47 protein-coding genes and 1 pseudogene (1 of these 48 cut by a window edge) are annotated in these 57,186 nt (G+C 64.0%); 37 read left to right on the top strand and 11 right to left on the bottom strand.

The window, feature by feature from the left end; genetic code table 11:
* The 8 genes from BRA1253DRAFT_RS10905 to BRA1253DRAFT_RS10870 all read left to right on the top strand — a co-directional run.
* On the top strand, window positions 1–1,355 hold the 3' portion of the coding sequence (locus tag BRA1253DRAFT_RS10905) for an MFS transporter (protein ID WP_007593950.1). 37 nt of this gene lie to the left of the window's left edge; 1,355 of the gene's 1,392 nt are visible here — the last part of the coding sequence; its start codon lies beyond the left edge, outside the window; it ends in the stop codon at window positions 1,353–1,355.
* A gap of 119 nt (window positions 1,356–1,474) precedes the next feature.
* The gene (locus BRA1253DRAFT_RS10900; RefSeq protein ID WP_007593949.1) at window positions 1,475–1,903 is read left to right on the top strand and encodes a globin family protein; all 429 of its coding nucleotides are present in this window, start codon (window positions 1,475–1,477) and stop codon (window positions 1,901–1,903) included.
* Between the two features lie 10 nt (window positions 1,904–1,913).
* On the top strand, window positions 1,914–3,131 hold the full coding sequence (locus tag BRA1253DRAFT_RS10895; protein WP_007593947.1) for an NAD(P)/FAD-dependent oxidoreductase: 1,218 nt from the start codon (window positions 1,914–1,916) through the stop codon (window positions 3,129–3,131).
* 15 nt (window positions 3,132–3,146) lie between these two features.
* Window positions 3,147–5,852: a nitrate reductase gene (locus BRA1253DRAFT_RS10890; RefSeq protein ID WP_007593944.1), complete on the top strand. Its 2,706-nt coding sequence runs from the start codon at window positions 3,147–3,149 to the stop codon at window positions 5,850–5,852.
* Window positions 5,853–6,152: 300 nt separating this feature from the next.
* Window positions 6,153–7,055 (top strand): SMP-30/gluconolactonase/LRE family protein, encoded by a 903-nt coding sequence (locus tag BRA1253DRAFT_RS10885; RefSeq protein WP_035993133.1) that lies wholly within the window; start codon window positions 6,153–6,155, stop codon window positions 7,053–7,055.
* Window positions 7,056–7,100: 45 nt separating this feature from the next.
* Window positions 7,101–7,940 (top strand): aldo/keto reductase, encoded by an 840-nt coding sequence (locus BRA1253DRAFT_RS10880; protein WP_007593941.1) that lies wholly within the window; start codon window positions 7,101–7,103, stop codon window positions 7,938–7,940.
* A gap of 185 nt (window positions 7,941–8,125) precedes the next feature.
* Complete coding sequence (locus BRA1253DRAFT_RS10875) at window positions 8,126–9,067, top strand: DMT family transporter (RefSeq protein WP_007593939.1); 942 nt, start codon at window positions 8,126–8,128, stop codon at window positions 9,065–9,067.
* A 59-nt stretch (window positions 9,068–9,126) separates the two neighbouring features.
* Window positions 9,127–10,206 (top strand): zinc-binding dehydrogenase, encoded by a 1,080-nt coding sequence (locus BRA1253DRAFT_RS10870; protein WP_007593937.1) that lies wholly within the window; start codon window positions 9,127–9,129, stop codon window positions 10,204–10,206.
* Window positions 10,207–10,210: 4 nt separating this feature from the next.
* Here BRA1253DRAFT_RS10870 and BRA1253DRAFT_RS10865 read toward each other — a convergent pair whose 3' ends face one another.
* Window positions 10,211–10,672, bottom strand: coding sequence for an Lrp/AsnC family transcriptional regulator (locus BRA1253DRAFT_RS10865; protein WP_007593935.1), 462 nt, complete (start codon window positions 10,670–10,672; stop codon window positions 10,211–10,213).
* Between the two features lie 132 nt (window positions 10,673–10,804).
* On the opposite strand from BRA1253DRAFT_RS10865, the gene BRA1253DRAFT_RS10860 reads away from it, so the two are divergent.
* Together BRA1253DRAFT_RS10860 and BRA1253DRAFT_RS10855 are read left to right on the top strand one after the other, a co-directional pair.
* Window positions 10,805–13,168, top strand: coding sequence for a transketolase (locus BRA1253DRAFT_RS10860; RefSeq protein WP_007593933.1), 2,364 nt, complete (start codon window positions 10,805–10,807; stop codon window positions 13,166–13,168).
* Window positions 13,169–13,372: 204 nt separating this feature from the next.
* Window positions 13,373–14,803, top strand: coding sequence for an aldehyde dehydrogenase family protein (locus tag BRA1253DRAFT_RS10855; protein WP_007593931.1), 1,431 nt, complete (start codon window positions 13,373–13,375; stop codon window positions 14,801–14,803).
* A gap of 154 nt (window positions 14,804–14,957) precedes the next feature.
* On the opposite strand, the gene BRA1253DRAFT_RS10850 is transcribed toward BRA1253DRAFT_RS10855, so the two are convergent.
* Complete coding sequence (locus tag BRA1253DRAFT_RS10850) at window positions 14,958–15,935, bottom strand: SMP-30/gluconolactonase/LRE family protein (protein WP_007593929.1); 978 nt, start codon at window positions 15,933–15,935, stop codon at window positions 14,958–14,960.
* Window positions 15,936–16,024: 89 nt separating this feature from the next.
* Between BRA1253DRAFT_RS10850 and BRA1253DRAFT_RS10845 the strand changes: the two genes are divergently transcribed.
* Window positions 16,025–16,849, top strand: coding sequence for an NAD(P)-dependent oxidoreductase (locus BRA1253DRAFT_RS10845; RefSeq protein WP_007593926.1), 825 nt, complete (start codon window positions 16,025–16,027; stop codon window positions 16,847–16,849).
* A gap of 38 nt (window positions 16,850–16,887) precedes the next feature.
* On the opposite strand, the gene BRA1253DRAFT_RS10840 is transcribed toward BRA1253DRAFT_RS10845, so the two are convergent.
* Window positions 16,888–18,159, bottom strand: a complete 1,272-nt coding sequence (locus BRA1253DRAFT_RS10840; RefSeq protein WP_007593925.1) for an MFS transporter — start codon at window positions 18,157–18,159, stop codon at window positions 16,888–16,890.
* Here BRA1253DRAFT_RS10840 and BRA1253DRAFT_RS43495 point away from each other — a divergent pair.
* On the top strand, window positions 18,158–18,463 hold the full coding sequence (locus BRA1253DRAFT_RS43495) for a hypothetical protein (RefSeq protein WP_157158573.1): 306 nt from the start codon (window positions 18,158–18,160) through the stop codon (window positions 18,461–18,463). The two genes, BRA1253DRAFT_RS10840 and BRA1253DRAFT_RS43495, sit on opposite strands and share 2 nt — an antisense overlap.
* Window positions 18,460–18,873: a hypothetical protein gene (locus tag BRA1253DRAFT_RS10835; protein ID WP_007593923.1), complete on the top strand. Its 414-nt coding sequence runs from the start codon at window positions 18,460–18,462 to the stop codon at window positions 18,871–18,873. The genes BRA1253DRAFT_RS43495 and BRA1253DRAFT_RS10835 overlap by 4 nt, the downstream gene beginning before the upstream one ends.
* Window positions 18,874–18,913: 40 nt before the next feature.
* Here BRA1253DRAFT_RS10835 and BRA1253DRAFT_RS10830 read toward each other — a convergent pair whose 3' ends face one another.
* Window positions 18,914–19,597: a GntR family transcriptional regulator gene (locus BRA1253DRAFT_RS10830; protein WP_007593921.1), complete on the bottom strand. Its 684-nt coding sequence runs from the start codon at window positions 19,595–19,597 to the stop codon at window positions 18,914–18,916.
* Window positions 19,598–19,772: 175 nt separating this feature from the next.
* Between BRA1253DRAFT_RS10830 and BRA1253DRAFT_RS10825 the strand changes: the two genes are divergently transcribed.
* The 4 genes from BRA1253DRAFT_RS10825 (at window position 19,773) to BRA1253DRAFT_RS10810 (ending at window position 24,635) form a co-directional block, all read left to right on the top strand.
* On the top strand, window positions 19,773–21,491 hold the full coding sequence (locus BRA1253DRAFT_RS10825; protein ID WP_007593919.1) for an IlvD/Edd family dehydratase: 1,719 nt from the start codon (window positions 19,773–19,775) through the stop codon (window positions 21,489–21,491).
* 61 nt (window positions 21,492–21,552) lie between these two features.
* On the top strand, window positions 21,553–22,548 hold the full coding sequence (locus BRA1253DRAFT_RS10820) for a TRAP transporter substrate-binding protein (RefSeq protein ID WP_007593917.1): 996 nt from the start codon (window positions 21,553–21,555) through the stop codon (window positions 22,546–22,548).
* Between the two features lie 168 nt (window positions 22,549–22,716).
* A complete protein-coding gene (locus BRA1253DRAFT_RS10815; RefSeq protein WP_007593915.1) occupies window positions 22,717–23,298 on the top strand; it encodes a TRAP transporter small permease in 582 nt (193 codons plus the stop codon).
* A complete protein-coding gene (locus tag BRA1253DRAFT_RS10810) occupies window positions 23,295–24,635 on the top strand; it encodes a TRAP transporter large permease (protein ID WP_007593913.1) in 1,341 nt (446 codons plus the stop codon). The genes BRA1253DRAFT_RS10815 and BRA1253DRAFT_RS10810 overlap by 4 nt, the downstream gene beginning before the upstream one ends.
* 105 nt (window positions 24,636–24,740) lie before the next feature.
* Here BRA1253DRAFT_RS10810 and BRA1253DRAFT_RS40435 read toward each other — a convergent pair whose 3' ends face one another.
* Window positions 24,741–25,199, bottom strand: a complete 459-nt coding sequence (locus BRA1253DRAFT_RS40435) for a histidine phosphatase family protein (RefSeq protein WP_007593909.1) — start codon at window positions 25,197–25,199, stop codon at window positions 24,741–24,743.
* Window positions 25,196–25,990, bottom strand: coding sequence for an enoyl-CoA hydratase/isomerase family protein (locus tag BRA1253DRAFT_RS10800; protein ID WP_007593907.1), 795 nt, complete (start codon window positions 25,988–25,990; stop codon window positions 25,196–25,198). Before BRA1253DRAFT_RS10800 ends, BRA1253DRAFT_RS40435 begins: the two co-directional genes overlap by 4 nt.
* Before the next feature lie 225 nt (window positions 25,991–26,215).
* Between BRA1253DRAFT_RS10800 and BRA1253DRAFT_RS10795 the strand changes: the two genes are divergently transcribed.
* Window positions 26,216–27,436, top strand: coding sequence for an NAD(P)/FAD-dependent oxidoreductase (locus BRA1253DRAFT_RS10795; protein ID WP_007593906.1), 1,221 nt, complete (start codon window positions 26,216–26,218; stop codon window positions 27,434–27,436).
* A gap of 50 nt (window positions 27,437–27,486) precedes the next feature.
* Here the strand turns inward: BRA1253DRAFT_RS10795 and BRA1253DRAFT_RS10790 are convergent, their stop codons facing one another.
* Both BRA1253DRAFT_RS10790 and BRA1253DRAFT_RS10785 read right to left on the bottom strand, forming a co-directional pair.
* Window positions 27,487–28,395, bottom strand: coding sequence for a ribokinase (locus BRA1253DRAFT_RS10790; RefSeq protein WP_007593905.1), 909 nt, complete (start codon window positions 28,393–28,395; stop codon window positions 27,487–27,489).
* 32 nt (window positions 28,396–28,427) lie between these two features.
* Complete coding sequence (locus BRA1253DRAFT_RS10785) at window positions 28,428–29,321, bottom strand: sugar kinase (RefSeq protein WP_007593904.1); 894 nt, start codon at window positions 29,319–29,321, stop codon at window positions 28,428–28,430.
* 210 nt (window positions 29,322–29,531) lie between these two features.
* Between BRA1253DRAFT_RS10785 and BRA1253DRAFT_RS10780 the strand changes: the two genes are divergently transcribed.
* The 9 genes from BRA1253DRAFT_RS10780 to BRA1253DRAFT_RS10740 all read left to right on the top strand — a co-directional run bounded on the left by BRA1253DRAFT_RS10780 (window position 29,532) and on the right by BRA1253DRAFT_RS10740 (window position 39,316).
* Complete coding sequence (locus BRA1253DRAFT_RS10780; RefSeq protein ID WP_007593903.1) at window positions 29,532–30,380, top strand: VOC family protein; 849 nt, start codon at window positions 29,532–29,534, stop codon at window positions 30,378–30,380.
* Between the two features lie 271 nt (window positions 30,381–30,651).
* On the top strand, window positions 30,652–31,311 hold the full coding sequence (locus tag BRA1253DRAFT_RS10775) for a TetR/AcrR family transcriptional regulator (RefSeq protein WP_007593902.1): 660 nt from the start codon (window positions 30,652–30,654) through the stop codon (window positions 31,309–31,311).
* Window positions 31,312–31,653: 342 nt separating this feature from the next.
* The gene (locus BRA1253DRAFT_RS10770; protein WP_007593901.1) at window positions 31,654–32,463 is read left to right on the top strand and encodes an ABC transporter permease; all 810 of its coding nucleotides are present in this window, start codon (window positions 31,654–31,656) and stop codon (window positions 32,461–32,463) included.
* A 63-nt stretch (window positions 32,464–32,526) separates the two neighbouring features.
* Window positions 32,527–33,519, top strand: a complete 993-nt coding sequence (locus BRA1253DRAFT_RS10765) for an ABC transporter substrate-binding protein (protein WP_007593900.1) — start codon at window positions 32,527–32,529, stop codon at window positions 33,517–33,519.
* Window positions 33,520–33,533: 14 nt separating this feature from the next.
* On the top strand, window positions 33,534–34,364 hold the full coding sequence (locus BRA1253DRAFT_RS10760; RefSeq protein WP_371261368.1) for an ABC transporter ATP-binding protein: 831 nt from the start codon (window positions 33,534–33,536) through the stop codon (window positions 34,362–34,364).
* Between the two features lie 220 nt (window positions 34,365–34,584).
* Window positions 34,585–35,982, top strand: coding sequence for a hypothetical protein (locus BRA1253DRAFT_RS10755; protein ID WP_007593898.1), 1,398 nt, complete (start codon window positions 34,585–34,587; stop codon window positions 35,980–35,982).
* On the top strand, window positions 35,979–37,130 hold the full coding sequence (locus BRA1253DRAFT_RS10750; protein WP_007593897.1) for a Gfo/Idh/MocA family protein: 1,152 nt from the start codon (window positions 35,979–35,981) through the stop codon (window positions 37,128–37,130). Before BRA1253DRAFT_RS10755 ends, BRA1253DRAFT_RS10750 begins: the two co-directional genes overlap by 4 nt.
* 135 nt (window positions 37,131–37,265) lie before the next feature.
* Entirely contained in the window at window positions 37,266–38,453 is a 1,188-nt protein-coding gene (locus tag BRA1253DRAFT_RS10745; RefSeq protein ID WP_007593896.1) for a dihydrodipicolinate synthase family protein, read from the top strand.
* Entirely contained in the window at window positions 38,453–39,316 is an 864-nt protein-coding gene (locus tag BRA1253DRAFT_RS10740) for a sugar phosphate isomerase/epimerase (protein ID WP_007593895.1), read from the top strand. Before BRA1253DRAFT_RS10745 ends, BRA1253DRAFT_RS10740 begins: the two co-directional genes overlap by 1 nt.
* Before the next feature lie 1,197 nt (window positions 39,317–40,513).
* On the opposite strand, the gene BRA1253DRAFT_RS10735 is transcribed toward BRA1253DRAFT_RS10740, so the two are convergent.
* The 3 genes from BRA1253DRAFT_RS10735 to BRA1253DRAFT_RS10725 all read right to left on the bottom strand — a co-directional run bounded on the left by BRA1253DRAFT_RS10735 (window position 40,514) and on the right by BRA1253DRAFT_RS10725 (window position 45,064).
* Window positions 40,514–41,980 (bottom strand): Spy/CpxP family protein refolding chaperone, encoded by a 1,467-nt coding sequence (locus BRA1253DRAFT_RS10735; RefSeq protein ID WP_007593890.1) that lies wholly within the window; start codon window positions 41,978–41,980, stop codon window positions 40,514–40,516.
* 486 nt (window positions 41,981–42,466) lie between these two features.
* A complete protein-coding gene (gene rocD / locus BRA1253DRAFT_RS10730) occupies window positions 42,467–43,681 on the bottom strand; it encodes an ornithine--oxo-acid transaminase (protein ID WP_007593888.1) in 1,215 nt (404 codons plus the stop codon).
* Window positions 43,682–43,843: 162 nt separating this feature from the next.
* Window positions 43,844–45,064 carry a cytochrome P450 gene (locus BRA1253DRAFT_RS10725; RefSeq protein WP_007593886.1) on the bottom strand — a complete coding sequence of 407 codons (1,221 nt, stop codon included), beginning with the start codon at window positions 45,062–45,064 and terminating at the stop codon, window positions 43,844–43,846.
* 107 nt (window positions 45,065–45,171) lie between these two features.
* Here BRA1253DRAFT_RS10725 and BRA1253DRAFT_RS10720 point away from each other — a divergent pair.
* The 10 genes and pseudogenes from BRA1253DRAFT_RS10720 to BRA1253DRAFT_RS10675 all read left to right on the top strand — a co-directional run.
* Window positions 45,172–45,721, top strand: a pseudogene (locus BRA1253DRAFT_RS10720) (phosphonopyruvate decarboxylase).
* Window positions 45,718–46,308 carry a thiamine pyrophosphate-dependent enzyme gene (locus tag BRA1253DRAFT_RS10715; RefSeq protein ID WP_007593884.1) on the top strand — a complete coding sequence of 197 codons (591 nt, stop codon included), beginning with the start codon at window positions 45,718–45,720 and terminating at the stop codon, window positions 46,306–46,308. Before BRA1253DRAFT_RS10720 ends, BRA1253DRAFT_RS10715 begins: the two are co-directional and overlap by 4 nt.
* 122 nt (window positions 46,309–46,430) lie before the next feature.
* Window positions 46,431–47,132, top strand: coding sequence for a TetR/AcrR family transcriptional regulator (locus BRA1253DRAFT_RS10710; RefSeq protein WP_007593882.1), 702 nt, complete (start codon window positions 46,431–46,433; stop codon window positions 47,130–47,132).
* Window position 47,133: 1 nt separating this feature from the next.
* Window positions 47,134–48,327: an efflux RND transporter periplasmic adaptor subunit gene (locus BRA1253DRAFT_RS10705; protein ID WP_007593881.1), complete on the top strand. Its 1,194-nt coding sequence runs from the start codon at window positions 47,134–47,136 to the stop codon at window positions 48,325–48,327.
* Between the two features lie 76 nt (window positions 48,328–48,403).
* Window positions 48,404–51,499 (top strand): MexW/MexI family multidrug efflux RND transporter permease subunit, encoded by a 3,096-nt coding sequence (locus BRA1253DRAFT_RS10700; protein WP_007593878.1) that lies wholly within the window; start codon window positions 48,404–48,406, stop codon window positions 51,497–51,499.
* Window positions 51,500–51,633: 134 nt separating this feature from the next.
* The gene (locus tag BRA1253DRAFT_RS10695) at window positions 51,634–54,231 is read left to right on the top strand and encodes an ATP-binding protein (RefSeq protein WP_007593877.1); all 2,598 of its coding nucleotides are present in this window, start codon (window positions 51,634–51,636) and stop codon (window positions 54,229–54,231) included.
* A complete protein-coding gene (locus BRA1253DRAFT_RS10690; RefSeq protein WP_007593876.1) occupies window positions 54,228–54,617 on the top strand; it encodes a response regulator in 390 nt (129 codons plus the stop codon). Before BRA1253DRAFT_RS10695 ends, BRA1253DRAFT_RS10690 begins: the two co-directional genes overlap by 4 nt.
* Window positions 54,614–55,864 carry an adenylate/guanylate cyclase domain-containing protein gene (locus tag BRA1253DRAFT_RS10685; RefSeq protein WP_007593875.1) on the top strand — a complete coding sequence of 417 codons (1,251 nt, stop codon included), beginning with the start codon at window positions 54,614–54,616 and terminating at the stop codon, window positions 55,862–55,864. The genes BRA1253DRAFT_RS10690 and BRA1253DRAFT_RS10685 overlap by 4 nt, the downstream gene beginning before the upstream one ends.
* Window positions 55,865–55,873: 9 nt before the next feature.
* Window positions 55,874–56,620, top strand: a complete 747-nt coding sequence (locus BRA1253DRAFT_RS10680; protein WP_007593874.1) for a hypothetical protein — start codon at window positions 55,874–55,876, stop codon at window positions 56,618–56,620.
* Between the two features lie 171 nt (window positions 56,621–56,791).
* Window positions 56,792–57,186: IS5/IS1182 family transposase (locus BRA1253DRAFT_RS10675; RefSeq protein WP_007593868.1), on the top strand; the 395-nt coding region annotated here is incomplete at its 3' end.

Genomic DNA, 57,186 nt, shown 5'->3' with positions numbered 1-57,186 from the left:
CAGACTGGCGCCCCGAAGATGAGGCGTTCTGGAGTGCGGGCGGCAAGACTATCGCGCGACGCAACCTGATCTGGTCGATCGTGGCCGAACATATCGGCTTCTCGGTCTGGCTGATCTGGAGCATCGTCACCACCAAACTGCCGCAGGCGGGCTTCCACTACACCACCGACCAGCTGTTCCAGCTCGTCGCTGTGCCCGGACTGATCGGCGCGTTGATGCGCTTTCCCTACACCTTCGCGGTGACGACCTTCGGCGGCCGCAACTGGACCATCTTCAGCGCGGCGATCCTGTTCATTCCGACGCTCTCGCTGGCCTATTTCGTCGGTCAGCCCGGCACGCCGTTCTGGCTGATGCTGCTGATTGCTTCGACCGCCGGTCTCGGCGGCGGCAATTTTGCCTCCAGCATGACCAACATCTCGTTCTTCTTCCCCGACCGGATGAAGGGCTGGGCGCTGGGACTGAATGCAGCCGGCGGCAATATCGGCGTCTCCAGCGTGCAGCTCCTGACCCCGATCCTGATGACGCTCGCCGTCATCAATCTGTTCCAGGCAACGCCTGTCGATGGTGTCTTTCTTCAGAATGCCGGCCTGATGTGGGTGCTGCCGATCGCGATCGCGGTCTTCGGCGCGGTGTTCTTCATGAACAACCTGACCACGGCCAAGTCGTCGATCAAGAACCAGCTCGCCGTGGTCAAACGCAAGCACACCTGGATCATGGCGTATCTCTATATCGGCACGTTCGGCTCCTTCATCGGCTACTCGGCGGCATTTCCGCTGCTGATCAAGACCCAGTTCCCGCAAGTCACGATTGCGATCGCGTTCCTGGGACCGCTGGTCGGTTCGTTGTCGCGGCCGCTCGGCGGCTGGCTTGCCGACAGGATCGGCGGCTCGGTGACCACGTTCTGGAATTTCATCGTGATGGCAGGCGCCACGATCGGCGTGCTCTATTTCGTCGGGCACAAGGATTTCATCGGCTTTCTGTCGATGTTCCTGGTCCTGTTCGTGACGACGGGCATCGGCAACGGCTCGACCTACCGCATGATCCCCTCGATCTTCCGCGAGCAGAATTTGTTCAGGGTGCGCGGCAAGGGCGATGCGGAGCGCGCGCTCGCCTTGAAGACGGCGAGCATCGAGAGCGGTGCCGCGGTCGGCTTCATCGGCGCGGTCGGCGCAGTCGGCGGCTATCTGATCCCGACCGGATTCGGCAAGTCGATCGCGCTGACCGGCGGCCCGCAGCTCGCGCTCGCGATCTATCTCGGCTTCTACGCCTCCTGTCTCGCGCTGACCTGGTGGTTCTATCTGCGTCGCAGCCCGCAAGGTGAGGGCGCCTCAAGCCTCGCCGGCGCGCGAGTTTAACACTTGGTACGAATCTCGCTTCTCCCCGTACGCGGGGAGAAGCATTGCCCGACAGTTTGACAATGAACCTGGTTCGCAATGGCGCGCACCAAGGCAAACCCAACAGGCAGGAGAACATCATGACGCCAGAACAGATCACCCTCGTCCAACAGAGCTTTGCCAAGGTCGCGCCGATTTCCGCGCAGGCCGCGGTGCTGTTCTACGATCGCCTGTTCGAGGTGGCGCCGTCCGTGCGCGCGATGTTTCCCGAGGACATGACCGAGCAGCGCAAGAAGCTGATGGGCATGCTCGCCGCCGTCGTCGGCGGTCTGTCGAACCTGGACTCGATTCTTCCCGCGGCCTCGGCGCTTGCGAAGCGTCACGTCGGCTACGGCGCCAAGGCCGAGCACTACCCGGTGGTCGGCGCGACCTTGCTGTGGACCCTGGAGAAGGGCCTCGGCGAAGCCTGGACGCCCGAACTGGCTACCGCCTGGACCGACGCCTACGGCGTATTGTCCGGCTACATGATTTCCGAGGCCTACGGCGCACAGCCGCAGGCCGCCGAATAGGAGATGCGTTGTGAGTGAACCGCTGGTCATCGTCGGTAACGGTATGGCGGCCGCGCGTCTGGTCGACGAGCTCGCCAAGACCTCGCTCGGCCGCTACGCGGTCGCCGTGATCGGCGAAGAGCCGCGGCTCGCTTACAACCGCGTTCTGCTCTCCTCCGTGCTGGCCGGCGAGACCGGCTCGCACGAGATCGAGCTCCGGCCCGCCGACTGGTGGCGCCATCGCGGCGTCACGGTGCGCTACGGCTATCGCGTCACCGAGATCGACACCGGCCGACGCGAGCTCAAGATCGAAGGCGAAGAGAGTATGGAATACTCCAAGCTCGTGCTCGCCGTCGGCTCGACGCCGCTGCGGCTCAACGTGCCCGGCGCCGACCTTTCCGGCGTGCACACCTTTCGCGACACCCGCGACGTCGATCTGCTGCTGACGCTCGCTGCCGCCAGGAAGCGCGTCGTCGTGGTCGGCGGCGGTCTGCTCGGACTCGAAGCGGCTTACGGCCTCGCCAAGGCCGGAGCGCCCGTGACGCTGCTGCACCTGATGGACCGGCTGATGGAGCGCCAGCTCGATGCCCCCGCCGCCGACCTGCTCAAGACACTGGTCGAGCGCAAGGGCATTCGCATCCTGCTCAATGCATCCACAGCCCGCATCCATGGCGAGGGTCATGTCGAAGCGGTCGAGCTTGCCGACGGCAGCCGCATCGAGGCCGATGCCGTGATCTTCGCCGCCGGCATCAGGCCCAACATTGCGCTGGCAAAGGACGCCGGCATCGCCGTCAATCGCGGCATCGTCGTCAACGATGAGATGCAGACGGCGTCACCAGATATCTACGCGCTCGGCGAATGCGCCGAGCATCGCGGCATCTGCTACGGCCTGGTCGAACCCGCCTACGAGCAGGCACGCGTGCTGGCGCGACACCTTGCCGGCCGTCCCGCGGCCTATCAGGGCAGCGTGGTCTCGACCAATCTGAAGGTGTCGGGCGTCAGCGTGTTCTCCGCCGGTGACTTCATGGGCGGGGAGGGCAGCGAGAGCCTCGTGCTGTCAGACCGCAGGCGCGGCACTTACAAGAAGCTCGTCATCGCCGCGGGCCGGCTCACCGGCGCTCTGCTGATCGGCGATACCGTCGATGCGCTCTGGTATCTCGAACTGATCCGCAATCGCGAAAAGGTGGCGGCCATCCGCGCCGACATGATATTCGGCCGCGCGCTCGCGCGTCCCTCCAAAGCGGCTTGATAGAGGCGGCTTGATATGACGGCGATCGATCCCACGCTCCGCGCCACCAAGACGACCTGTCCGTATTGCGGCGTAGGCTGCGGCGTGCTGGCGACGCCAGACGGCAAGGGCGGCGCGGCGATCGCGGGCGATCCCGATCATCCTGCCAATTTCGGCCGGCTGTGCTCCAAGGGCTCGGCGCTCGGCGAGACCGTCGGGCTCGAAAGCCGGCTGCTCTATCCGATGATCCGCTGCAAGGGCGTGCTCGAACGCGTCGCCTGGAGCGATGCGCTCGATCACGTCGCCCACCGCATGCAGCACATCGTCGCGCGCGACGGCGCTGACGCGGTCGCATTCTATCTCTCGGGCCAACTGCTGACCGAGGACTATTACGTCGCCAACAAGCTGATGAAGGGCTTTGTCGGCACGGCCAACGTCGACACCAATTCGCGGCTCTGCATGTCGTCCTCGGTCGCCGGTCACCGCCGCGCCTTCGGCGCCGACACCGTACCCGGCTGCTACGAGGATCTCGATCAGGCCGATCTGCTGGTGTTCGTCGGCTCGAATGCCGCCTGGTGCCATCCCGTGCTGTTCCAGCGCATGTTGAAGAACCGGCAGGAACGCGGCGCCCGCATGATCGTGATCGATCCGCGCCGCACCGACACCGCGACCGACGTCGATCTGTTCCTTGGCCTCAAGCCGGGCACCGACACGGCGTTGTTCTCCGGCCTGTTCGTTCACCTCGCCGACAATGGTGCCCTCGATCAGGACTACATCGCGCAAAACACCTCGGGCTTTGACGACGCGCTGGCGCGTGCACGTAGCATCGCCGGCAGCGTCACCGCGACCGCACTGGCGACGGGCCTCTCCGAGCAGGACGTTGCGACCTTCTTCAAGATGTTCCGTGACACGCCCCGCGTCGTCACGCTGTACTCGCAAGGTGTCAACCAATCGGCGCAGGGCACCGACAAGGTCAACGCGATCTTGAACTGCCATCTCGCAACGGGGCGCATCGGCAAGCCGGGTGCCTCGCCGTTCTCGCTCACCGGCCAGCCCAACGCGATGGGCGGCCGTGAGGTCGGCGGCCTCGCCAATCAGCTCGCTGCGCACATGAACTTCACGCCGCCGGACATCGATCGCGTGCGGCGGTTCTGGAAGGCGCCGCGCATCGCCACCCATGAAGGGTTGAAGGCGGTGCAGCTGTTCGAAGCCATCAACCGCGGCGAGGTCAAGGCGCTATGGGTGATGGGCACCAACCCCGCGGTCTCGCTGCCCGATGCCGACTTCGTGCGCGAGGCGCTGAAGAAGCTCGAGCTGTTCGTGGTCTCCGAGAACGTGCTCTCCAACGACACCGTCGAGGCCGGACCGCACGTGCTGCTGCCCGCGCTCGCCTGGGGCGAGAAGTCGGGCACCGTGACCAATTCCGAGCGCCGGATCTCGCGCCAGCGCTCGTTCCTGCCGGCGCCCGGCGAGGCGCGGCCGGACTGGTGGATCCTGAGCGAAACCGCAAAGCGCCTCGGCTTCGGCGACAGCTTTAATTACAAATCCGCAGCCGACATCTTTCGCGAGCACGCCGCGCTCTCCGCGTTCGAGAACGATGGCAGCCGCGACTTCGACATCGGCGCGCTGACTTCGCTGTCGGACGAGGCGTTTGACGCCTTGAAGCCCGTGCAGTGGCCCGCGCGCCAGGGCGAGGCGCCCGGCGAGCGCTTCTTCGCGGCCGGCGGGTTCTTCACCAATGACGGCAAGGGCCGCTTCGTCGCGCCGGAGGTGCCGGCGCTGCGTGGCGAGACCGGACCGTCGCGACCGCTGCGGCTCAACACCGGCCGCATCCGCGACCAGTGGCACACCATGACGCGCACGGGCCTCAGCCAGCGGCTCGGCGCGCATCTGCCCGAGCCGTTCGTCGAGATTCATCCCGATGACGCCAACAAATACAACGTCGTCCACGACGGCTATGCCCGCATCACCACCGACTACGGCCAGTGCACCCTCAAGGTCGTCGTCAGCGACCAGCAGCAGCGCGGCACGCTATTCGCGCCGATCCACTGGAGTGCGATGAACGCCTCGCACGGTCGCGTGGGGGCGCTGGTCGCACCGTTCACCGATCCGTTCTCGGGACAGCCGGAGTCCAAGGCGACACCGGCCGCGATCTCGCCCTATGAATACGTCTTCCGCGGCTTTGCGTTGTCGCGCAAGCAGCTGGAGCTGCCGCCGAACCTGATGTGGACCCGCGTCACTGTTGCCGGCGGCTTCGGCTATCTCTTCGCCGACAATGCGGATCTGTCGCGCTGGCCGGCCTGGCTCGAAGGCGTTGCCGGCGAGGACGTCGCCGACTATCGCGACTTCGGCGGCGGCGTTTATCGCGCAGCGTCGTTTGCGGGCGACCGCATCGAAACCTGCCTGTTCGTCGGCCCCGCGCATGACGCCGGCGACTGGGAGGTGGTGAAGAGCCTGTTCGTGGCCGACAATGTCACCGACGAGCAGCGGCGCATGCTGCTGTCCGGCAAGTCGAGCGAGGGCGCGGCTTCGACCGGCCCCGTCGTCTGCGCCTGCTTCGGCGTCGGCCGCGGCACCATCTGCGACACCATCGCCGCAGGCGCGCGCACAGCGGCCGAGATCGGCACAAAGCTCAAGGCCGGCACCAATTGCGGCTCCTGCATTCCTGAACTGAAGCGCCTGATCGCGACGACCGAGGTGGCTCCAGTGAAGCAGGCGAAGGTCGCGGGCGCCGCGGGGTAGGGGCGCTTTCTCGGTCGTCGCCGAATACTCCGCCGTCATCGCCCGGCTTGACCGGGCGATCCAGTACGCCGAGACGCCTGTGATCAAGCGGTAAGGCCACGGCGTACTGGATTCCCCGCTTGACGCCTACGCTAAAGCTTCGGCGCCCCTGGACCTCGACCCCGGCGAAGCCTTGGCGTAGCCGGGTCGCGGGGAATGACAGCGGGGGCGGGGCGCTACGCCTCAGCCCAATCGACGCACGCCCCATTGTGCCCTATGTTGCCGCGCTCTCCCCCATCAACAACGACAACAACAACAATGATGTACCTGGAAACGCCGCCGCGCCTGATCGAGACCAGGCTCTTTTCCGCCATGCCAGACAAATTCCGCCGCAAAGGCGAGCGGACGGATTGGGCCGATGCCAACCGGCCGGGCGTGCCGACGGACTCCTTCATCGAAGGGCCGTCGTTCGACAGGGATGGCAATCTCTACATCGTCGACATTCCGTTCGGCCGGATCTTCCGCATTGCGCCCGACGGCGAGTGGTCGTTGGCGATTGAATATGAAGGCTGGCCGAACGGGCTGAAAATCGCGGCCGACGGCCGCATCCTGGTCGCCGACTACAGGCACGGCATCATGGAGTTCGACGCCAACGCGGGGCACGTGGCGCCGGTGCTGACCTCGCGCAATTCGGAATCCTTCCGCGGCTGCAACGACCTGCATCTCGCGTCCAACGGCGATATCTATTTCACCGACCAGGGGCAGACCGGCCTGCATGACCCCAGCGGCCGTGTCTATCGCCTGACGCCAGGCGGCCGCCTGGATTGCCTGATCGACACCGGCATCAGTCCGAACGGTCTGGTGCTCGATCCAACCGAGACCGTGCTGTTCGTCGCGATGACGCGCGACAACGCGGTGTGGCGGTTGCCTTTCATGAAGGACGGCAGCGTGTCGAAGGTCGGCCGCTTCTGTTCGCTGTTCGGTACCAGCGGCCCCGATGGCTTGACCATGGATGCCAAGGGCCGTCTGTTCGTCGGCCACGCATCGCTCGGCCATGTCTTCGTGTTCGCGCCCAACGGCGAATTGATCGCGCGGGTGAAGTCGTGTGCCGGGCCGAACTGCACCAATGTCGCGATTGGTGGCGCGAACAAAGATCAGCTCTACATCACGGAATCTGCGACCGGTAGCGTACTGGTCGCTGACATCGGCGGATTGAACTCTTGAGCTCGATGGCGGTTGCCTGAGCGAACGAGTGGTATCGGAGCAAATATGAACACGAACCCCTTCGGCAAAACCGGCGCCAGCGTCTCTGTCATCGGGCAGGGCACCTGGTATCTCGACCACGGCGATCGCAAGCGCGCGATCGCGGCGCTTCAGCGCGGGCTCGATCTCGGCATGACCCACATCGACACTGCCGAGATGTATGGCGACGCCGAGCTCGTCATTGCCGATGCGATCGCGGGGCGACGCGACGAGGTGTTCCTCGTGTCAAAGGTGCTGCCGAGCAACGCCTCGCGCCGCGGAACCATCACCGCCTGTGAGCGCTCGCTGAAGCGGCTGAAGACGGATCGGCTCGACTGCTATCTGCTGCATTGGCGCGGCTCGTATCCGCTGGAGGACACTGTGGCCGCGTTCGAGGAACTGGTGAAGGCCGGCAAGATCAAATCCTGGGGTGTCTCCAATTTCGATGCCGATGATCTCGACGAGATGCTCGACGCTGCCGGCGAAGGCCGCATCGCCTGCAATCAGGTGCTCTATCATCTGAGGGAACGCGCGATCGAGCACGCGGTGATCCCGTGGTGCGAACAGCATGGTGTCGCCGTGGTCGCCTACTCGCCGTTCGGCCACGACGATTTCCCTGCGAGCAACAGCAAGGGCGGTGTAGTGCTGGCGCGCATCGCGGAGGCGCGTCGCGCAACGCCGCGCCAGATCGCGCTGAGCTTCCTCACCCGTGCGACTACGGTGTTCGCCATCCCGAAGGCGTCGTCCGCGGAACACGCCGGCGAAAATGCCGCGGCCGGCGATCTCGTGCTGACGAAAGACGAGATCGCGGCGCTCGATGCGGCGTTTCCGCGCGGTCCGAAGCCGCGCGGCCTGCCCATGCTGTAGTGCACAAACGCCCATTGTTAATGGAGTCTTGACGCGCGCGGACGTGAGCGCATATCGGCATCCTGTTTTCGGAAGTTGTGAAAGCGGCGCAATTATCGTTTTTTACGATCATTCCCGATTCGCATCTCCTAGGTTCCAGCCGTGACCCGCCGCCCGCCGCAGCCGCAAGGCTCGACAGTATTCCCATGCTCATGCCGGAAAAGAAGCCGCAGGCGCGCCGCGCGCCGGCGCGCGTCGATCATCCCTTCAAGGGCATCGCGCTGGTGCTGCTGTCGACGATCTTTCTCGGCTGCTCCGATGTCACCGCGAAATATCTGTCGTCGAGCCTGCCGTCGATCGAGATCACCTGGATCCGCTTCGTAACGTTCGCGCTGATGTTCACGCCGGTAATGCTGCCGGGCTCGCCGCTTCATGCCATGCGCACCGAGCGCCTCGGCCTGCAGCTGATGCGCGGCGCGGCATTGCTCGGCTCTTCGCTGTTCTTCATCACCGGCCTGAGCTTCCTGCCGATCGCGGAAGCGTCCGCGACCGGGTTCGTCTCGCCACTGTTCGTCACCGCGCTCTCGATCGTGTTCCTGAGCGAGAAGGTGGGCATGCGCCGCTGGATCGCCACCGCGATCGGCTTGACGGGCGTGATGATCATCCTGCGCCCGGGCTCCAGCGCGTTTCACGCCGCCGCGTTCTTCCCGATCGTCTCGGCGTTCTGCTGGGCTGCGGCGCTGATCCTGACGCGCATGATGAGCGGGCGCGAAGCCGTCCTCACCACCATGGCCTATTCGGCGCTGACGGGCGTTGCGATCCTCTCCCTGATGGTACCATTCGTCTGGGTCACGCCGACCTGGACCGCGATCGGGCTTGGCATCGTGATCGGCGTCGCCTCCACCGTCGGCCAGTGGATCATCGTCCTGGCCTATCGCTACGGCGATGCCTCGGTGCTGGCGCCGTTCTCCTACACTCAGTTGCTCTGGGTCAGCATTCTCGGCTTCTTCCTGTTCGGCGAAGTGCCTGATGTCTGGACCGTCACCGGTGCAGCCTTCATCGTCGCCAGCGGCCTCTACATCGCCCATCGGGAGCGCATCCGTCGCGCCCAGCTCCTGATCATGGAAGAGCGTTCCCCGAACCCCTGACGCAAGTTCACGCGTCCGCTTCGTGCTATCAATGGCTCCAACAAGCCGGGAGGAGCCGAATGCGCGCTGCGATTTTCAGGAACGGTGAGATTGTCGTCGATCGGATGGCGGAGCCAAAGCCCGGCCCCGGCCAGGTGCTGGTCAAGACGCTCGCCTGCGGCATCTGCGGCTCTGACCTGCACGCGCGCCAGCACGCCCATCGCATGGTGGAGATGGCGCGAAAGAGCGGCCGCAAGCCGATGGACCTCGCCCGCGACGTCGTGTTCGGCCATGAGTTCTGCTGCGAGATCGTCGATTTCGGCCCGGGCACTGTGCGCAAGCTCAAGCCGGGCACGCGCGTGTGCTCGCTGCCGGCCCTCGTGACGCCGCAGGGCATCGAGGGCATCGGCTATTCCAACGAAAATATTGGCGGCTATGCCGAGGCGATGCTACTGAGCGAAGCGCTGCTGCTCGAGGTACCCAACGGTCTCGCGCCGGAGCATGCCGCGCTCACCGAACCGCTCGCGGTCGGTGTTCACGCCGTTGCCAAGGCCAATATCCGAGGCGGCGAAGTGCCGCTCGTGATCGGCTGCGGCCCGGTTGGGCTCGCGGTGATTGCGGCGCTGAAGCTCAAGGGCCTGCATCCGATCGTCGCGGCCGACTATTCGCCGGCGCGGCGCGCGCTTGCGGCAAAACTCGGCGCCGATATCGTCGTGGATCCAAGGGTGTCGCAGCCCTATGCGATCTGGGCCGAGCATGCGCAAATGTCGGACGCGGAAAAGGCGGCGCGCCCGCCGTTCCAGGCGATGCTGCCCGCGCTGAAGCCCGCGATCATCTTCGAATGCGTCGGCGTGCCTGGTCTGTTGCAGCAGGTGTTCGAAGGCGCGCCGCGCGATGCCAGGATCGTCGTGGTCGGCGTCTGCATGGAGACCGACAGGAGCGAGCCCATGCTCGGCATCATGAAGGAGCTCAACGTTCAGTACGTGCTCGGCTACACGCCGGACGAATTCGCAGCTTCGCTGCGCCTGATCGCGGAAGGGAAGGTGGATGCGGCTGCGATGGTGACGGCCGAGATCGGCATCGATGGCGTCGCAAAGGCTTTCGCCGATCTCGCCAATCCTGAAGCGCACACCAAGATCATCGTGCAGCCGTGGCGATGATGCCTCACACCGGTAGCGCGATCGAATATTTCACCTGGCTGAGCGCGAAGCTCGACTCGATCGAGGCGATGCCGTCGAGCCGGGTCAGCTTGGTCTTGAGGAAGGTCTCGTAGGAGGCGAGGTCGGCTGCGACGACGCGCAAAAGATAGTCGCGGTTGCCGGTCATCAGGTAGCATTCCAGCACCTCGTCCCATTTCGAGATCGCGCGCGCGAAGCGGTTGAGGTCCTCCTCCTTCTGCCGCGCCAGCTTGATCGAGATGAAGACGCTGACATGCAGCCCCAGCGCCTTCTGGTCGACGGTCGCGATGTAGCGCGAGATGACGCCGCGTTCCTCGAGCAGTTTGACCCGGCGATGGCAGGGCGACACCGACAGCCCGACCTTATCGGCCAGCTCCTGCATGGTCAGCCGGCTGTCGTTCTGGAGGTAGCTGAGGATTTTTCGGTCGATGGCGTCGAGGGCGGGCATTGGGATGAACCTGTCGTTTTTACCGATCGATTGGTAAGATATCCCAATATGGGCTGGTACTGCGCGAAAAATTGAGAAGTTTGGCGCTTCCGGCAGGGGTATCATCGGCACCTGTTTTCCGGGAGCATTGCCATGCCCGTTGATACCGCCCGCCTCGACACATTGACCGCGCTCGCCCGCAAGGCGCTGTGGCTGTCGTCATGGACCATCCATCACGCCAACCACGTCCGCGCGAACGCGGACGGCCTCAAGGTTGGGGGACATCAGGCCTCGTCGGCCTCGCTCGCAACCATCATGTCGGCGCTGTATTTCCACGTGCTGAAGCCCGAAGATCGCGTCGCGGTGAAGCCGCATGCGAGCCCGGTGTTCCACGCCATCCAGTATCTGTTCGGCCGGCAGAGCCGCGAGAAGCTGGAGAATTTTCGTGGCTTCAAGGGCGCGCAGTCCTATCCCTCGCGCACCAAGGACGTCGACGACGTCGATTTCTCCACGGGCTCGGTCGGCCTCGGCGTCGCGCAGACGCTGTTCGCCTCGCTGGTGCAGGACTACGTCAAGGCACATGGCTGGATGAAGGATCGCCGCGAAGGGCGGATGATTGCGCTGGTCGGCGACGCCGAGATGGACGAGGGCAACATCTTCGAGGCGCTGGCGGAAGGCTGGAAGCACGGCCTGCGCAACACCTGGTGGGTGGTCGACTACAACAGGCAGTCGCTGGACGCCGTCGTCCGCGAAGGCCTCTGGGAAAAGTTCGAGACCGTATTCCGCAATTTCGGCTGGGACGTGGTGATCGTGAAATACGGCCGCCTGATGCGCGAGGCCTTTGCCGAAGCTGGCGGCGAGGCGTTGAAGCGCTGGATCGACAATTGCCCGAACGCGCTCTACGCCGCCTTGTGTTTTCAGGGCGGCGCGGCGTTCCGCAAACATCTTCACGATGAGATCGGCGATCAGGGCCCCATCACCAAACTGATCGACAAGCGCAGCGACGACGAATTGCTGGCGCTGATGTCGAACCTCGGCGGCCATGATATGGCGAGCATGCTGGATGCGTTCGAATCCATCGATCACGATCGCCCGGTCTGCTTTATCGCCTACACCATCAAGGGCGTCGGCCTGCCGTTCCAGGGCCACAAGGACAACCACGCCGGCCTGATGACAGTCGCGCAGATGGAGAAATATCGCGACAGCCAGAACATCCGGCCCGGACACGAATGGGACAGATACGAGGGTCTCGCGCAAAGTCCTGCCGAGCTCGACGCCTTCCTCGCGGGCGTGCCGTTCAACCAGGACGGCCGCCGGCTCACCGCGCCTGTGATCGAGGTGCCGTCGCAGCTCGCCTTCAAGCCGGCGCCGCAGATGTCGACCCAGCAAGGTTTTGGGCTGGTGCTGAACGAGATCGCGCGCGGCGACAGCGAGCTTGCCAGGCGCATCGTGACGACGTCGCCTGACGTCACCGTCTCGACCAATCTCGGTCCGTGGGTGAACCGGCGCGGCCTGTTTGCGCGCGGCGAGAAGGCGGACTTATTCCGCAGCGAGAAAATTCCATCCACCTTCAACTGGGACTTCTCGCCCAAGGGCCAGCATCTCGAACTCGGCATCGCCGAGATGAACCTGTTCATCATGCTCTCGGCGCTCGGCCTGTCGCACCAGATCAACGGCGAGCGGTTGCTGCCGGTCGGCACGCTCTACGATCCCTTCATCGAGCGCGGTCTCGATGCGCTGAACTATGCATGCTACCAGGATGCCCGCTTCATGGTGGCGGCAACGCCGTCGGGCATCACGCTGGCACCCGAAGGCGGCGCGCACCAGTCGATCGCAACGCCTTTGATCGGCATGGCGCAGGACGGCCTCGCCTCGTTCGAGCCTGCCTTCGTCGACGAGCTCGCCGTGATCATGGGGTGGGGTTTCAACCACATGCAGCGCGATCCGGGCGAGGGCGGCTCGGTCTATTTGCGGCTCTCGACGCGCTCGATCGAGCAGGCGCAGCGGATCATGACGCCGGAGCTCGCGCAGGGCATCACCGACGGCGCCTATTGGCTGCGCAAGCCGGGCCCCAATGCCGAAGCCGTCATCGCCTATACCGGCGCAGTTGCGCCGGAAGCGATCGAAGCGACCGGCTTCATCGGCGAGAGCCGGCGCGACATCGGCCTGCTCGCGATCACGTCCGCAGATCGTCTGCATGCGGGGTGGACCGCCGCACGGAAATTGCGCCGGGATCGGCGCGGCGTGCAGCATCTCAGCCACATCGAAAAACTGCTCGCGCCGCTGCCGCGCGACTGCGGCATCGTGACCGTGATCGACGGACATCCGGCGGCGCTCGGCTGGCTCGGCAGCGTCCGCGGCCATCGCGTCGAGGCACTCGGCGTCGAGCAGTTCGGCCAGACCGGCACCATCGCCGACCTCTACCGCCACTACGGCATCGACGCCAACGCCATCATCGATGCGGCCGAAAGCCTCACCACCGGCGCGCCGGTGTTGCATCGGAAGATGGCTGTGTAGTTCGTCATCCCGGCCTAGCGCGCAATGGGCACTAGGCCGGGATGACATCGTGAGTGAGGCGAGACCTTGCCACCCCTCCGCCATCGGCTCATATAACCTCCGTCCGCCGCAATGCTGGCCCCGCATATGGCGGGTTCAATTGCCGGCGCTTTCGTGCAAGGATGCCTGCCGAAACGCCCCCAAGCCCCCAAGAAGAGGTTCACTATGGTCAATCGCATGCAGTTCTACATCGACGGCGCCTGGGTCGATCCCGCCGTCAAGAAGTCCACCGCCGTGGTCAATCCGGCGACGGAAGAGGCGATGTACGAGGTTGCGCTGGGCTCCAAGGCCGACGTTGATAAAGCCGTTGCCGCCGCCAAGCGCGCGTTCGTGACGTTCTCCCAGACCAGCCGTGACGAGCGCGTCGCGCTGCTCACCAAGGTCATCGAGATCTACAAGGGCCGCCTCAAGGAGATCGGTGCTGCCGTCTCCGACGAAATGGGTGCGCCGCTGCCGATGGCGGAGAAGCTGCAGGCCGGCGCTGGTCTCGGCCACCTCATGACCACGCTCGACGTGCTCAAGAACTATCATTTCGAGGAACCGGTCGGCACCGCCATGGTGCTGCGCGAGCCGGTCGGCGTGGTCGGCATGATCACGCCCTGGAACTGGCCGCTCAACCAGATCGCCTGCAAGGTCGCGCCCGCGCTTGCCGCCGGCTGCACCATGATCCTGAAGCCGTCGGAGTTCACCCCGACCTCGGCGCTGATCTTCGCGCAAATCCTGCATGAAGCCGGCGTGCCGAAGGGCGTATTCAATCTCGTCAACGGTCTCGGCCCCGAGGTCGGCGCCGCCATGAGCGAGCATCCCGATATCGACATGATCTCCTTCACCGGCTCGACCCGCGCCGGCATCGACGTGGCCAAGCGCGCCGCACCGACCGTGAAGCGCGTCAGCCAGGAACTCGGCGGCAAGTCGCCGAACGTCATTCTCGAAGGCGCCGACCTCACGAAGGCGGTGACCGGCGGCGTGATGCACATGTTCAACAACTCCGGCCAGTCCTGCAACGCGCCCTCGCGCATGATCGTGCCGGCCTCGAAGATGAAGGAAGTCGCCGCGATCGCGAAGGCGGTCGCCGACAAGACCAAGGCGGGCGATCCGCGCGCCGAAGGCACCACCATTGGTCCGGTGGTCAACCGCGGCCAGTGGGACAAGATCCAGGGCCTGATCAAGAAGGGCATCGATGAGGGCGCAACGCTCGTCGCCGGCGGCCCCGGCCTGCCCGAAGGCGTCAACAAGGGCTTCTATGTCCGTCCCACCATCTTTGCCGACGTCACCCCCGACATGACGATTGCGCGTGAAGAGATCTTCGGACCGGTGCTCACCATCATCGGCGCCAAGGACGAAGCCGAGGCCGTGCACATCGCCAACGACACGCCCTATGGGCTTGCCGGCTACGTCACGGGTGCTTCCGTCGAGGACGCCAAGCGCGTCGGCCGGCAGATCCGCGCCGGCAACGTCAATCTGCAGGGCGTGCCCAACGATCGCAGCGCACCGTTCGGCGGCTACAAGCAGTCCGGCAACGGCCGCGAGTGGGGCAAGTACGGCCTCGAGGACTTCCTAGAAGTGAAGGCAGTTGCGGGCTTCAACGCGGCGTAGGCTTTATCGCCTGAACCAACAAAACGCCGGAGCGGCCACCGCTCCGGCGTTTTTATTTTTTCGTAGCCCGCATGGAGCGAAGCGGAATGCGGGGACTGTCCCGGATTGCGCTTCGCTCCATCCGGGCTACGGACTCGCAACGACGGCGGCGAAACTATCCCCCGACCGCTCCTTGCGTGTTCACATACAACGCGTAGATCGACTGGCTCGCCGCCATGAACAGGCGGTTGCGCCTGACGCCGCCGAAGCAGAGGTTGGCGCAACGTTCGGGCAGTGCGATGCGGCCGATCATGACGCCGTCGGGGGCGAACACCACGACGCCGTCGAGCTCGGGATCGCCCATGCCCCAGCCGCACCAGAGATTGCCGTCGATGTCGCAGCGCATGCCGTCCGGCGTGCCCGGGCCTGCGTCGATGAAGACGCGCTTGTTCGAGATCGTGGTGCCATCCGCCGAGACGTCATAGGCGAGGATCTTGCGGTTCGGCACGCCGCGCGATTCCACCACATAAAGAATTTTCTCGTCCGGCGAGAAGCACAGCCCGTTCGGACCCAGCACGCCTTCGGCGACGATGGTCGCATTACCGGTTGTGGGATCGAGCCGGTAGACATTCGGATCAATGTCCGGCTCGGCCTTGTAGCCCTCGTAATTGCCTAGCAGGCCGAAGGTTGGATCGGTGAACCAGATCGAGCCGTCCGATTTAACAATGACATCGTTCGGTGAGTTTAACCGCTTGCCGTTGAATTGATCCATCAGCACGGTGATCTCGCCGTCATATTCGGTGCGGGTCACGCGGCGCCCACCATGCTCGCAGGTGACGAGCCGACCCCGGCGATCCCTGGTGTTGCCGTTGGCGAAATTGGAGGGCTTGCGGAACACCGAGACCGCGCCGGTCTCCTCTTCCCATTTGACGATGCGCTGGTTCGGAATGTCGCTGCACAGGAGATAGCGACCATCGCCGAACCACACCGGACCCTCGGCCCAGCGCAGGCCGGTCGTCAGCCGCTCCACCGCCGAGAGTTTTAGCCAGTATTTTTCGAAGCGGGGATCGAGTGCCTTTATCGCCGGATCGGGATAGTAGCTCGCCGGCCGCCAGCCTGGCCGCTCCTGGGGATGGGACGATGCCTCATTCATGTCGGTTCTCTCGTTTCGTTCCCTCTGGACAATCCTGCTATCATTAGAGACATGTGACCGCAAATTGGTTGCCAAAGGCGAGGAAAGACATGCCGCGTATCTTGATGACGGGAGCTTCGGGCGGGATCGGAACGCGTCTGCGGAAACTGCTGCCGCCGATCTATCCGGACCTGCTGCTCTCTGATATCCGCCCGCCGAAGGACCTCGGCGCGAACGAGGAATTCAAGGCGGCGGATCTCTCTGACCTGGCGCAGTGCGAGGCGATCTGCGAGGGCGTCGACGGCATCATCCATTTCGGCGGCTATTCGGTCGAAGGTCCCTGGAACGACATCCTCCAGGCCAACATCATCGGCGGCTACAATCTGTTCGAGGCTGCATATCGCAAGGGCGTCAAGCGCGTGGTGTTTGCCTCCTCGAACCATGCCGTCGGATTCTATCCGCGCCACCACAAGATCGGCACCGACGTGACCCCGCGCCCCGACGGCCGCTATGGCGTCAGCAAGGTGTTCGGCGAAGCGGTCGGGGCGCTCTATGCCGACAAGCACGGCTTGAAGGTGACTTGCCTTCGCATTGGCAATTTCGGCGACGTGCCCCTGGACCTTCGCCGGATCTCGATCTGGCTGAAGCCGGAAGATCTGGTGCAGCTCTGCCAGATCGGGCTCGAGCATCCCGACATTCATTTCGAGATCTTCTACGGCGTGTCCCTGAACGAGCGCGCCTGGTGGGACAACCACCGCGCCTACGAGTTCGGCTACCGTCCGACGGGGCGCTCCGAGGACCACGTGGCACATGCGATGGCCGAGCAGGCCAAGCTGAAGCCAGATCCGGTCGGCGATCACTATCAGGGCGGCGCGTTCTGCAGCAACGAGTTCGACGGCGACACAAGTCGCATCATCGATTGGAATAAGCGGTAGGAGCGCATTCGCAAATCCAGGGCGTCGGAAACGACGCCCTAGACAACGCGTTTGCCGGCCTGGGCCGCGATGGGCCGCTGCACAAAGTACATCAGGATCAGGGAAATCACGGCCGTCGTCACGACGACGTATCCCAGCCGGTCGAAGTGCCGGAGCGTACCGTCGGGATCCTGCGCGATCAGCGCGGCGGCGAGCACGGAGCCGAGCCCGCCGGAGAGCTGCTGCAGCGACGCGCCGACCGCGCTGAAGGAGCCGCGTTGCGCCGGCTCGGGGATTGCGGAAATCAGCGCCTGCGACGGAATCATGCGGGAGAAGATGCCGACGAACATCAGGACGTTGACCAGGATCGCGACCGTCAGGCTCACCTCGCCGAGATGGGTGTAGATCAGCACCATGACGATGGACATCGCGCTGCCGAAGACGAAGGTCGGGTATTTGCCGAAGGCATCGCTCGCGCGTCCCACCAGCGGGCCGATGACAATGCTGAACAGGCCGGAGACGAGATAGATCGTCGGCAGATGCACGATGTCGATGCCGAGATTGTGCACGGTGTAGGCGCTGCCGAACGGCATCAGCATGTAGCCGCCGGTCGCCAGCAGGGTCGTCACCGAGAACGCCATCCAATAACGCGGCTGAGAGACCGTTGCGATCAGATGCCGGAACGGGTTTCGATCCTGCTTCAGCCCGAGATGGCCGTTCACCGGCTTCATCAGGAGCATCACGGCGATCATCCCGATCACCGACAGGCCGACCAGCGCGCCGAACGCGACGTGCCAGTTCCACTGGTTGGCGAGGAAAAGGCCGGCTGGGATGCCCAGCACCTGGCTTGCAGCGAAGGCGGTTTGCACGAAACCCATGACGCGGCCGCGCAATTGCAGCGTGAACAGATCGGTGACGATGGCGAGCACGACCGAGCCGATCACGCCGCCGAACAGGCCGGTCACGATCCGCCCCAGCAGCAACAGATGATAGTTGGGCGCGATCGCGCACAGCGCCGTGCCGAGGGTGAAGCCGGCGTAGAAGAACAACAGCAGCCGTTTGCGGTCGAACCGGTCGGCGAAGCCGGCCGCCAGGATGCCGGAAATTCCCGCGCTGAACGCATAGGCCGAGACCGCCACGCCGAACTGAGCGGCCGAAATATCGAGCGCCGGCATCATGATGGCGCCGAGCGGCGACATGATCATGAAATCGATGATGATCGTGAACTGGACCAGCGCCAGCAGCGCAACGAGGATCGTCTGGTAGCACGTAAAACCGCGGGATCGCTCCTGCGACTCGACGATCGGCTCGGTCAGGGTTTGTTCGGTCATGGCATTTCATTCGGGAGGGAATACGGGGAAGAACGTGCGATTCGCGGCTGGACGCCGGTCCTATCTATTTCCGACGGCGCGCTATTTCGATGGGTTGACAAAAGGTTTTGATGTCCATCACGACGCGGTGCCCCGGTTCATTGAGGACGAGCGCATGCGGGGGCCGAGCTTTGGCTTGGCCGCCCTGCCCATTGATCCAGGTCAACCTTGCCTTCGGCATTTGGTTCTCGATCTGCGCGATCGCATTTCGGCAGCCGGTGCCGCGATCACGGTTCGATTGCGGCGGCGAGAGTCAGAACAATGAAAATCAAATTGCCAGCCGTCGTACTGCTCGCGCTGATCATGTCGGCCCCGGCGCGAGCCGCGATGCTCAGCGACGCCGAGGCGACGTTTCTCGACCAGCTCGTCACCGCGTCCGCGGTGCTCGAACAACGATGCGTCGGCTACGAGGTCAATGGTGCCGGCAGTGTCCAGCTCGGCGCCCGACTTCTCGGCAGCACGGATGCCGCGATGGCGATGATCGACGCCTATGCGGCAGCCATCAAGGCCCGCGACGGCGAAAACTACGATGCCGGTAAATTCCGCATCGAGGTGTCCGACGCGGCCGCCAAAACGTTCAGGCGCATCCGAGCGCAGTTGATCAACGACCCGAAAGCGGCCTGCGCCGACTATGGTGATACCAGCGTGGAGCGCGGCCTGCTAAGACGGTACTGAACCTGCGACTTGGCTTGCCATGGCCTAACGGGCGCACGCGCTAGCGCTCGGCCTCACCCGCAATCCGCGCCAGATAATCCTTCTTGCTGAACTGCATATGATCGACGCAGAGCTGGGCCAGCGCCCAGCTGTCGCGGCCTTTCAACAGCTCGATCATCAGCTCGTGCTGGCGCCGTGATTGCGCGAGGCCGTCTCGGTCGGCGAGATTCTTGGCACGCATCGGCAGCGTCAGGTTCATGTAGTCCTGCAGCGAGCGCACCAGATATGGATTGCCGCAGGCCGTGAACAGCGCGAGGTGGAAGGCGTCATTGGCTTCATGGATGCCGCGCAGATCCCGCACCTCTGCCTTCGCGCAATATTGCCGCTGCAATGCAGAGAGCTCGTCGATCAGGCCTTGCGGTGCGGGCAGGGGGATCATCAGCGCCGCCTGCCGGGTCAGCATCTCCCGGACCTCGTAGATCTGCCGGACCTCTTCGGCCGAGTAGAACCGCACGGTGGCGCCGACATTCTTCTCGCGGCGGACGATGCCGCGGCGCTGCGCATCCACCAGCGCCTGGCGCACGAAGTGCCGCGAGGTGCCGTAAGCCGACATCAGCGCGTCCTCGGTCAGACGCGCGCCGGGCGCGAGGCGGCCGAAGATGATGTCCTCCTCGAGCCGCGCGACGATGTCGTCCGGATCGTCGCGCCGGACCATCGTGGCATCTGCGGTGTGAGTGTCGGACATGCCCTCGGCCTCCCGGCGCTCGGCCGGTCCGTCCTGTGGAGCAGGGAAGGCTTGGATTGTCAATAATCTGGTCATCACCGGGGCGTCGACGGCCAAAATAGCAGGTTTGACGTCTGTCTTATTGACAATCAAGGGGCAGGCTGTACGACAATGACCCGGTAATGGGAGCGGTATGATGACGAGTGGGTTGCGCAAAGGGCTGACAAGCTATGGCGATGCCGGCTTCTCGCTGTTCCTGCGCAAGGCGTTCATCAAGGCCATGGGCTATTCCGACGACGCGCTGGAGCGCCCGATCGTCGGCATCACCAACACCTATAGCGACTACAATCCCTGCCACGGCAACGTCCCGCAGATCATCGAGGCCGCCAAGCGCGGCGTGATGCTGTCGGGCGCGATGCCGTTCGTGTTCCCGACTATCTCGATCGCCGAGAGCTTTGCGCATCCGACCTCGATGTATCTGCGCAATCTGATGGCGATGGACACCGAGGAGATGATCCGCGCCCAGCCGATGGATTCGGTGATCGTCATCGGCGGCTGCGACAAGACACTGCCGGCGCAGGTGATGGCCGCAATCAGCGCCGATCTGCCGACGGTGGTCATTCCCGTTGGCCCCATGGTGGTTGGTCATCACAAGGGCGAGGTGCTGGGCGCTTGCACCGATTGCCGCCGTCTCTGGGGCAAGTATCGCGCCGGCGAAATGGATGACATTGAGATCGAGGCGGTCAACGGCCGTCTCGCGCCGTCGGTTGGCACCTGCATGGTGATGGGCACGGCCTCCACCATGGCCTGCATGATCGAGGCCATGGGTCTGTCGCTGCCGATGAGCGCGACGATCCCCGCGCCGCATGCGGAGCGCTTTCGGCTCGCCGAAGCGAGCGGCAGGGTGGCCGCCGAGATGGCCAAGACCAAGGGTCCGAAGCCGAGCGAGGTGCTGACGCCTGCATCTTTTAGGAATGCCCAAGTCGTGCTCCAGGCGATCGGCGGCTCGACCAACGGCCTGATTCATTTGACCGCGATGGCACATCGCTCGCCGCACCGGCTCGACCTCGGCGTGTTCGACCAGATCGGCCGCGAGGTGCCGGTGCTGATCGATCTCAAGCCGTCCGGCGAGCATTACATGGAGCATTTCCATCACGCCGGCGGCGTGCCGAAACTGCTGGCGCAGCTTGGTGACCTCGTCGATCTCGACGCGAAGACCATCACGGGCGAGAGCCTGCGCGATGTCGCCGCCAACGCGGAACACGTACCCGGCCAGGACGTGATCCGCGCGCGCGACAATCCGATCAAGAAGGAAGGCGGCCTCGCCGTCCTGCACGGTAACCTCGCCCCGCGCGGCGCGGTGATCAAGCAGTCAGCTGCAAGCCCAAAACTGTTGCAGCACACCGGACGTGCCGTGGTGTTCGAATCCGTCGAGGATATGACGCTGCGGGTTGACGATCCCGATCTCGACGTCACCGCCGATGATGTGCTGGTGCTGCGCAATGCCGGGCCCAAGGGCGCGCCCGGCATGCCCGAGGCGGGCTATCTGCCGATCCCGAAGAAGCTCGCGCGTGGCGGCACCAAGGACATGGTGCGCATTTCCGACGCGCGTATGAGCGGCACCGCGTTCGGCACCATCGTGCTGCACATCACGCCGGAATCCGCCGTCGGCGGGCCGCTGGCGCTGGTGAAGAACGGCGACATGATTCGGCTCGACGTCGCCAAGCGCAGCATCGAGCTGCTGGTCGATGCGGCCGAGCTGGAACGGCGCCATGCCTTATTGAAGCCGGCAGCCGCTCCCGACGAGGCGCGGCGCGGCTATGCCTGGCTGTTCAACGAGACCATCATGCAGGCCGACGAGGGCTGCGATTTCGATTTTATGCAGAGAACTGGGAAGAAGACGGATAAGGGGTGACCAACCACCCGAACGAACGCTTAGACCGCTAAAGCGGCGAGCGATAAAACAGGGGGAAACGATGATTGCACGATCCATGCTTGGGCTGGCGGCAACGGCCGCTGTTCTCTTCGTAACGAGCGCGTCGGCACAGGAGGTGAAGCATTATCGCTTCGCCTATGACCAGCCGCGCAACACCGGCTATTCGATCGCGGGCGACCTCTTTGCCGACAAGCTCAAGGAATTGAGCAAAGGCACCATGATCATCGACCAGTATCCGGGCGCGCAGCTCGGGCAGGAGCCGCAGGTGCTCCAGCTCGTGAAAGCGGGCGACGTCGAATTTGCGATCATCTCCTCGGCGAACACCGCGACGATCTCGCCGCAAGCGGGCGTGATGTCGTTGCACTTCCTCTTCCGCGACGAGAACCACGTGGTCAAGGGCCTGGCCGATCCAAAAGTGTTCGCGGCGCTCAAGACCATGATCGACGAGACCACGCAGGGTTTGCATGTGATCGCGACCGGTTCGCAGGGCGTGCGCCACATGTACTCCAAGAAGGAGATCCATAACGTCGGTGACATCAAGGGCCTGAAGATCCGGGTGCAGGCGACCGCGACCGAGGACACCATGTTCCCGGCCTATGGCGCCCAGACCGTGCACATGCCGTTCGGCAGCGTCTACACGAGCCTGCAGACCGGTGTCGTCGACATCGCCGAAAACAGCATCAACGTCTATCTCGTCAACAAGCACTACGAGGTCGCGCCGGTCCTGAACATCACCGAGCACGAAGCCAACAACGCGCTGGTGTTCATCTCCGACAAGCTCTGGCAGAGCCTGTCGGCGGAGCAGAAGGGCTGGGTGCAGGCGGCGGGGAACGAGGTCAGCTCCAAGGAGCCGCAGAAGGCCTTCGACCTCGAACGCACCGCGGCGGAGAAGCTCAAGAAGATGGGCGTGAAGATCGTCGACAACGTCGACAAGAAGAGCTTCACGGCGGTCGCCGATCCCTATCTCGACAAGCTCGCCAAGGAGCTCGGCCCGCACGCCGAGAAGATCAAGGATTTGATCCGCTCGATCAATTGACGTGATGCCGAAAGACGGTGCGCTCCCTCTCTCGCCTGCGGGAGAGGGTAGGGGAGAGGGTGTCTCCGCGGAGAGACTCCCGATGAGGAGAGAGCCCTCACCCGGCGCTTCGCGCCGACCTCTCCCGCAAGCGGGAGAGGTTCAGAAAACCCGCAGCCGGGAGCAACAATGCCCATCGCCGAAAAACTGCTGGTGCAACGCCAACGCCACCTCAAATGGCGCGGGCTCGACTGGCTCGAGCTCGCGCTGATGATCCTCTGCGGCGTGCTCTGCTTCGGCTTCTCGCTGTCGGTGACCGCCGACATCGTCACCCGCACCATCGGCCATCCCTGGCTCTGGCTCCAGGAAGTGACCTCGACATTGTTCATCTACGCCATCTTCGTCGGCACAGCGGCTGCGACGCGGCGCAACGACCACCTCTATCTCACCGCGATCTCCGAGGCGATGCACGGCACGCCGCGTCTGATCGTCGAGATCATCATCCGGATCGTGGTGCTTGGCGTCGCCTTCTGCCTGATCGTGTACGGCTATCAGAACTATCTTCGCGGCTTCGGCAGTTTTCGCCTGCCGTCGGGCACGCCGATCGCCTCGCTCTACGCGATCATTCCGCTGTCGGGCGTGCTGATCGGCCTGTTCACCATCGAGCAGCTCGTCAACGGCGTGCGCAACGGCTTTGACCACCCCGAGCCGCCCGAAGAGGATGACGGGGCGCCTGTCATCACCGACGCGCAGATGAGGGCGCAGCCGTGAGCGCACCCATCGTTCTGGCGTTGATGACGGTCTGCTTCCTGTCCTTCGGCTATCTCGGCGTGCCCGTGCCGTTCTCGCTGATGGCCGGCGTCTTCATCGGCGCGCTGCTGTCGGACGTCTCGCTCGCCGCGATCATCCAGAAGATCTTCGACGGCGTCGATTCCGAGGCACTACTGGCGATCCCCTTCTTCCTGCTGGTCGGCGAGCTCATGAGCTCGGCCAATGTGGTGGTCCGGATAGCCAACCTCTCTGTGTCACTGGTCGGGCATATCAGGGGCGGACTGTCCCAGGTCGTGGTCGTCTTCAGCATGTTCTTCTCGGAAATGTCGGGCTCGACCACCGCCGACGTCGCCGTGATGAGCCGCGCGCTGGGCGGCCCGATGAAGCGCGAGGGCTACGAGCCCGCCTTCATCGCCGCGATCATCGCATCCGCATCGACGATTGCGGCGCTGGTGCCGCCGAGCATCACGGCCGTGGTCTATGGCGCCGTCGGCAACGTCTCGATCGCCGGCCTGTTCATGGCAGGCGTCGTGCCGGGCCTGATGATCGGCTTCGGGTTGATGATCTATTGCTATTTCTTCGGCCCGTCCGGCCTGCGCAAGCCGCGCGCGCCGCTGCGGCAGGTGGTGTTCGCGGCCGGCGATGCGGCGCTACCGCTGATGATTCCCGTGATCCTGCTCGGCGGCATTCTGACCGGCTGGTTCACGCCGACGGAAGCCGGCGTCGTTGCGGTGGTCTGGATTGTCGCGGTCGTGATCCCCGCGCTCAACCGCGGCCATATCAGGAAGATTCCGTACGATTTCTGCCTTGCGGGCCTGATCTTCTCGCTGCCGCTGATCACGATCGGCGCCGCCAATGCGTTCGGCTGGATGCTCGCCTATTTGCGCGGTGCAAGCTACATCGCCGAAGTCATCACCTCGATCGCCGGCAACGATCCGCATTTGATCATGCTGCTGATGGTGCTGCTGTTCACGATCGTCGGCGATTTCATCGAGCCGGTGCCGACCATCATCATCTTCATGCCGCTCGTCAACACGCTGACGGAGGCCGGCGACATCAACGCCGTGCATATGGGCGTGGTGCTGATCGCCACGCTCGCCTTCGGCCTGATCACGCCGCCGTATGGCCTGGTGCTGCTGATGGCCTCGAAATTCGTCGGCGTCAGTTTCGCAAAGGCGCTACGCGCCGCGTTGCCGATCTATCTGGTGTTCCTCGGGACGATCGCGTTTGCGATCTACTTCCCGAGTGTGGTGCTGTGGCTGCCGCAGAAAGTGCTGCCGGAATCGGTCGGATGCTTCAAGTCGCCGGCGGGGACGGGTTATATCTGTCCGCGGTAGCGAATTGCTCGACGCGCCATTGTCCGGCTTCGTGCAGATAGCGGAACGGCGTCCCGTGGCTGTTCTTGAAGTAATTGCCGCAAAGCTCCTTCGCCACGCCCTGCATCACCGCGTCATGGCAAACGAACAGCAGATCGTCGCCGGGATGACGGTCGAGCCATGCCGAGACGCAAGCCAGCGACCGCTCGGCCATGGCCTCCACCTCTCGCCATCGGCGGGCAGGATCGAGACAAGGCCTGTCGCTGATGTGACGCCGTGCTTGATCATGAGGTCGCCGACGGGGAGGCCTTCGAAGCTGCCGAAATCGAGCTCGATGATGCCGGCGTCGATCGTGAGCGGCACCGCGATCGCGTCCGCGATGATCTCGGCCGTTCGCGCCGCGCGCAGCAGCGGGCTTGCGATGATGCGACTGATGCCGGCACCGCGCAACATGCTCGCTGCCTGGTGCGCCTGCCGCAGACCGTCCTCGTTCAGCGGATTGTCGGTCCGGCCCTGGAACAGCCCTTTGCGATTCCAGTCGGTCGCGCCATGACGAAGGCCGTAGAAACTGCGGGCGGGTGTCACTTCGACTTGCTCGTGAATTTCTTCACGGCGGCGCGAAACTCCTCCGTGTTCATCGCCATGATGATCTTGTGCTCCTCGGCGTCGAGCTGCTGCTTCACTGGCGTCGTGGCGGCCTGGTAGACTAGCGATTTGGTGCCCGCGATCGCGGTCGGCGGGTTCTGTGCGAGCCGCTCGGCGAGGGTTCGCGTTGCCGCCTTCAGCTCGGCGGCGGGAACGAGCTTCGCAACGAGGCCCCATTCATGGGCCTGCTGCGCGGTGAAATTGTCCTCGGCCAGGAAAATCTGGAGCGCGCGGCGGGAGCCGACCGTGTTGACGATGCCGACCGTGGAGCCGCCGTCCGGCGACACGCCGATCTTGGCATAGGCCGGCGTGAATTTGGCATCCTCCGCGGCGATGCAGAGATCGGTGACGAAGGCGAGGCCCATGCCGGCGCCGGCCGCCGAGCCGTGCACGCTCGACAGCGAGACCTTCGGCATGCGCCGGATGATCTCGATGAAGGCATGATAGTGCTTCAATAGCTCGCCGACGACAGGCGTCACCGTATTGGCCTCGGCCGCGGCACCGATCGTCTGCAGATCGCCGCCGGCCGAGAAGGCGCGGCCTTCGCCCTCAATCACCAAAACCTTGATGCCATCCTCGCCCTCGATGTAAGCCGCAAGCTGTTCGAGTTTTTGTGCAATCGCCAGATTGATCGAATTGAACGACGCGGGCCGGTTGAGCGTGATGGTCGCGATCGGGCCATCGATCCGCAACAAGGCGGGATCGTCGGGCTGAGAGATGGGAGCTGGCATCTTGGAATCCCCGGCATGAGATCGTTCGTGCGACTAAATCGCAGAAGGCGAGGGGTGACAATCCCCGCCAGCCGCCCTTGCGCAAGCCGGAACGATAGGTTCAAATGGGCCTGCCTTCGTCAGGGACGGACACGAGCGCCGGCTCCTCCTGGGCAAGCAAGCCAAAATCAGCGAGAGAGGAGACGACATGGGTGACGCTCGTGTCTTGCGGAAATGGGCTGTCCAATGACCGATGGCCCGGTGATCATTGTCGGTGCCGGCCATGGCGGCTACCAGGTCGCGGCATCCCTGCGCCAGGCGGGCTTTTCCGCTGCTATCTGCCTGATCAACGACGAGGCGCATCTGCCCTATCAGCGGCCGCCGCTGTCCAAGGCCTATATCAAGGGCGTGGCCGGGCCGGAGAGCCTGATGTTCCGGCCGGAGAAATTCTACCAGGACCAGACCATCGAGCTGGTCGCGGGCCGCGCCGTGTCGATCGACCGCGCGGGGCGCAAGGTGCTGCTCGCCTCGGGCGAAACGCTGCCCTACGGCCACCTCGTGCTGGCGACCGGCGCCCGCAACCGGCTGCTCGATCTGCCCAATGCCAACCTTCCGGACGTGAAATATCTGCGCATCCTCGACGACAGCGAGGCGCTGCGGCAGATCATGCCGTCGAAGACGCGGATCGTGGTGATCGGCGCGGGCTTTATCGGCCTCGAATTCGCGGCCACCGCGCGGATCAAGGGGCTAGAGGTCGACGTGCTCGAGCTCGCGCCCCGCGTAATGGCGCGCGCGGTGACGGCGGAGGTCTCGGAGTATTTTCAGGCGCGGCATCGCGAGGCCGGCATCCGCATTCACCTCGGCGTGCAGGCAACGTCCATCGAGGCGGAGGACGGCAAGGTCACCGGCGTCTCCTTGAGTGACGGAAGGCATTTGCCGGCGGATCTCGTTGTGGTCGGCGTCGGCGTGCTGCCGAACATCGAGCTTGCGGCGGAGGCGGGGCTGCCGGTCGCGGCCGGTATCATTGTCGACGAATATCTCGCGACGGCCGATCCCGATATCTCGGCGATCGGCGATTGCGCGCTGTTCAACAGCCCGCGCTTCGGCGGATCGCAGCGGCTGGAATCGGTGCAGAATGCCACTGATCAGGCGCGCTGCCTCGCGGCGCGGCTGACTGGCGACCGTAAGGCCTATGACAGCCATCCCTGGTTCTGGAGCGACCAGGGCGATGACAAGCTCCAGATCGCTGGCCTCACCACCGGCTACGACCGCGTCGTGCTGCGCGGCGATCCCGCCAGGAAGGCGTTCTCGGCGTTCTGCTACAAGGGGGACAGTCTGCTCGGCATCGAATCGATCAACCGTGCCGGCGACCACATGTTCGGCCGCCGCCTGTTCGGCCTGGATCGCTCGATCACGCCGGAGCAGGCCGCCGACGAAAGTTTTGACCTGAAGGGCGCGCTGGCGTGAGCTCTTCTCCCTCGCCCCGCTTGCGGGGCGAGGTGAAGGAAGCGCGCGGTCTACACCACCGCGCCGACTTCCGCGGCTGTCGGCATCGACGGCCCCGCGCCCATGCGCTGCACGGAGATCGAGGCGGCGGCATTGGCGAAGGCGAGTGCCGCGCGCAAGTCGACGCCGTCGGCAAGTTGCGCCGCGAGTGCTCCCACAAAACAATCGCCTGCGCCTGTGGTGTCGATCGCCTTCACCACGCGGCCGGACACCGAAATCTCCTCGCGCCCGGCGAGCGCGAGCACGCCACGCTTGCCGAGCGTGACGCAGATGGTCTGGTCCTCGCGCGCCTGAAGTTTTCGCGCGACGTCGAGGATCCGCGCGGCCTCGTCACTGTCGGACAACTCCACGCCGGCGAGGAGGCCGAGCTCGGTCTCGTTCAGCACGAGGATGTCGACCAGCGCGAGCAATTCGCTCGACATGGTTTGTGCCGGGGCCGGATTGAGCAGCGTCGTGGCGCCGGTGTCGCGAGCCCGTTGAAAGAACGCGGCAATCGTCGGCAGCGGGATCTCGAATTGACTGACCGCGACATCGCCCTTTGCCAGCGGGACGCCCGCGACGTCATCGACGCCGACGAGCGCATTGCTGCCGGGAATGACGACGATGGTGTTGTCGGCCTCCGCCACCGTGATGATGGCGGTGCCGGTGTGCGCTTCGGCCGTCTCGCGGATCGCGCCGAGATCGATGCCTTGCGCGCCGAGGAACGTCCTCAGCTCACCGCCGAACGAATCCTTGCCGAGCCGGCCGATCAGCGTGGTCCGCGCGCCAAGCCGCGACGCCGCCACCGCCTGGTTGGCGCCCTTGCCACCCGGAAAATACAACACCTGCTTGCCGGCGACGGTCTCGCCGACCCGGGGATGGCGATCGGCCGTCGCCACCACATCCATGTTGATGCTGCCGGCGACGAAGACGCGCCCCATAAGAAACCTCAGATGAGAGACCTCGGCGAACGCTAGACCCTGACCTCGAACTCGTGCCTGACCTTGGCGATGTCGACAAGCGTCGGTAGGCCGGCTTCGTTGCCAAGGCGTTGGATCTTGAAGGTCGAGGCTGCCCGGGCAAAATCGAAATGCTCGCGCCAGCTTTTGCCGGGATGGGCGAGATAAGAATAGACATAGGCGCCGTGAAAGACGTCGCCGGCGCCGTTGGTGTCGATCACGCGCTCGCGCGGAATCGGCATCGCCGGCATCACCTGCACCGTTCCAGTCTCGTCGTACCAGAGCAGGCCCTTCTCGCCCATGGTGATGCCGCCGATCTTGCAGCCGCGGCTCTTGAGATAGTCCAGCATCTTCTCCGGCGTCAGGTCCATCTGCTCGCACAGGCGCTCGGCGACGATCGCGACGTCGATGAATTCCAATAGCTCATGCGTGTTGGTGCGAAGGCCGCCACCGTCGAGCGAGGTCAGAATGCCGGCCTCGCGGCAGACTTTTGCGTAGTGGATCGCGGCATCGGGCTGATGGCCGTCGACATGCAGCGCGCGGCAGCCGCCGAGATTGAGCATCGGGAACGGATGGATGTGGTCGTCGTCGCGGCAGCGGACGATGGCGCGCTTGCCGTCCTTTGGCATGATGAAGGACAGCGAGGACTGGTTGACCTTCCGCCCATGCAGCGAGATCGCGTATTTCGCGCACATGTCCATGAACATGCGGCCGAGCCAGTCATTGGCCGCGGTCGCGATCAGATCGGGCACGATGCCGAGCTTGGCGCAGCAGAACGCCGCGGTCACCGCATTGCCGCCGAAGGAAACCGCGTAGTCGGAGGCCACGTGCTTCTCGTCGCCGGTCGGCATGTGGTCGGTGATGAAGACGACGTCGATATAGGTCTGTCCGATGAAGAGAGCCTGCATTGCTTGTCCGTGATGCGCTTTGTGGTCCCGGCCGGCGCGCTTACTGTAACACCGGTTCCGCCGCGGGACCGCTGAAATTATTCGCAAAACCGCCGCCCGGAGTGCTTGAGGTCGGCATGCGGCCGGAATACGACCATCACCGGACAATGCCAAGCCCGGACAAACGCCGTCTCTCGGTCCACGGTTCCGGGCCGTTCAACAGGGGGTAGCATGATCACCGGCCTCGATCACGTCGTCGCACTGGTCAGGGATATCGGTGCGGCCAGGGCGGCCTATCAGACGCTGCTCGGGCGCGCGCCGGCCTGGCAGAATTCGGGCGAGGGCGCAGATCGGGTGCTGTTCACTCTCGCCAACATGACGATCGAATTGATGGCGCCGAACGGCTTCAGCGTGACCGCCGACCGCATGCGCGCGTTGCTCGGCGACCAGGAAGGCGTGCTCGCCAGCCTGTGCTTTCGTGTCGCGGACATGAGCAAAATGCACCGGCGGCTGGAGCGGGTGGCGCTCAAGCCGGATCCGGTTGCCGAGGTCGAAAGCAGCGACGCGGAGAGCGGCGCGGCCCTGCACTGGAAGCGGACGCGCGCCGCTACGGAGCTCACGCGCGGCGTGCGCATGTTCTTCCTCGAACTGGCTGATGAGCGTCCGCTTTCGCCGGCGACCGATATCGGGCCGATCGATGCGCTCGACCACGTCGTGATCACGACCGAGGATTCCGATGGCGCCGCCGCGCTTTATGGCGCGCGGCTCGGGCTCGATCTGGCGCTCGACCGCTCGCACCAGGATTGGGGCCAGCTGATGTTCTTCCGCTGCGGCGATCTCGTGGTCGAGCTGGTGCGCCGCCCCGTCGCGGGCGGCGATCCCCTGCATGACCGCCTCTGGGGCCTGAGCTGGCGGGTGACCGACATCGACGCCACGCGCGCCCGCCTGATTGCCGCCGGCCTCGACGTCAGCGACGTGCGCAACGGCCGCAAGCCGGGCACGCGGGTGATGACGGTGCGGACCGGCACCTGCGGCATCCAGACGGTCCTGCTGGAGCGCTCGTCGAAGCCGGTGGAGTGAGGGGCCTAACGCTCGGTCGTGTCCCGGACGCGCAGCAACGCCCTTGGCATTGCTGCGCGGAGCCGGGACCCAGAAGGCGGCGACCTCTCATTGATATGGGCCCCGGCTCTGCAGCGCACCGCTGAAGAAGCGCTGCGCTGCGTCCGGGGCACGAGATCGTTCTCAAACCGCCGCGCGCGTGTTACATGCGTCTTGAAGCATCCAGCGAGCACCCGGTTTGGCGAAAGCAGCGGCAAAGCGAACTCTGAAATGGCAGCGCGATCCCGAGGGGATGCGGCTGCGCATTCTCGAAGCCGCCAAGCAGGAATTCTCGGCGCACGGGCTCGCCGGTGCGCGCGTCGACCGCATCGCGGCCAACGCCGGCGCCAACAAGCGGATGCTCTACTATCACGTCGGCAACAAGGACGAGCTCTATCTCGCGGTGCTCGAAGGCGCCTACGACAAGATCCGCAGCGAGGAGCGCGGGCTCGATCTCGAGCATCTCGATCCGCCCGAGGCGATCCGCCGCCTGATCGAGTTCACCTGGAATTATTTCCTGCGCAATCCGGAATTCCTGTCGCTGCTCCAGACCGAAAATCTCGCCCGTGCAAAGCACCTGAAGCGCTCGACCAAGGTCAAGTCGATGCACTCGCCCTTCGTCGAAATGATCGGCACCGTGGTGCGGCGCGGTGTGTCCGGCGGCGACTTCAAGGTCGCGGTCGATCCTGTCCAGCTCTACATCTCGATCGCGGGGCTGTGCTTCTTCTATCTCTCGAACTCGGCGACGCTCAGCGTGATCTTCGGTCGCGATCTGCTGGCTAAGGACGCCAAGGACGAGCGGCTAGACCACATGGTCGGCCTCGTGCTGGCAGCGCTGACCGGACAGTCGGCCGCACTGTTAGCTATGACCAAGACGCCGAAATCGCGCGCCGCGGTGGTGCAGACGGTTTAGCGCGACTTCGTCGTATCGCTGCTTGCGATAATGGAAATTGTGGAGTCGGACTGCACCCCCAACGTCGTCCTGGCGAAGGCCAGGACCCATACCGCGTGATCCATCGATCGCGCGTGGTGCCAATCCCGAACGACCAGCCTTCGCCAAACTTCACCCTGTGGTTATGGGTCCTGGCCTTCGCCAGGACGACACCGAATGTTTGGAGGGACGGCACGTTCCGCCGCGATCCCCCGCCCAAACCTTGCGGAACCCCCGCCCAAAACGTCGCAGGAAAACCGCTGGACAGTATTTACCCAACGGGTTAATTTCTCGCCCAACGAACAAGACGACCGGGAGTGAGACGTGGCTGAGCTGAAGCCGCAGAGTGCGGTGTCCAAGATGCTGAATGCGGCCTGGATCCGGCCGTTTTTGTTCCTGGTGTTCATCGTCGTGGCCTGGGATCTCGCGATCCGGCTGTTCAAGATTCCCGCCTATCAGATCCCGTCGCCGGGCGATGTCATTGCGGTGCTGCGCACCGATTGGCCGGAACTGCTGCGCCAGTCCTGGCCGACGACTTATGCGACCGTCTGCGGCTTCGCGCTCTCGGCGCTGTTCGGTATCCCCATCGCGATGCTGATCGCGGGATCCAAGACCGTGGAGAGCTACGTCTATCCCCTGCTGGTGTTTTCTCAGTCCGTGCCGAAGATCGCGATCGCGCCGCTGTTCGTGGTGTGGTTCGGCTTCGGCATCATTCCCAAAGTCATTTCCGCGTTCCTGCTCGGCTTCTTCCCCGTGGTGGTCTCCGCCGTGCAGGGCTTCAAATCGGTCGATCCAGATATGGTCGATCTCGCCCGCGCCATGCAGGGCAGCCGCTTCCAGGTGTTTTGCGCGGTGAACCTGCCGCATGCGCTACCGGCGATCTTCTCCGGCCTCAAAGTGTCGGTGACGCTGGCCGTGGTCGGCGCCGTCGTCGGCGAGTTCGTCGGCTCCAATTCCGGCATCGGCTATGTGATGCAGCGCTCGATCGGCACCTTCGACCTGCCGACGATGTTCGCAGCGCTCGTGATCCTCGCGCTGCTCGGCGTCATCCTGTTCTGGATCGTGGACCGGATCGAGAAGCTGGTCATTCCCTGGCATGTCAGCCAGCGCGAGGACGTGATTTTCGCCTCTTGACGACAACCAAAGCAACGAACGGCCGCCAACGGCCGACGCAAACAACGACAAGGGAGAGTGACGATGAAGCGATGGATAGGAGCTGTCTCGGCGGCGCTGATGGTGTTCGCGGCCATGCCGGCGCAAGCGGCCGACAAGGTCGTGCTGATGCTGAACTGGTACGTCTATGGCGAGCACGCACCGTTCTATTACGGCAAGGCCAAGGGCATCTACGCCGCCGAAGGCATCGACCTCGAGATCCAGGAAGGCCGCGGCTCGGCCGCGACCACGCAGGCGGTGGCCGCCAAGACCGCCGATTTCGGCTATGTCGACGTGCCCACCATGATGCGCGCCGCGATCAAGGGTGCGCCAGTGGTTGCGACCGGCGTGCTGCTCCAGACCAGCCCGATGTCCGCGATGGGCTTCGTCGACAAGAACATCAGGAAGCCCGAGGATATCAAGGGCAAGACGGTCGCGATCACGCCGGCCGATTCCATGACCCAGATCTGGCCGCTGTTCCTGAAGAAGACCGGCCTCAAGGAAAGCGACTTCCAGACGGTGGCGGGCGATGGCCAGACCAAGCTCAACGCCGTCATCAACGGCCAGGCCGATCTCTTGCTCGGCTACGTCATGGACCAGTCGATGAAGATCAAGGACGCCACCGGCAAGGACGTCTATCCGATCAAGTTCGCCGACTACGGCATCAACATGGTCTCGTCGGGCATCATCGCCAACACTGATTATGTGAAGGCCAATGCCGACCTCGTCCGCCGCTTCATGTCGGCGACGACCAAGGCGGTCGAAGCCGCCGAGAAGGAGCCGAAGGCCGCGGCGCAATCGATCCTCGATGCCAACCCCAAGGGCGGCAAGATCGACACGCTGACGCAGGGCTTTGAGCTGACCATTCCGCTGTACCGGACGCCTGAGACCAAGGGCAAGCGCCCGTTCCAGGTCACCGACCAGAACATGACGGACTCGGTCAATCTGATGGTCGAATATGGCGGGCTCGATGCCAAGGCCAAGGAGAACCCGAAGGCGTTCTACACCAACGACTATCTGCCGAAGAGCGGTTCGTGAAACCTGCGACGAACATGAGTGAAACCCTGCAACCGGCCGCGCATCTGAGACTGGTGAGCGACCGGGCTGCCGGCGATGCGTCGGGCATCAAGCTTTCAGGCGTGTCGAAGACCTACCGGACGCGCGACGGCGATGTGCCGTCGTTGCGGCCGCTCGACTTCCATATCAATGACGGCGAGTTCTTCGTCGTCGTCGGCCCATCCGGCTGCGGAAAGTCCACGCTGCTCAAGCTGATCTCGGGGCTGCTGCCGCCGACGACGGGCGAGATCCTGGTCGAGGGCGAGAAGGTGACGGCGCCGCACGGCAATGTCGGCATCGTGTTCCAGAACGCGCTGCTGCTGCCGTGGCGCAACATCCTGTCCAACGTCATGCTGCCGATCGACATGAAGGGGCTGCCGCGGCAGACATATCTCGACCGGGCCAAGGCGCTGTTGAAGCTGGTCGGGCTCGAAGGCTTCGAGAAAAAGCTGCCGTGGCAGCTCTCCGGCGGCATGCAGCAGCGCGCCTCGATCTGCCGCGCCCTGGTGCATGATCCCCGGATCATGCTGATGGACGAGCCGTTCGGCGCGCTCGATGCGCTGACGCGCGAGCGCATGAATGTCGAGCTGATGCGGATCCAGCGCGAGACCAGGAAGACGGTGCTGTTGATCACGCACTCGATCCCCGAGGCCGTGTTCCTCGCCGATCGCGTGCTGGTGATGACCGAGCGGCCCGGCGCGATCGCCGCGATCTACGACGTGCCGCTGCCGCGGCCCCGTTCGCTGGACGTGATGGCCGATCCTGTTTTCACCGAACTGGTGCAGCGGATCCGCAAGCATTTCTTCTCGCAAGGGACGTTGGATTAGGACGGATGGGATTTCCCGTGGCCTCTGCTGCGCGAACGGTGCGCTCCCTCCCCCGCCTGCGGGGGAGGGCTGGGGAGAGGGTGTCTCAACAACGGGACACTCCCCCAGAGGAGAAAGCCCTCACCCGGCACTTCGTGCCGACCTCTCCCGCAAGCGGGAGAGGCGAGTCGCCCGCGGCTGTACCGCTCGCACCAAATTCACCTCATTTCGTTGCGACACCATGTCACCGCGCCTGAAGCTGCGAGACATTGCCTTCTTCGAACGTCCCGTGCAGTTCGCGCGGCCGTTCCGCTTTGGCGCGATCACGATCAACGCGACTCCGCAGCTGTTCGTGCGGGTCGGGATCGAGGTCGAGGGCAGGGGAAGTGCTGTCGGTGCGAGTGCCGAGCTGCTGGTGCCAAAATGGTTCGACAAGCGGCCGGAGCTTTCGCCGGCCCAGACCGTCGATGACTTGCGCCGCTCGCTGGAGATCGCGCGGGGGCTTTATCTCGCGCGAACCGGATTTTTGACGGCATTCGATCTGCATGCATCGTGCATCGGTGCCCAGGTCGCGACCTGTGCGAAAAAGAACATTCCGGCGCTTGCCGCGGCTTGCGGACCCGCCGAAATCGACAAAGCGATCCTCGATGCGCTGCTCCGCGCTGCCGAGACCAATTTCTTCGGCGGCATGGCCGGCAACATCGCCGGCATCGATGCGCGGCTTTCGTCCGACCTGAAGGAAACGGATATCACGGCCTTTCTATCCGGCCGGAAGCCGCTGGCGCGCGTTGCCATCAGGCATACCGTCGGTCTCGACGACACCGTTGAAGGCGAGGGCGGAGTTGCAGATCCCCACGAGAACTCCGGTGCAAGATACTTCAAGCTGAAGCTGTCGGGGGACCCCGTCGGCGATGCAGCGCGGCTGGCGCGCATTGGCAAGGAGCTCGATGCGCTGGACCGGGACTACAAAGTGACGCTCGATGCCAACGAGCAATATGCCGATCTCGCAGCCTTGCATGAACTCATCGGCCGGCTCGACCATGACACTGCGCTGCGATCGATTTCATCCAGGCTGCTCTATGTCGAGCAGCCGATGCCGCGCGATGTCACGAGGCAGTCGCCGCTCGGCTCGCTCGCGGCGCGCGGCTTCATCATCGACGAAGCCGACGATTCCTACGACGCGTTTCCCGCGGCACGGGCGCTCGGCTATCACGGCATCTCCTCGAAGTCCTGCAAAGGGCTTTACAAGTCCATCGTCAACGCGACACGCGCGGCGAAATGGAGCTTGGCCGGCGAAAGATTCTTCGTGACCGGCGAGGACCTCACCTGCCAGGCGGGCCTCGCCGTGCAGCAGGACCTTGCGCTCGGGGCCTTCATCGGCATCACCCATGCCGAACGTAACGGCCACCATTACGTCGATGGCTTCGGTGATACGCCCGCCGCGGAGGCCCAGGCTTTCGCCGTCGCGCATCCCGATCTCTACGCGGATGCCGGGCAGGGCATCCGCCTCTCCATTCACAACGGCGATCTCCTCACGGGATCGCTCAATGCAACGGGCTTTGCGACGTCGGTTCATCCGGACTGGTCGGCGCTACGCCCGCTCGAACAGCCAAAATCTCTGCAGGAGCAGTCGGCATGACCACCCAACGCCTCGGCCTCATCATGAACGGCGTCACCGGCCGCATGGGACTCAACCAGCATCTGATCCGCTCGATCGTCGCGATCCGCGAGCAGGGCGGCGTCCGCTTGAAGAACGGCGACCGCGTGATGCCCGACCCGATCCTGGTCGGCCGCAGCGCCGAGAAGGTCGAGGGGCTCGCCAAGCGCTACAACATCGCGCGCTGGACCACCGATCTCGACGCCGCCCTCGCCGACAAGAATGACACCCTGTTCTTCGATGCCGCGACCACACAGGCGCGGCCGGGGCTTCTGACCCAGGCCATCAATGCCGGCAAGCACGTCTATTGCGAGAAGCCGATCGCGACCAATTTCGAGGAGGCGCTCGAGGTCGTCAAGCTCGCCAATTCCAAGGGCGTCAAGCACGGTACGGTGCAGGACAAGCTGTTCCTGCCCGGCCTGAAGAAGATCGCCTTCCTGCGCGACTCCGGCTTCTTCGGCCGCATCCTCTCGGTGCGCGGCGAGTTCGGCTATTGGGTGTTCGAAGGCGGCTGGCAGGAGGCGCAGCGGCCGTCATGGAATTACCGCGACGAGGACGGCGGCGGTATCATCCTCGACATGGTTTGCCACTGGCGCTACGTGCTCGACAATCTTTTCGGCGAGGTCGAGAGCGTGAGCTGCATCGGCAACACCGACATTCCCGAGCGTTTCGACGAGCAGGGCAAGAAGTACAAGGCGACCGCCGACGACTCCGCTTATGCCACGTTCCAGCTCAAGGGCGGCGCCATCGCCCACATCAACATGTCCTGGGTGACGCGCGTCTATCGCGATGATCTCGTCACCTTCCAGGTCGACGGCACGCTCGGCTCGGCCGTCGCCGGCCTTTCCGACTGCATGATCCAGGCGCGGCAGGCGACGCCCCGACCGGTGTGGAATCCCGACGAGAAGCGGCTGCACGATTTCTACAGCGACTGGCAGAAGCTGCCTGACAACGTCACCTACGACAACGGCTTCAAAGAGCAGTGGGAGATGTTCATCCGCCATGTCTACGAGGATGCGCCCTACAAGTTCACGCTGCTCGAAGGCGTCAAGGGCGTGCAGCTCGCCGAATGCGCGCTGAAGAGCTGGAAGGAGCGGCGATGGATCGACGTCGCCCCGATCAAGGTCTGAGGTCTATCGGACAATCATCGATGTTGTTGAGCCGTCATTGCGAGCGAAGCGAAGCAATCCAGAAACCCTCCGCGGACACAGTCTGGATTGCTTCGTCGCTTCGCTCCTCGCAATGACGGGGAGAGGTCTGAAATCATGAACAAGCCCGTCCAGCCGTTGTCGTTGTCGCTCAAACTGCCGAAGGCCGATCGCTCGATCGAGGCCTACCGGCTCGCGGCCTCGCGAACGTTTCCCGCAAAGCTCGAGGGTCCGCTGAACCGCATTGCGTTCTCCGCCGTCCATACCGTGATCGATCCCTTTGCCGACAACGACCCGTGGCTCTCCGCTGCCGTCGACTGGGACAAGACCATCGCCTTTCGCGAGCACGTCTGGGATCTCGGTCTCGGCGTGGCGGAAGCCATGGATACCGCGCAGCGCGGCATGGGGCTGGACTGGCCGACCTCGCTGGAGCTGATCACGCGCTCGGTGTCCGCCGCCAAGCGCCGCAACGCGCTGGTGTTTTCCGGAGCGGGCACGGACCATCTTGCGGTCGAGGACGCCAAGAATCTCGACGACGTGATCCGCGCCTATGAGGAGCAGATATCGGCAGTCGAGAAGGTCGGCGGCCGCATCATATTGATGGCGTCGCGCGCGCTGGCGAAGCTGGGCCGCAACGCCGACGATTATGCCAAGGTCTATGACCGTGTGCTGTCGCAGGTTCGCGAGCCCGTGATCATCCACTGGCTCGGCGACATGTTCGATCCGGCGCTGACGGGATATTGGGGCACCAACGATCTCGACAAGGCAATGGATATTGGGGTCGCCATCATCAACGGCAACGCCGCCAAGGTGGACGGTGTCAAGGTTTCGCTGCTCGACAAGCAGCGCGAGATCGACATGCGCCGTCGTCTCGACAAGCGCATCAAGATGTACACCGGCGACGATTTCAATTATGCGGAGCTGATCGCCGGAGACGGGCAGGGCTTCTCGCACGCGCTGCTCGGCATTTTTGATGCGATCGCGCCGGCGGCGTCTTACGCCTTGTCGCGGCTGGCTGCTGGTGATGAGGCAGGCTTCCACGACGTGCTGGGTCCGACCGTGCCGCTGTCGCGGCACATCTTCAGGGCGCCGACCCGGTTCTACAAGACCGGTGTCGTCTTCATGGCCTATCTCAACGGCCACCAGGACCACTTCACCATGGTCGGCGGGCAGGAGAGCACGCGCTCGACGCTGCATCTGGCCGAGTTGTTCCGGCTGGCCGACAAGGCCGGGCTGCTCGCCGATCCGGAGTTGGCGACGCGGCGGATGAAGGCGGTGCTCTCAACGCGCGGAATCGAATCCTGATGCGTGATTTTTCGCCCGACCATCGCTGGCTGTCGCTCAACACGGCGACAATCCGCAAGCAGGCTGATCTCGTCGAGATCATCGATGCCTGTGCCAGGCACGGCATCCGCGCCATCGACCCCTGGCGCGACCAGGTCGCTTCCGTCGGCCTCGATCGCGCCGCGCGTGCGGTGCGCGATGCCGGTCTCGACCTGTCGGGCTATTGCCGTGGCGGCATGTTCACCTCCGACGCATCGCGCCGGAGCGAGGTGCGCGACGACAACCGGCGCTGCGTCGACGAAGCCAAGGCGCTGGGAGCCCCCTGCATCGTTCTCGTCGTCGGCGGCCTGCCGCAATATTCGCGGCCGGGCAGCGAGGCGTCGAAGGACATCGCCGGCGCGCGGACGCAGGTCGAGGAAGCGCTCGCCGAAATGCTCGATTACGCCAAACAGGCCAAGCTGCCGCTGGCGATCGAGCCGCTGCATCCGGCCTATGCGGCGGACCGCGCCTGCGTCAACACCACGAAGCAGGCGCTCGACATCTGCGACCGGCTCGACCCTGATCGCAGCGGCATGCTCGGCGTCGCGCTCGACGTCTATCACATCTGGTGGGATCCGGAGCTGATGGGGCAGATCGCGCGCGCCGGCCGAGATCGCCTGCTTGCCTTCCATGTCTGCGACTGGCTGGTGCCGACCAGGGACATTCTCAACGACCGCGGCATGATGGGCGACGGCGTGATCGACATCAAATCGGTGCGCGAAGCGGTCGAAGCGCAGGGCTTTGCCGGCTATTCGGAGATCGAAATCTTCTCCAACGACTGGTGGAGGAAACCGATGGATGAGGTGCTGCAAACCTGCATCGCGCGGCACAAGACGGTGGTGTAGCTTTAACGAACGCTGGTCTCACGGGCTTGCTACCTGCTGCAGCCTGTTGAAGCGTGCCTTCTGCTCGGTGCTCCGCACAAACTCCTGCAGAGCAGCGAACTAGTTGGGAGTAGTACCAACGAGAGGTGGACAGCCTTCAGCTTTCAGGCAGAATATCACCACCCCGATGCCGCAGCCGCGCCACAGTCTGCGCCAGATCGGATGAGGTAATTGGTGGCATCAACGATCGGCAGGCACGACGGATGTACCCTGCCTGACGATCTTGAATGGCCCCGACGTGCAATCGTCGGGGCCATTGTGCGTGGTAAGGCTGGCCACTTTTGGCAAAGGCCTCGGCGTGGTCGGACGCGGCTGATTTTATTGCGGTTGTAAGGAAAGACCGCACGAACGCGGTCTTGCAGTCCAATGGGCCGGGACCAAATAGTTTTGGGATCAAATTTTTTGTCCGGTCCGGTCTGGTCACGAGCTAACCACATCCAGGAAAGGCCGCTCACTATTAAAATTTCAGTCCTAAATAATTTCAGTCCTAAATGGAACGCGCCGGCGACCTATCGTCCGATGCGCGCTTTGCTGACGTGTGCCTAGAGCGCAGGCCGAAGGGCTGTCATTCTGCGCAGCCCTTGTTGCTGCCCCGCATCGTTCGCCTTGCTATTCGGTGAAAAGTCAAACGATTGCGCTATCATCGATGACCGTCAAACACCGGGCTGTCACTCGTCAATTCAATCTGCGAAGCTGTGACACCCCAAATGCGCTTGTAAGCAAACAAGCGTGAAGGAAGGGTTCGCAATGGAGAAGGTGCGACGCTTGCGTGCGATAAGTTCGCTGTGCCGGCAACAGGCCGCGTACAACAGCATAAATGGAAGCTGCTCGCAGAAGCAGAGTACTGGGATCACCTGGCCCATCTTGAGCTGTCTTCCTACTTCCAACAATGCAACGCCATTAGCTCGAATGAGATAGAGCGGCCTCGATCAATCACAAACACGAATGACGCTGGACCGAAGGCGATTTCGGCCACGTGAGGACGGAGCAAGGCTGTCGTTTGCATTCCGCCACCGCACGTCTCACAGAGAGAAGTGGCCTGGACACGCATGCTCTCGTCGAGCTGTGAAGCAGGGCAGGGCGATTGCGGTCACACCACGTCGTTCGGCTGCTGCGCAAATGGCCACGAGAGAATGCCGAGAGAACGCGACCTCGTCCTCACGGGCTTGCGACCTGTTCCAGCGCGTTGAAGCGTGCCTTCTGCTCGCTGCTCAGCGTGGCATAGAACTCGTCAAGAGTCGGTTCGACCAGCTTGGCGGCCGTCAGCATGGCTTCGAGCCGGTGCTGCATCGCTTCCAGCCGTCCGACCGGCGTCAGCGGTACATCGTTCGGGCAGGCCGCCTGCAGGTGATCGACGCCCTTGGCCGTCGCTTCGCTGAGGCGGTCGAGCGCTTCCTTCTGCTTGCCTGCGGGGTGCAGCACTGCCTCGATCCTTTGGATCGGTAACTGGGTCAAGCCGGACTTCGGATCGCCGCAGCCGTCGGCAGTGGTTTGGGCACTGGCTTGCTGCGGCAGGGAGCGCTCGCCGACATTGGGGCCGAGCGCGTTGAAGCGCGCCTGCTGCTCGTCACTGAGTGAGCTGTAAAAATTCTCCAGTGCCGGCCGCACGATCTTGACGGCTTCCAGCGTCGCGCTGATGCGGTTCATCATTGCGCGCAGGCGGCCGGGTGGAGTCAGTGCATACGTCTCTGCGCAGGAATCCTTGAACACACCGGCAGCGTTGGCCGCCGCGGTCTTCAGCTCGTCGAGCAGCGTGCGTTGCTCCGGTGTCGGCCGTACCGCCCGCGCGATATCGGCAAGCGGCCAGGCGGTGACGCCCTTGTCCGGTGTGCCGCACAATTGCCGCAGCGTCTGGGGGCTCACGCTGGCGCCTCGAGGAGCGCGGGAGCCTCCGCCGGCTTGCGGATAGTCATACGGGTTGGTGCTGGCATAGGCGGAATAGGGGCTGTCACCACCCCAGAACACGGTGTCGACGAAGTCGTCGTACGCGTACGCCCAATAGCCGGGCTCGTAGGCATAGGACCAGAAGGTGTAGTCAAAAATGTCGGAATAGGCGTAGGGCCAGAACACCGGCCCAAGCCATGCCACGAAGGCCGCGGGATGGCGGTGGCGCCAGGCCTGCCGGGGCGCCCAGCCGCTCTGGCGGGTGATGAGAGCCGCCTGGGTTTGCGAAGTGGCCTGCTCGCGGAAACGCTCGGCAAATCGCCCGCGCCCGGCGGCTCGCCCTGCGGCAGCCGCTGCAGCAGTTGCCGCGGGAGCCTGTCCCAGCCGCTGCTGGCGCGCCAGATCGGTTTGCTGCACACGCTGCTCACGCTGGAGCAAGCGGTTTTGCGTCTGGAACATTCGTTGTTGCTGGCGTTGCGCCCGCGCACCTTCAGGCTTTTGCGACTGCAATTGCTGCACGCGCTGCTGCAGCCGATCGATGCGGGTCTGGCGCTCCGCGGTCTGGCGCGACAGCACCTCGCGCTGCCGCTGCTGCACCACCTGCTGGCGCTGCTGGATCTGCAGGTGATGCTGTTGCGCGCGTTGATCGATCTGCTCCCGTCGCGACAGCCGCTCGCGCGCGGCTGGCGGTCCGCTGGGGCGCAAGGGGGCGGCGATGTGCGGCGTCGGCCGCGGCCCCATGGCCGGACGTTGCGGTGCAGGCGGCGCCCGATGGAATTCAGGTCGCGGCGCCGCCACGTGCGGGGCAGCCCGCGGCGGTGCAGCGAAGTGGGGGGCCGGACGCTGGGGCGGTGAGGCGAGGTGCGGCGCCGGATGCGGCGCCATGGCCGGTCGCTGCGGCATGGAAGGTGGATGGAATGCGGGGGCGGCGGGGCGCACCATGGCCGGCGGCGCCGGCGGACGGGCCATGGCAGGTGGTGCGGCTGGCCGAACTGCCGGCGCTGCGGCCGGCCCGGGTGGTCCACCCCTTCCGTGTCCCTGAGCGGACGCGCTGACGCTCGCCGCCAGCATCGAGGCACCAACCAAAAAGGCCGTCAGGCAAACGCCATGCGGAAGCATGCTCGTCGCTCCCAGCTCGATATCGCCCACAATTCTCAACGCACAGGTGGCGGAATCGTTCGTCGTTGGTCGCAGCCGGCAATTGCGATCTTCCGACGCAGGCAGGCTCTAGGAGAAATCCTGCGTCAGGATCGTCGCGAACTGCTCCAGTGCCCCGTCGACCTGAGCGCTGGTGATCACCAGCGGCGGGGCGATGCGGATGGTGTGCTCATGGGTGTCCTTGGCGAGGATGCCCTTGCCCTGGAGCGCCTCGCAGTAGCGGCGCGCGCGGCCGGCTTCGGGATGCAGCTCGACCGCCAGCATCAGGCCGCGGCCGCGCACGTCGCGGATCGTGTTGGCGCGGATGGCTTTCAAGCCTTCGAGAAAGCGCGCGCCTTGCGTGGCTGCGTTCTCGATCATGCCTTCTTCCACCAGCACGCGCAGTGCCGCGCGCGCGACCGCGCAGGCGAGCGGGTTGCCGCCGAAGGTTGAGCCGTGTTGCCCGGGTCGCAAAGTCCCGAGCACGTCGTTGTTCGAGAGCACAGCCGACACCGGATAGAAGCCGCCGGACAAGGCCTTGCCGAGCAGCGTCACGTCAGCCTCGACGCCTTCGTGCTGTTCGGCAAGCAGCTTGCCAGTGCGGCCGAGCCCGGTCTGGATCTCGTCGAGCACCAGCATGACGTTGTTGGCCGTGCAGAGCTTGCGCACCCCCGTGAAATAGCCGGGTGGAGGAATGATGACACCGGCTTCGCCCTGGATCGGCTCGACCAGAAAGGCGACGGTGTTTTGCGTGATCGCTTCTTCCAGCGCCGCGGCGTCGCCGAACGGGATAATCTTGAAGCCCGGCGCGAACGGCCCAAAATGGGCGCGGGTCTCGGGCTCGGTTGAAAAACCGACGATGCCCAGCGTGCGCCCGTGGAAATTGTTGGTGCAGACGATGATCTCGGCCTGGCCGTCCGGCACGCCTTTCACCTCGTAGCCCCATTTCCGCACCGACTTGATCGCGCTTTCGACCGCCTCGGCGCCGCTGTTCATCGGCAGCACCTTGTGCGAGCCGGTCAACGCCGCGATCTCTTCGTAGAACGGGGCGAGCTGGTCGTTGTGAAAGGCGCGCGAGGTCAATGTAAGCCGGCTCGCCTGTTCGACCATCGCGGCCAGGATTTTCGGGTGGCAGTGGCCCTGGTTGAGAGCCGAATAAGCCGAGAGGCAATCGAGATAACGGTTGCCCTCGGTATCCCACACCCAGACACCTTCGCCGCGCGACAGGACGACCCCGATCGGCTCGTAGTTGCGAGCGCCAAAGCGTGCTTCGGTTGCGAGGAAATCGATGACCGAGGAGCTCATCTTCGTCACTCCATTGCTGCTTCGGCATTGGCCGTTGGCGAGGCGCGCGCTCCCGTCGATTTGCCTCCCCTTGTCAAATGGTTATGCGGATCCATAAGGCAATCTTCCGCCGAGGGCCCTCTACTGTGCATGGGGTTGTTTTCGACATCTTTGTTTCCGGCCTCAGCCGATTGCGCAAGGCACGCTCAAGAACCCGCGGAACCGCACCCGTCCACCCCTGACCGGCTGTCCGCTCACGGCATAGTTCGGGAAGCGCGCCAAGAAGCGTGAGACCGCGATGGCGCCTTCCAGCCGCGCCAGCGCCATGCCGGCGCATTGATGCGCACCGGTGGCGAAGGCGAGATGCCGGTTCGGCGTGCGCGCGATGTCGAATCTCTCGGGGTCGGGAAACTGCGCCGGATCGCGGTTGGCAGCTCCGATGCACAGCGTGATCGACGTGCCGGCATCGAGCATGACGCCGCCGAGCTCGACCCGCTCCGTGGTCATGCGGTTGCCGAGCTGGTTCGAGCTCTCGTAGCGCAGCGTCTCTTCGACCGCAGTTTTGATGAGGTCGGGGTGGTCGATCAGCCGCCGCTTCTGATCCGGATTGCGGTCGAGCGCCACGAGGCCGTTGCCGATCAAATTGGTGGTGGTCTCGTGGCCGGCATTGAGCAGGAAGATGCAGTTGTGCAGCAGCTCCTTCTCGGTCAGCCGCTCGCCGTTCTCCTCGCCCTGTATCAGGCGCGTCAGCACGTCGCGTTCGGGGTTGCCAGGCTTCGCTCGTCGGCGTGCGACCAGCGTTCGGAGGTAGCCGAGGAAATCCGTCACCGCCTTGTTGCCGCGGGCAGCGACTTCAGGTGACACCACTGGTTCGAGGGCACCGAGGATTGCCAGCGACCAGTCGCGCAGCGGCGCGCGCTCGTCATGGGGCACGTCGAGCAGATTGCCGATCACCTCGATGGGGATCGAGGCGGCGAAGTCCTCGATCAGCTCGCAGCTGCCCTTGGTGGCGATGGCATCGAGCAGACCGTCGACCAGCTTGATGATATCAGGCTCCATCCCGGCGATTGCGCGCGGCGACAGCGCGCCCATGATCAGGCGCCGCACGCGGGTATGCGCCGGCGGATCGTTGAAGACGAGGCTCGTGGTGTGGTGCTCGTAGAGCGGGGTGTCGCCGTATTTCGGCGCGAACTCGCGCTTCTTGTCCGAGCTGAACGATTTTGTGTTCTTGTAGGTCGTGACGAGATCGTCATAGCGGGTCAGGAACACGGTGCCGTTGCGCAGGCGCTTGACCGGCTCGTTCTCCCGCAGTGCACGATAGGTCGGGTAGGGATTGTCGTAGAATTCCGCCGTCAGCTTCTCCAGATCGAAACTGGCCGCCAGTTCGTTCGCACTTGCGTTCATGCCGCCATACTCGCCGGTTGAGTCCGATATGCTGTATTCGCTCTTTTGAGAGGCTCGGTTCACCGTCTACAATCGAACCGCGATTTGCAAGCCGACCAGACAGGAAAATGCACGCCCGTGCTGACGCTGCCGACACCGCCGCCGAGTCCGGCACTCATTGGCCCGACGATATTTTCGCGACCTTGCAACGCTTCGACGTTCGGCAGGTGCCTTACGTACCCGACGCCGGCCATTCAAAGCTGATCCAGCGCGTGCTGGCATCGTCCACGATGCGTGGCATTCCGCTGACGACGGAGGAGGAGGGCGTGGTCTTCTCGCCGGCGCCTGGACCGGCGGACAGCGCGGCGTGCTGCTGATGCAGTCGAGCGGGGTCGGTAATTGCATCAACATGCTGTCGCTGATCCCGATCCTGCGCTTTCCCTTCCTCACCCTGGTGACCATGCGTGGCGAGTGGGGCGAGTTCAATCCGTGGTGCCGATGGGATCGACCACGCAGGGCGTGTTCGAGCTCTCGGGTGTCAAGGTGCTGCGGGCTTCGACCGCAGCCGAGGTGCCGGCCGTGCTCGAGGCGGCGGCCGCGCAGGCCTATAACGCCCTCACGCCCACCGCCGTCCTGCTGTCGCAGCGCCTGATCGGCGCCAAGGTTTTCACCAAATGAGCAAGGCCAATCTCCTCGACCGCCGTCAAGTGGTGTCCGCGCTTCTCGCGGACCGCAAGGATGTGGTTGCGATCGGCGGCCTCGGCGCCTCCACCAACGACATGTTCGCGGCCGGCGACCATGCCCGGAATTTCTACCTCTGGGGCGGCATGGGCGGGGCGGCGATGATCGGGTTGGGCCTCGCTCTGGCGCAGCCAAAGTTGCCGGTGCTGGTCATCACGGGCGACGGCGAGATGCTGATGGGCATGGGCAGCCTTGCCACCATCGGCCTCCAGAAGCCGTCCAACCTCTCGATCGCGGTGCTCGACAATGAAGCCTATGGCGAGACCGGCGGTCAGACCAGCCACACCGCCGCGGCCGCCGACCTCGTCGGCGTCGCCAAGGCCTGCGGCATCGGGGATAGCCGGTCCGTGACGACCATGGTCGGGGTCGAGGCCTTCGCCAAAGCCGTCCACGACGTCACCGCCGGGCCGCGCTTTGCCAACGTGAAGATCGACAGCGCCAATCTGGAGCGGATTTTGCCGAGCCGGGATGGGACTTACATTCTCAACCGGATTCGCGGCGACCTCGGTTTCCAGCCAATCTAGGCGCTCCCGTCCTGCACGGGGACCGTGTGGGCGAGGTCAATTTCCACTGGAATTACAACGCACTCAGGTTGCGATGCAGCATAGTGCTTGACTTTTGCGTGGGTGAGTGCTTACTCACTAGCATGAGCTCATTGCGTATGACGAGCGACCTGAGGCGTCAATTGATCCTCGGCGCCGCAAAGCGTTGCTTTGCCCGACACGGCTATACCGGCACCACGACCAAGAGCGTGGCGGCCGCCGCTGCCATTTCCGAGGCGCTGCTGTTCAAGCATTTCCCGTCCAAGGCCGCGCTTTACGCCGAAATCCTCAGCGACGAATGCGAGGCGGACCCGGCGCTCATGGAGCTGCTCGAACGTGAGCCGTCGACGGCCACGTTGGTCGAAGTGATCCGCGGCATGGTCGGGCATTTCATGCACATCGCCGATGGGCCCGACCAGGAAGAGGCCCAGCGCCTGCGATTGATGGCCACGAGTCATTTGGATGATGGCGAATTCGCTCGTTTGCTATATGCCAAGATCGAGACGCTGATCGGGGCGGCCTTCGTCGCCTCGCTCAAGCGTGCGGTTGCCGCGAGGGACGCGCGGCCATACAACGGCGAACCGCTCAACCTGTTCTGGTTTGCGCATCACACCGTGATGACGGCTGCGCTGACCAGGCTGCCGGCCACGCCGTGTCTCGCTTACGGCAAGGCGAACGACCTCGAGCGGCAGCTGTGTGAGTTTCTCCTGAGGGGTATCGGACTTAACGACGCCGCAATTGTTTCGCATTTGGGCCGCGATCAGGCCGGTTGTGTGGGCAAGACGGCGATTGCAGAGAGTGCATGACATGAACATCGTCACCGAACACAAGATTTCGGGCGAACCGATCGACAACAAGGCTCCCAAGCGTCCGGTCCGGCCGGTGCTCTGGTTCATCATCGTCGGCGCGCTTCTGGCGGTGCTCGTCGGTGGCCTCGTCTGGTTCAATTATTTCCGCGGCCAGATGATCAAGCAGTTCTTCGCCAACAACAAGCCGCCGCCGGTCGCGGTCAGCGCCGCCGAGGCGAAGTCCGAGGTGGTGCCGAACCTGCTGACCGCGGTCGGTGGGTTGTCCGCCGTGCACCAGGTCGACGTCAGCGCCGACGTCAACGGCCGCGTCACCGAGATCAAGTTCGAGCCAGGCACGCATGTCGAGGCCGGCACGCCGCTGGTGCAGATGTTCGACGCGCCGGAGCAGGGCGACCTCGCCAACTACAAGGCGCAGTCCACCGTCGCGCAGCTGTCGCTCGACCGCGCCAAGCAACTGGCGTCGCGCCAGTTCGGCCCGCAGGCAACCGTCGACACCGCGCAGGCCGCGTACGATCAGGCGCTGGCGGGTATTGCCAAGACCGAAGCGTTGATCTCGCAGAAGCTGGTCCGCGCGCCGTTCGCCGGCGATCTCGGCGTTCGCAAGGTCGAGGTCGGCCAGTATCTGACCGCCGGCACGGCCATCGTTTCGCTGACGGATCTGTCGGAGCTGTGGGCCAACTTCACGGTGACGGAAAAGGACTCGGGCAATCTCAAGGTCGGTCAGCCGGTTCGGCTGAAGGTCGACGCCTATCCGGGCCGCACCTTCGACGCCAAGATCACGACGATCGAACCGCAGATATCGAGTGACACCCGCAACATCCGCGTGCAGGCGACCATCTCCAATCCGGAGAAGATCCTGAAGCCCGGCATGTTCGTGACCACCACCGTGGTGCTGCCGGACAAGCCGGCCGTGGTCACCGTGCCGGAGACGGCGGTCGACTACACGCTGTACGGTGACTCGGTGTTCGTGATCACCGAGAAGAAGGAAGCCGACGGCAAGACCAGCCTGAGCGCGGTGCGCACTTTCGTGCAGACCGGCAGCCGGGTCGAAGGCCGCGTCGAAATCGTCAAGGGCGTGAAGCCGGGCGACAAGGTCGTCGCCGTCGGCCAACTCAAGCTGCAATCGGGCGCGGCGGTGTCGATTTCGACCGACCCGGCTCCGCAGATCCCGGCGCAGCCACCGCGCTACTGACATCGTACACGTTGCAGCATGATCCGGCACGGCCGGGTCATGCGTTTTGCAAGTCAAAGAAATCGAGATCGCCGCGATGCGCTTTACTGATATTTTCATCAAACGCCCGGTCCTGTCGGTCGTCGTCAGCCTGCTGATCCTGCTGATCGGTTTGCGCGCGGCGACGACGCTGCCGATCCGGCAATATCCGAAGCTGTCGAACACGGTCATCAACATCACGACCGTCTATCCGGGCGCGTCCGCGGACCTGATCCAGGGCTTCATCACCACGCCGATCGAGCAGGCGGTCGCTTCCGCCGAAGGTGTCGACTACATCACCTCGTCCTCGGTGCTCGGCACCTCGACGATCCAAGTCTACATCAAGCTGAACTTCGATCCGAACCAGGCGCTGACCGAGGTTCTGGCCAAGACGAACTCGGTCAAATATTTGATCCCGAAGGAATCCAACGACCCGATCGTCACCAAGACCACGGGCCAGACCACGGCCGTGATGTATCTCGGGTTCTCCTCCGAAGAGCTGTCGGGCTCGGCGATCTCGGACTATCTGACGCGCGTTGTGCAACCGGTGCTGTCGACCGTCGATGGCGTGGCCTCCGCCGACATTCTCGGCGGCCAGACCTTTGCGATGCGGCTGTGGCTTGATCCCCTGAAGATGGCGGGCCGCAACGTGTCGCCCGCAGATGTCGCGACCGCGATCACCGCCAACAACTTCCAGTCAGCGGCGGGGCAAACCAAGGGCTATCTCATCGTCTCGAACGTATCGACGAATACGGGCCTGACCGACGTCAACCAGTTCAAGAAGATGATCGTCAAGGCCAAGGACGGCGGCTTCGTGCGGATGGAGGACATCGCCACCGTCGAACTTGCGGCCCAGAGCACGGACGCGAGCGTCGCCTTCAACGGCGAGCACGCCATCTTCATCGGTGTGCAGGCAACGCCGCAGGGCAACCCGTTGACGCTGGTCAAAGGCGTGCGGGCGCTGTTCCCCGAGCTGGAGCGCAATCTGCCGCCCTCGATGAAGATGAAGGTCGCCTACGATTCGACCAAGTTCATCCAATCCTCGATTGACGAGGTCGAGAAGACGCTGGGTGAAGCCGTGATCATCGTGATCGTGGTGATCTTCCTGTTCCTGGCGTCGTTCCGTTCGGTGATCATTCCAGTCGTCACCATCCCGCTGTCGATGATCGGCGTCTGCACGCTGATGCTGGCGCTGGGCTTCAGCTTCAACCTGTTGACCCTGCTTGCGATGGTGCTCGCGATCGGACTCGTGGTCGACGACGCCATCGTCGTGGTCGAAAACATCCATCGCCATCTGGAGGAAGGGAAAACGCCAGTCCAGGCATCGCTGGAAGGCGCGCGCGAAATCGTGGGTCCCGTCGTCTCGATGACCATCACGCTCGCCGCCGTGTACGCGCCGATCGGTTTCCTCGGCGGCCTGACCGGCTCGCTATTCCGCGAATTCGCCTTCACGCTTGCGGGCTCGGTGATCGTATCCGGCGTGATCGCGCTGACGCTGTCGCCGATGATGTGCTCGGTGCTGCTGAAGAACACCGAAGAGGGTCGCTTCGCCAAGGCGGTCAACAAGGTGTTTGGCGCGCTGACGCGGTGGTATGGGCGCAGGCTCGACCGCTCGCTCGACTACAAGGCCATCACCGGCCTGTTTGCGGTGACCATCCTCGGGCTCGTCGGCTTCCTCTACATGCACACGTCGAAGGAGCTGGCGCCCGAAGAAGACCAGGGCATCGTGTTCGCGGTGACCAAGGCGCCGAAATACGCCAACATCGACTACGTCGACTTTTACGGCGAGAAGCTCGACAAGGAATTCCAGAAATTCCCCGAGACCGATCTGCGCTTCGTGCTGAACGGCATCAACGGCCCGCAGGGCGGTATCGCCGGCATGCTGCTGAAGCCGTGGGAGGACCGCAAGCGTTCGTCGATCCAGCTGAAGTCGCTGGTGCAGGCCGAGCTTTCCAAGATTGAGGGCGTGCAGGCGTTCGCGTTCAACCTGCCGCCGCTGCCGGGCGGCCCCGGCGGCCTGCCGGTGCAGATGGTGATCAACTCCACCGCCAGCTTCCAGACTGTCTACGAACAGATGGAGAAGCTGAAGGCTGCCGCCCGCAAGAGCGGAATGTTCATCGTTTCCGACAGCGATCTTGCCTACAACCAGCCGAACGTGAAGGTGACGATCAACCGCACCAAGGCGCAGGATCTCGGCGTCAACATGCAGAACCTCGGCAGCACGCTCGCCGTGCTGCTCGGCGGCAACTACATCAATCGCTTCAACCTCGAGGGCCGTTCCTATCAAGTCATCCCGCAGGTGCCGCGCGGTCAGCGGCTCTCGCCGGAATCGCTCGCCGGCTACTACGTGACGACCAACACCGGCCAGCAGCTTCCGCTGTCGACGGTGGTGTCGATCGAGACCAAGACCGAGCCGAATTCGCTGACACATTACAATCAGCTCAATTCGGCGACCTTCTCAGCGGTACCGATGCCCGGCGTGACCGTCGGTGCGGCGGTGGACTTCCTCGAGAGCGAGGCCAAAAACCTGCCGCAAGGTTTCAGCCATGATTATCTCGCGGACAGCAGGCAATATGTGCAGGAAGGCAACCAGCTCGCGATCACCTTCGGCTTCGCGCTGATCATCATCTTCCTGGTGCTGGCGGCGCAGTTCGAGAGCTTGCGCGATCCGCTGGTCATCATGATTTCGGTGCCAATGGCGATCGTTGGCGCGCTGATCCCGCTGTTCTTCGGCGTGGCGACCATGAACATCTACACCCAAGTCGGCCTTCTGACCTTGGTGGGCCTGATCACCAAGCACGGCATCCTGATGGTGGAGTTCGCCAACGAGCTCCAGATCAACGAACGGCTCGATCGCCGCTCCGCCATCGAAATGTCGGCCCGCATTCGTCTGAGGCCGATCCTGATGACCACGGCCGCGATGGTGACGGGCCTTATCCCGCTCCTGACCGCGACCGGCGCAGGCGCGGCGAGCCGCTTCTCGATCGGTCTGGTGGTCGTCGCCGGAATGTCGATCGGCACGCTGTTCACGCTGTTCGTGCTGCCGGCGGTCTACGTGGTGCTGGCGACCGACCATCGCGCGGCGGCCGATTCCGAGCGGAACAAACAAGTCAACGATCTCGACCTTGGCTCCAAGGCGCTACGGCCGACCTGAGGCCGCAGGTAAGCCAACCCGAGGGCGGCAGCGGCTAATCCGTTGCCGCCCTTTTTCTATTGCCCCGGTTGCTTCGGCTAGCTTTTCCCCGCTCGCGAGAGACAAGGTCCCGTCTTCTTGCTAGGTTCGGCGGGATGAGCCTTTCCCTCCACCCTGACACCCCGCAAGCCAGGACGCTGCCAAGCGCGGCGCCGGTTGCCGTCGCGTCGGGCACGACGCCAGGGCAGGGGATCAGGAGCCGGCTCTTCACGAAATATGTGGCGCTGTTCGTGGCTGTCGTCGCGATCGCGCTGCTGGCCAACGGACTGTTCGAGGTCCTCTTCTATTATCGCGAGCACAAGGCCGCGCTGATCCGGGTCCAGCATGAACAGGCCGAGGCAGCCGCGGCCAAGATTGGTCAGTTCGTCAAGGAGATCGAGAGCCAGCTCGGCTGGACCACGCAGCTGCCCTGGTCGGCGGGTTCGATCGAGCAGCGCCGCTTCGATGCGCTGCGGCTGCTGCGCCAGGTCCCCGCGGTTACCGAGCTCGCCCAGGTCGATGCGACCGGCAGGGAGCGGCTGCGGGTCTCGCGGCTCGCCATGGACGCGATCGACAGCGGCATCGACCTGTCGGACGATCCGAAGTTTACCGAGGCGGTCGCGCACAAGGTTTTTTACGGTCCGGTCTATTTCCGCAGGGAATCCGAGCCGTACATGACCCTGGCGCAGGCCGGGTCGCGCAAGGATGCCGGCGTCAGTATCGCGGAGGTCAATCTCAAGCTGATCTGGGACGTGGTATCCCAGATCAAGGTCGGCGAGCACGGACACGCCTACGTGGTCGGTCCGGAGGGACGCCTGATCGCGCACCCCGATATCAGCCTGGTCCTGCGCAACACCGACATGTCAGGTCTCACCCAGGTGCGTGCCGCGCTTCTCGGAGGCAGCGCCGCATTCGACGCGCTTTCCGAAGCGCGCAATCTCCAAGGACAGAAGGTGCTGACCGCGTCGGCGCCGATTGCGCCGCTGCACTGGACCATGTTCGTCGAGCTCCCGGTCGAGGAAGCCTATGCGGCGCTCTATGCCGCGTTGGAACGGCTTGCATTCGTGCTGCTCGCGGCGTCGATCTTCGCGGTGCTTGCCGGGATATTCCTGGCGCGCCGCATGGTCGGGCCGATCCAGGCGCTGCGGCGCGGCGCCGAGCGCATCGGCAGCGGCGATTTCTCCCAGCGCATCTCGATCCGAACCGGAGACGAGCTGGAGGGGCTCGCGGACCAGTTCAACGACATGGGCGAGCGTCTGCAGGAATCCTATGCGGACCTGGAGAAGAAGGTCGAGGTGAGAACGGCCGAGTTGACCGAGTCGCTCGAGCAACAAACGGCTACGTCGGAAGTGTTGCAGGTCATCAGCTCGTCTCCGGGCGAACTCGCGCCGGTGTTCCACAAGATGCTCGAGAATGCCACACGCGTCTGTGGCGCGAGTTTCGGCGTGATGAATTTGTGGGACAGCGAGAGTTTCACGATTGCTGCGGATTACAATGTGCCGCCCGCGTTCGCGGCTTCGCGGAAAGATATGGCAATCCGTCCGCATCCGGAGAGCGCGCTTGCTGAGGTCGTCAGGACACGTCAGGTTGTTCACGTGCACGATGTGCAACAAACTCCGGCGTATCTTGCCGGGGGGCCGACCATTCGTGGAATCTCCGACGTCGCCGGCGCCCGCACGATCGTCATCGTGCCCATGATGAGGGACAGCGAGCTGATCGGAACCGTCGCGGTCTATCGCAAAGAGGTCCGGCCGTTCACCGACAAGCAAATCGCGTTGGTTGAGAACTTCACGAAGCAAGCCGTCATCGCAATCGAGAATACGCGGCTTCTGAACGAGTTGCGCAAGCGTACGACGGAGCTGTCGCAATCCCTCGACGATCTTCGTACCGCGCAGGACCGCCTGATCCAGACCGAGAAGCTCGCGTCCCTCGGCCAGCTCACGGCGGGGATCGCGCACGAGATCAAGAATCCGCTCAATTTCGTCAACAATTTCTCGGCGGTGTCGACCGAGCTGATCGACGAGCTCAACGAGGCCTTGCAAGCGGCCTCGCTCGACGGCAAGACGAAGGAGGAGGTCGAGGAGCTGACCGGCATGCTCAAGAGCAACCTCGAAAAAGTGGTGCAGCATGGCAAGCGCGCCGATTCCATCGTCAGGAACATGCTGCTGCATTCGCGCGAGGGCTCCGGCGAGCATCGCCCCAGCGATATCAATGCGATCCTGGAGGAGAGCCTTAATCTCGCCTATCACGGCGCACGTGCCGAACGGCCCGGCTTCAATGTCACGATCGAGCGCGGCTTCGACCCCGCCGCAGGCATGGTCGATATCTATCCGCAGGAAATCACGCGCGTCTTCCTCAATCTGATCTCGAACGGCTTCTACGCCACCGCCAAGCGCAAGGAGAGCGACGCAGGCGCCTTCGAGCCCACGCTACGCGCGGCTACCAAAACTCTCGGCGAGAGGGTCGAGATCCGCATTCGCGACAACGGCACCGGGATCCCTTCCGATGTGAAGGAGAAGATGTTCAATCCCTTCTTCACCACCAAGCCGGCCGGCGAGGGCACCGGCCTTGGCCTTTCCATGAGCCATGACATCGTCGTGAATCAGCACGGCGGCACGATCGACGTGAACACCGAGCCCGGCGTATTCACCGAGTTCATCATCACCCTGCCGCGCATGATGGCGGCGGGCGACACTTCCGGAGGCAAGACTTGAACGTTTACATCCTGGTCGTCGATGACGAGCCCGACGTCGAGGCGCTGTTCCGGCAGCAGTTCCGGCGCGATTTGCGCGCCGGCCGCTTCCAGATGGAATTCGCGCCGTCCGCGCCCGATGCGCTGAAGCTCGCTGCCGAGGTTCGCGATCCGTCGTTGATCCTGATCCTGTCCGACATCAACATGCCCGGCATGAGCGGACTCGACATGCTGCCGAAGGTGCGTCTTGCGCATCCGGACGTTCCCGTCATCATGATCACCGCCTATGGCGACGCCGAGACGCGCCGGAAGGCTATCGAGCGCGGCGCAGTCGGACTTCTCACCAAGCCGATCGATTTCGCGCTGCTGCGGCAGGAAATCGACACGAGGCTCGGGCAAGCCGCATGACCGCGACCATCCTCTTCGTCGACGACGAGCCGGATCTCGAGGCGTTGGTCCTGCAAAAATTCCGCAGGCAGATTCGCGATGGGTCGGTGACCATCATGTTCGCGCGCGACGGCCTCGAAGCGCTGCAGTCGCTCGAGCAGAACCCCCATGTCGACATGGTGGTCTCCGACATCAACATGCCCAGGATGGACGGGCTGTCGCTGCTGGCGAAACTCCAGGAAGCCGAAGACAAGAAGTCCACCATCATCGTGTCGGCCTATGGCGACATGAGCAATATCCGCACTGCGATGAACCGCGGTGCGTTCGACTTCCTGACCAAACCGATCGACTTCGCCGACCTCGAGATGACGATCCAGAAGACCATCCGCCACATCGAAATGCTGCGTGAGGTGCGAGGCCGCCAGGCGGAGGCGGAGCGCGCCCATGCCGCGCTCTCGCGTCATTTCTCGCCCGAGCTCGCCAAGCGTCTGGCGGCCAGCGGTGAGAGCGAGGGAATCGAAGTGCAGTGGCGCGATGTCGCGACCATCTTCACGGACATTACCGGCTTCACCTCGCTGGTCGAGAGTGCGCCTCCGGAGACGCTGGGCGCGCTTCTCAACGAGTATGTCGGCGGCATGACCGAGGTCGTCTTCGCGCACGAGGGGACTGTCGCCAAGATCATCGGCGATGCGATCCAGGTGCTCTTCAACGCACCCGGCGATCAGCCCGATTATGCGACCCGCGCGGTCGCCTGCGCACATGATCTCGACGCCTGGGCCGAGGATTTTTCCGCGCGCTGGAAGGTGAGAGGCGTGAATTTCGGCACCACCCGTATCGGCATCCACGCCGGGCCGGCACTGGTCGGAAATTTTGGCGGCAACCGGTTTTTCGACTACACCGCGTATGGAGATTCCATCAACATCGCGGCACGGCTGGAAGCCGCGAACAAGCATCTGGGCACGCGGATTTGCGTCAGTGACGGCATCGCCGAGACGGCTGAGAATTTTCGAGGTCGCCCCGTCGGCGAGCTGATGCTGCGTGGACGCAGCGAACCGTTGCGCGCGTTCGAGCCGCTGGCTCCGGCCCAATTCGCTGCGCCGGAAACGGCGCTGTATTCCAAGGCTTTTGCCAAGATGGAGGCCGGTGATGCCGCCGCCATGCCGGCCTTCGCCGCACTCGTCGGCATGCATGCCGACGATTCCCTGGCCGGCTTTCACCTGAAGCGCCTGCTTAACGGCGACAAGGGCATTCGCATGCAACTGGAATAGTAGTCCGACATGGTTGGTGAATTTAGCGCCGGAAACTACCGTTTCATTCCGTCCGTATTCCAGTACTCGGCCGGTGCGGCCGCTGACGATGGCTATGAGATCGAGCGCGTCCGCTTCGACCGGCTGGTGCCGCTCGCGGAAGGGTTTGCGCTTGCCGCGAAGTATATTCAGGCGGCGGGGCGGCCGCTGACGGCGTTCTGCGCCTGCGAACTGCGCTCGCCCGCGGCCTTCAGCGAGGAAGGCTTTCGCGCGTTCAACCTGCACTATGTGAAGACGCTGTCCGAATGGGGCATCTTCGACGGCACCACCAATCCGGTCGCGCGCAGCAATGTCTGTCCCGAGATCGATCCACCGGCCAAGCCGTCGTTCTATGCGTTCTCCTTCACGCGGCCGACAGGCTCGAAGACGCCGAGCTTCGTGATTTCCGGCGGCGCCGAGGCGCGCGAGGGCAGTGGGACCTATGTCGAGCGCACCGTGCGCTACCGCGACCTCAGCTTGGAAGGCCTTCGCGAGAAGGTGCGCTTCACGACGACGTCCCAGATGGAGAACAGGATGACGGCCTTCGGCTTCGGTTGGAAGGACACGACCAGCGTGCAGGCCTATTCCGTGCACGACTTCCACCACACGCTGGTCGACGAGCTCGTCCGCCGCGGGGCGTTGCGGTCCGGCCTGACCTGGCACTATGCCCGGCCGCCGGTGGTCGATCTCGAATACGAGATGGATTGCCGCCGTGTGATGCGCGAGGTCGTGATCTAGCTAGTCGTCCGTGAAGAGCGGCTAAGCGATTGAGCTAGGATCGCATTTGACTTTGTGGACTGTTTTTGGAATGCAGGATTTTGATGCTTGGGGCATCGGAACCTTGCAATTTCATTTTCAGGATTCCGTCGAATCGCCAGTCATGATTCGGTGGTCGCATCGGAGGTGGCGATGCGACCGAAGAAGCATAGGACGACGGGATCGGGCGATCTGTTCCGGGCCAGGCTGGACCAGATCATCAATTTGAAGCACGAGCTGGTTCAGCTCGCCGGCAAGGTCGATTGGGACTGGATCGACGGCGAGATCGCTCCGCTCTATAGCGAGAACGGTCGGCCAGGCATCGCGACCCGCTTCGTGATTGGGCTGCTCCTGCTCAAGCACATTTACGGCCTCTCCGATGAGGGGGTGTGCGAGCGTTGGGTCCACGACCCGTATTTCCAGTACTTCACCGGCGAAGAGTTCTTCCAGCACGCGTTCCCGCACGAGCGCTCGGACCTGAGCCATTGGCGCAAGCGGCTCGGCGACAAGCTGGAGCTGTTGCTGGCCGAGAGCCTGCGGGTGGCGCA

This window comes from Bradyrhizobium sp. WSM1253 (genome assembly GCF_000244935.1).
GTDB classification, from domain to species: domain Bacteria; phylum Pseudomonadota; class Alphaproteobacteria; order Rhizobiales; family Xanthobacteraceae; genus Bradyrhizobium; species Bradyrhizobium canariense.
Note: the sequence above shows the minus strand (reverse complement) of the source record. Positions and strands in the feature narration are given on the sequence as shown.

Bases quoted from the DNA above. Each gene is read 5' to 3' on its own strand.
- BRA1253DRAFT_RS10885 (WP_035993133.1), top strand. From the start codon at position 6,153: ATGTACCTGGAAACGCCGCCGCGCCTGATCGAGACCAGGCTCTTTTCC.
- BRA1253DRAFT_RS10780 (WP_007593903.1), top strand. From the start codon at position 29,532: ATGATCACCGGCCTCGATCACGTCGTCGCACTGGTCAGGGATATCGGT.
- BRA1253DRAFT_RS10840 (WP_007593925.1), bottom strand. From the start codon at position 18,159: ATGACCGAACAAACCCTGACCGAGCCGATCGTCGAGTCGCAGGAGCGA.
- BRA1253DRAFT_RS10820 (WP_007593917.1), top strand. From the start codon at position 21,553: ATGATTGCACGATCCATGCTTGGGCTGGCGGCAACGGCCGCTGTTCTC.
- BRA1253DRAFT_RS10855 (WP_007593931.1), top strand. From the start codon at position 13,373: ATGGTCAATCGCATGCAGTTCTACATCGACGGCGCCTGGGTCGATCCC.
- BRA1253DRAFT_RS10815 (WP_007593915.1), top strand. From the start codon at position 22,717: ATGCCCATCGCCGAAAAACTGCTGGTGCAACGCCAACGCCACCTCAAA.
- BRA1253DRAFT_RS10750 (WP_007593897.1), top strand. From the start codon at position 35,979: ATGACCACCCAACGCCTCGGCCTCATCATGAACGGCGTCACCGGCCGC.
- BRA1253DRAFT_RS10685 (WP_007593875.1), top strand. From the start codon at position 54,614: ATGACCGCGACCATCCTCTTCGTCGACGACGAGCCGGATCTCGAGGCG.
- BRA1253DRAFT_RS10745 (WP_007593896.1), top strand. From the start codon at position 37,266: ATGAACAAGCCCGTCCAGCCGTTGTCGTTGTCGCTCAAACTGCCGAAG.
- BRA1253DRAFT_RS10740 (WP_007593895.1), top strand. From the start codon at position 38,453: ATGCGTGATTTTTCGCCCGACCATCGCTGGCTGTCGCTCAACACGGCG.
- BRA1253DRAFT_RS10835 (WP_007593923.1), top strand. From the start codon at position 18,460: ATGAAAATCAAATTGCCAGCCGTCGTACTGCTCGCGCTGATCATGTCG.
- BRA1253DRAFT_RS10800 (WP_007593907.1), bottom strand. From the start codon at position 25,990: ATGCCAGCTCCCATCTCTCAGCCCGACGATCCCGCCTTGTTGCGGATC.
- BRA1253DRAFT_RS10830 (WP_007593921.1), bottom strand. From the start codon at position 19,597: ATGTCCGACACTCACACCGCAGATGCCACGATGGTCCGGCGCGACGAT.
- BRA1253DRAFT_RS10725 (WP_007593886.1), bottom strand. From the start codon at position 45,064: ATGAACGCAAGTGCGAACGAACTGGCGGCCAGTTTCGATCTGGAGAAG.
- BRA1253DRAFT_RS10900 (WP_007593949.1), top strand. From the start codon at position 1,475: ATGACGCCAGAACAGATCACCCTCGTCCAACAGAGCTTTGCCAAGGTC.
- BRA1253DRAFT_RS10705 (WP_007593881.1), top strand. From the start codon at position 47,134: ATGAACATCGTCACCGAACACAAGATTTCGGGCGAACCGATCGACAAC.
- BRA1253DRAFT_RS10865 (WP_007593935.1), bottom strand. From the start codon at position 10,672: ATGCCCGCCCTCGACGCCATCGACCGAAAAATCCTCAGCTACCTCCAG.
- BRA1253DRAFT_RS10765 (WP_007593900.1), top strand. From the start codon at position 32,527: ATGAAGCGATGGATAGGAGCTGTCTCGGCGGCGCTGATGGTGTTCGCG.
- BRA1253DRAFT_RS10860 (WP_007593933.1), top strand. From the start codon at position 10,805: ATGCCCGTTGATACCGCCCGCCTCGACACATTGACCGCGCTCGCCCGC.
- BRA1253DRAFT_RS10710 (WP_007593882.1), top strand. From the start codon at position 46,431: ATGAGCTCATTGCGTATGACGAGCGACCTGAGGCGTCAATTGATCCTC.
- BRA1253DRAFT_RS10890 (WP_007593944.1), top strand. From the start codon at position 3,147: ATGACGGCGATCGATCCCACGCTCCGCGCCACCAAGACGACCTGTCCG.
- BRA1253DRAFT_RS10775 (WP_007593902.1), top strand. From the start codon at position 30,652: ATGCGGCTGCGCATTCTCGAAGCCGCCAAGCAGGAATTCTCGGCGCAC.
- BRA1253DRAFT_RS43495 (WP_157158573.1), top strand. From the start codon at position 18,158: ATGGCATTTCATTCGGGAGGGAATACGGGGAAGAACGTGCGATTCGCG.
- BRA1253DRAFT_RS10700 (WP_007593878.1), top strand. From the start codon at position 48,404: ATGCGCTTTACTGATATTTTCATCAAACGCCCGGTCCTGTCGGTCGTC.
- BRA1253DRAFT_RS10875 (WP_007593939.1), top strand. From the start codon at position 8,126: ATGCTCATGCCGGAAAAGAAGCCGCAGGCGCGCCGCGCGCCGGCGCGC.
- BRA1253DRAFT_RS10785 (WP_007593904.1), bottom strand. From the start codon at position 29,321: ATGCAGGCTCTCTTCATCGGACAGACCTATATCGACGTCGTCTTCATC.
- BRA1253DRAFT_RS10735 (WP_007593890.1), bottom strand. From the start codon at position 41,980: ATGGGGCCGCGGCCGACGCCGCACATCGCCGCCCCCTTGCGCCCCAGC.
- BRA1253DRAFT_RS10695 (WP_007593877.1), top strand. From the start codon at position 51,634: ATGAGCCTTTCCCTCCACCCTGACACCCCGCAAGCCAGGACGCTGCCA.
- BRA1253DRAFT_RS10850 (WP_007593929.1), bottom strand. From the start codon at position 15,935: ATGAATGAGGCATCGTCCCATCCCCAGGAGCGGCCAGGCTGGCGGCCG.
- BRA1253DRAFT_RS10715 (WP_007593884.1), top strand. From the start codon at position 45,718: ATGAGCAAGGCCAATCTCCTCGACCGCCGTCAAGTGGTGTCCGCGCTT.
- BRA1253DRAFT_RS10755 (WP_007593898.1), top strand. From the start codon at position 34,585: ATGTCACCGCGCCTGAAGCTGCGAGACATTGCCTTCTTCGAACGTCCC.
- BRA1253DRAFT_RS10790 (WP_007593905.1), bottom strand. From the start codon at position 28,395: ATGGGGCGCGTCTTCGTCGCCGGCAGCATCAACATGGATGTGGTGGCG.
- rocD (WP_007593888.1), bottom strand. From the start codon at position 43,681: ATGAGCTCCTCGGTCATCGATTTCCTCGCAACCGAAGCACGCTTTGGC.
- BRA1253DRAFT_RS10880 (WP_007593941.1), top strand. From the start codon at position 7,101: ATGAACACGAACCCCTTCGGCAAAACCGGCGCCAGCGTCTCTGTCATC.
- BRA1253DRAFT_RS10760 (WP_371261368.1), top strand. From the start codon at position 33,534: ATGAGTGAAACCCTGCAACCGGCCGCGCATCTGAGACTGGTGAGCGAC.
- BRA1253DRAFT_RS10870 (WP_007593937.1), top strand. From the start codon at position 9,127: ATGCGCGCTGCGATTTTCAGGAACGGTGAGATTGTCGTCGATCGGATG.
- BRA1253DRAFT_RS10795 (WP_007593906.1), top strand. From the start codon at position 26,216: ATGACCGATGGCCCGGTGATCATTGTCGGTGCCGGCCATGGCGGCTAC.
- BRA1253DRAFT_RS10680 (WP_007593874.1), top strand. From the start codon at position 55,874: ATGGTTGGTGAATTTAGCGCCGGAAACTACCGTTTCATTCCGTCCGTA.
- BRA1253DRAFT_RS10845 (WP_007593926.1), top strand. From the start codon at position 16,025: ATGCCGCGTATCTTGATGACGGGAGCTTCGGGCGGGATCGGAACGCGT.
- BRA1253DRAFT_RS10825 (WP_007593919.1), top strand. From the start codon at position 19,773: ATGACGAGTGGGTTGCGCAAAGGGCTGACAAGCTATGGCGATGCCGGC.